Here is a 57,037-nt window from a genome sequence, read left to right as displayed (position 1 = left end):
GGCAGGCACGTAGCCCATGGTGAAGTAGAGGTTGGTCAAGCTTCCATCGGAGACCTTCTTCACCCGCTTCTGGCGGCCATTGTCGTAGAGCGAGGCGCGGAAGGAGATCTGCATCGCCCCTGCGAAGCCTGGCGCGTCCGGGTCCCCCGAGTCAAGGAAGGAGCCGACGCGGACAAGGTAGTACGAATCCGCCGGAACGCCGATCAGGGTGATGCCGGCGGGTCCGCCGAAATCCGTGTCGCCATCGCCATCGTCGTCGCACACATCGTCGCGGCAGGCCACGTACTTGCTCGGCAGGTCCTGAGGATTGCCGATGTCGGTGGTGGGGCCGAGGTCGAACAGGCTGATGACCGCGTCGCCGGTGTTGCCCTGGCCGCACATGGTGACCGAGAGGTCGCCCACGGTCGGCATCGGCCCGACGATGTACCAGACGTCGCGGCTGGTGCTCGAGGTGCAGAGCCGGGTCACGTCGTTGGGGCCGTCCGAATTCGCGTCGGTGCAGTCGAACGAGATGTTCGCGGGCATGCCCAGCACCAGCTCAGCATCGCCGACGCAATCGTTGGGCGCGCTGAGGCTCGGGTTGGCGCAGGAGTAGATGAAGTTTCCGCACTGCTCCACGCCATCCTGCACGCAAAGCGCATCCCACTTGGTGTCGCAGCATTGCGGGCTGAAGCCGCAGACCAGGTCGCAGCAGGCACCATCGGAGCAGCCGGGATTGTTGGTCGCGGTGATGCAGTCATCGACCGACGTCGAGCACGCAGCGTTGTCGCGGCCCGTCACAAAGACATCCGCGCGATAGACGATCGGCCCGTTGTAGGTGGTCTGGCCCGTCGGATTGAAGGGCGTTGACACGATAAAGAGAACTTCACCCGCGGCGACCGGGAGGCGTCCCTGCTGAGTGCCGTTGGGGAAGGTGTAGACCGCGCTCTGCGGGCAGCCGTCGGAGTCGTAGCCCGAGGAGAGGTTGGTGGCGCTGGCCTGCACGGAACCCTCGTAGACCGAGAGGTAGGACTGCTGGCCTGTGGCGAAAGGCACGATGTTTCCGAAGCCGTCATCCTTGCCCATGGAGAGCGTGATCTGCACGTAGCAGGATTCCGGCACGGTGAATCGGATCCAATCCAGGTCGCGGCTGGTCGGTGCGGAGCCGCCGGATGGAGTGAAGGCGCCGACAATGCCGGCGACGCGGACCGAGGTGCCGACTGACAGGGTGCCAAGGTCCATGAAGGCATTGGGAGTGACGTTCCAACCGCCGTTGTCATCGGACACAACGGAGTTGTCATAGGTCGTGTCGAGAAAATCTCCCGGCGAAGTCAGATCGCACTGGGCCCATGCCGGCATCGCCAGGCACGCCACCGACAACAAACCCAACGCCGCTGATTTCATTGAATCCATGCTGGAATCCTTCATAAATTGTGAGAAGACAATCGACCGGAAAACTGCACAACCAAGATGCGTCTTGGCAGGATGCCCTCTTTCGACCGAAGGGCAAACGGCATTCACCAAGAATTCGCCGGATTTGGAAGATTGATCCGGTTTTCTCAAAAAGAAAGCCCCCCGGCCGCATGGCCGAGGGGCTTGTTTGCACTCAAATAGGGCGGCTTCTCAAAGCCGCGTCAATCTCACATGCAGGCGCCGAAGCTGAGCAGCACGAGACCGATGTCTCCACCGTCGACTTCGCCTGATCCGTCAAGATCAGTCGAGCAGCCCGGGCACGGACCGAAGTCCAGGAGCACGAGGCCGATGTCGCCGCCGTCCACTTCGCCGGATCCGTCAAGATCGCCGAAGCAGGCCGGATCCAGATCACCCTTCAGGTTGAAGGCATTCATGTAGAGCAGACCTGGCTCGTCGCCAGCCTGAACCGCATAAGTGTCACCAGAAACGGTGAGCTGATAGAACTTGAAGGTCGGATCCCCTGACGGGAAACCGCCACCGATGGAACGCCATCCGAATGGCGTGCCAGATGGGAAGGCTCCTTCAGAGGTCGCGCTCGCACCATCGCCGACGCCGATCACCACAGCAGCGGTGGTCTTCGTCGGAATTGCACTGCGGCCGTACAGCAGCCATGCGAAGGACGCGCCGGACGAACCGTCCGAGTAAGCGCCCCAGCAGGAGAAGTAGTACGGGCCCGGATCCAGATGGAAGGGCGAGGAGAGGTCGATGAAGTACCGTTGCTGGTAATCATCGCCAACGTTCGACGGTGCATTGATGTCGAAGAGCTCAGAGCCGGAGGCAATGACCTGTCCGCCATCAAAGAGACCTGAACCGAAGGGCTTGCCCGCGTCGCCATAGGTTGCATCGCCAGTGTTGCGATTGAACACCATGTACTCGACCACGTCTGGCGTGGTGCTGTCAAAGGCCGCGAAATCGAAGCCGTTGACGGTACCGGACACATCCATGTTGAACGGAACCGCAGACCACCGCTTGGGCAGTGCCGCAGTCGACCAACCGGAGATGAGACCGAGGTTCACGCCAGCGCCGTTGTGGAGACATGCACTCTGCAGACCGTGATCAACGAACACGGCGCGGAACGAAATCTCCATGGTGCCCGCAAAGCCGGGAGCGCCAAGGTTGCCCGTGTCAAGGAACGATCCAACGCGGACGAGCAGGAAGTCGCCGGCTGGAACGCCGATCAGGTTGATGCCTGCGGGTCCACCCAGGTCGACGTTGCCGTCGCCGTCATCGTCGCACACGTCATCGCGGCAAGCAACGTACTTGCTCGGCAGATCCTGGGGATTGCCGATGTCGTTGCTGGCTCCGAGATCGTAGAGACTGACGACCGCATCGCCGGTGTTGCCCTGGCCGCACATGGTGACCAGAAGCTCGCCTGCGAATGGAGTCGGGCCCACGACGTACCAAACGTCGCGCTCGGTGCTCGAGGTGCAGAGACGGGACACGTCATTCGGTCCGTCGCCGTTGGCCGCGGTGCAGTCGAACGAGATGAACGCCGGGAGGCCGAGCACAAGCTCAGCATCGCCGACGCAGTCGTTCGGAGCGCCGTTCCAAGGATTCTCGCAGACGTAGATGAAGTTACCGCACTGGGTCACGCCGTCGGCGACGCAGTTCGCGTCCCACGCCGTGTCGCAGCACTGCGGGCTGAAACCACAGACGAGATCGCAGCAGACGCCATCAGAGCAGCCGGGGTTGCCGGTTGCGGTGATGCAATCATCGACCGCCGACACGCACGAAGCGTTGTCATAGCCGCTGCATGAAACGTCCAAGCCGTAATCCAGCGGGCCATGGACCGACAACGGATCAGCGTAGGTGGTGGAGAAAGCGGTGGTCACGATCAGCAGGACGTCGCCGGCGGGAACCGGGAAACGAGCCTGCTGCGTGCCGTTGGGGAAGGTGTACACAGCGAAGTGCGGGCAGCCATCGGTGCCGTACTCGCCGTAAAGGTCGACCGCGGTGCCGCTGTCGGAGCCTTGCTCGATGAAGAGCAGGTCAAACGTGTCGGTTCCGTTCATGTTGGCGCCACTGGCGTCAGCCATCTGAAGGGAAACGGTGATGTAGCACGGCTCATTCATCGTGCAGCGGATCCAGTCAAGATCGCGGCTGTTGTCATCGCCACCGTCGCAGGGGCTGTTGTAGGTACCACAAACGCCCTTGACGCGGAACGAATCGCCGGGGCTCATTGTGCCAGCCTCGAGGAACGGAGTGCCGACTTCATTCCAGCCGCCGTTGTCATCGAATGCACCGTTGCAATCCGAGCCGGTGTCGTAGTCACTGTCAGTGTAAGTGCCCGGACCGAGGGGGTCACATTGCGCGAACGCGCTTCCAGCTACGGCAAACGCAGCCGCAGCCGCGCATCCGTAAATGAACTTTGAATAACACTTCAACATTTTTACATCTCCTAAATTGGGTGCAAACGGATCTTTGGCCATACTTTCCTTACCTCGGCGACGTTACCGAGGTACAACAGACTTCTGGCGCAACCTAACCATAACTAGGGGTCAATCTAACCCACGGTTAACAAGAGTCCACTCGGAAATAAAATTGTTTTGATTTTTCTTCGAATATCGCGGGTTGACCCACTCGACTCGCGGGTTGAGCCTCGCGTGGTCCAGGTGATTTCGAAGGGTTGGTCGCTTCCAAAATCGATCAAAAAACTTCAATTTTTTTCAATGGACGCGGACAAACCTTTGGACTGAAGCTGATCACGGACCAATTCGGCGTGTTCACGATGGGTCTGAAAGACGATCGCAGAGCCGTTGTTATGGGTCTCCAGCGTTCGTTCGGTGGCATCCTTGGCTGGGATTCGGATCAGCTTGATCAGAGTGGACACAACGTACACCATGTCGTTTTTGTCGTCATTGTGAAGCCGGACGGCCCATTGGGGCATCCCCTGCGAAGGGCGGACATTCGTTTCAACCGGCAAAATCAAGGTCTGGCTCATTGGGGCATCCTCGCAGAAGCACCATCCAAACACAAGCATTTGTCAGGATTTCAGCGGACTATTTCCGCCAGTCGATCATGACCTTGCCGAACTGCTCCCCCGCTTCAAGTCTGGCATAGGCGGCTCTGCCCTCCTTGGCGGCGTGGGTGGAATCGATCACCGGCTTGATCGCTCCGCTCTTGAAGAGCGAGAGGACGGAGCGAAACTCATCCATCGAGCCCATGGTGGAGCCAAGAATGGAGAGTTGATTCCAGAACACGCGGGCGAGATCCGTGACACCTTCGCTGCCGCTGGTGCAGCCGCAGGTGACGAAGGCGCCTCCGCGAGCCAGGCTCTTGATGGATTGGGGAAGAATCGACATGCCGATGGAATCGATCACCGCGTCCACGCCGCGTCGATCGGTGCAGCCGCGGACTTGCTTGGACCAATCCGATCCCTCATCCAGAATGACATGCTCGGCGCCAAGTGATTTCGCTTTTTCAAGCTTCCAGGCGTGGCGGCTGGTCACGATCGTTCTGCAACCCAGGTGCCTGGCCAACGCCAGCGCCGCCACCGCGACGCCGCCGCCGATACCCGTGATCAGCACCCAGGCGCCGGGCGCGACGCGGGCTTTGGTCACCAGCATTCGATAGGCGGTGAGATGCGTGAGCCCGACGGCGGCTGCGTCGAGCGGGTCGTGCTCGCCGATGTCAAGGATGTTGGTGACGGGCGCAGTGAAGAACTCCGCGTGCGTGCCCGGCGAGTGCTCGCCGATCATGTGGATCTCCTCGCCGGCGGGATTTTGATTGGGCAGCCTGGACTGGGGCTGCTCAACGGCGGCCATCAGGACAACGCGGCGACCGATCCATGAGGCGTCGGCTCCGGGGCCGACTTTGGTCACCTTGCCGGCTCCATCGGATCCACCGACCGTGGGCCATTTCACCGGAATGCCCGGCATGCCGCGGCCGACCCAGAGATCCAGATGATTCAAGGCCGAGGCCTCGGTCTGCACGAGCACTTCTCCCGATCCAGGCTCCGGAGCGGCGCGGTCGGAGACGAACTGCACATTGGCCGCGACCGGGCTTCCCTGCCTGGATATTTCAAGAGCTCGCATGAACAAAGTGTAACCATCGCTCGTGCGGTGAATCGCGCCGGCCGGTTTGAATACCATGGGCGCAACTATGAGAGACGCCATCAAATGGAGCGCGTGGATGATCGGCCTGGCGATGGCGCTGGGCGCGTCCGCCGGGATGGATCCCTCCGCGAGTCCGGTCGCGAGCGCGCCTGCAAAACCCGTGGGCAAGCCGATGAGCGGAGCGGCGCCCGCGGCGGACGCCAGGGTGATCGCGGATCCTGCCGGTCTTGATTTCGGCGTCGTCTCTCCGCACACCTTGCTCGAGGGCAACTTCAAGCTGATGAACATCTCGGACAAGCCGCTGAAGGTGGTGGCGGCGCAGCCCTCTTGCCAATGCACCACCGTCGACATTGTGGGCAAGGAAATTCCGGCGAAGGGCTCGCTTGAGGTGCCCGTCACCATGAAGGTGAGCGCCACCGGCATCAAGATCGCCAACGTGAAGGTGGTCGTGGAAGGCGAAGCGAGGCCGATCACGCTGGAGCTGCGCGCCGAGGTCGCCTACGCGGTGCGGCTGGCCATCGCGGACGCCGCCGGGAAAGTGCAGCCCTATGTGGACGCCGCTGAGGACCCATCGCGCCTGAATGGGACTGCGCAAGTGTTCAGCAGCGACGGCAAGCCTTTTCGCGTGGTTTCGGTGCAGGGCGAGACTCCGAAGTTCGTCGGCTGGAATCCGCAGAGCGATCCGCCGCGACCGAAGTACGAGATTCAATTCGCGCTCAAGGGCGAGCCCTGCGAGCAGGTGCCGAAGTACCTGCTGGTGGAAACCGACCGCGCCGACGCGCGGATCATCGACGCGCGGGTGCGCCACGCCTGCACCCGAATCTCGCCGGCAATCGACATTGCGGAGTTCCGGTCCAACGCGGGGGTGATCGCCGCCGGCGGCACGGGAACCTTCGACATTGAAATCAAGAAGATGGGCGGGAACCGGATTGGCTCGGTCAAGGCGGTCGACCCGAAGTTCGAGGCGGAGCTTGTCGGCCAGAAGGCGGACGGCAGCTCGCTGATGGTGACGATCCGATTGAAGCCCTCGAAGGATGTTTCGGGGGTTTTCATGACACCGGTGCGCCTCTTCGCGGTCGACGAGAAGGGCCAGCCCTACATCACGCAGCGTCCGGAGGCCGGACTCCCCGGTCAGCCGGCAAAGATCCTCACGCTTCCCTCCGAGACCGACCTGCTGGTCTACGGCAAGGTCGAGTAGCGCCGATTCAAAAGACGAACGAAAGCCGCACGGTCAAGAGCCAGGCTCCGGGGATGCTCATTCCGGCGACGGGACTGGTCTGGCTGATGTACTGGATGTCCGGTTGAATGGAGAACCACGGCGTGACCTGCAGCGCATAGAAGGCTTCGACGATGGATTCGGAGGTGCCCGGCGAGGTGGTCACCGCGGAGTTGCCCGAGAACTGGTTGTACGCATAGAGAATTCCCACCGTGTCGTTGGGCCGGGATTCGATGACACCCTGCCACTGCGAGCCGAACATCACCGACCATTGCGTTGGATTTCGGTTGGGCTGGCTCCAGCTGAATTGCCCGAAAACTTCGAGACCCAGCACACGCCCCTTGTCGGGATCGAAGACATGCTGATTCGCGTAGGCGTACGCTCCTGAGGGTCCCAGGCCGACACCCGGGCCGGCCACGCCGAAGATGTCGGTGTAGCCGAGCTGCTCGAACCAGCCGGCGCGGAATTTGCCGTCGTGCCCATCCACGGACCAGTCCGGCCCGGCCTCCGCGATCATGAAGTAACTGCCGGGGTTGTCCCAGAGAAAAGTGGAGAGCCCCCCCGCGCCGGTGCTCGGCCCGACATTGCCGGTCGAGGGGTTCGCATAGTTGCTCGTGCCGTCGAAGAAGCCGAAGCGGACGTCGAATTTTTCCAGCGGCTTGCCGAGAATCTCGACGCCGCCCGCCTGCTTGGGATAGGTCGGCATGTCCGAGACGATCGCGCCGGGATAGTAGGCGGCGCTGTTCACGAAATTGAGGCCCGTGCAGGGAACGGCGAAGTCGACGTTGGCGTCGATCTTGCCGAACTTCACCTTCAGCCGGTCGCCCAGGATCTCCTGCTGGTACCAGTATTGGGCCAAGGCTGTGAAGGATCCGAAGGAATTGAGGACATCGAATCCCCAGAAGTCCGGAACCAGCTCCCAGGTCGAACGCGTCTGATTCGCAGTCTGGAAATCGACGAAGATGGTTCCGCCCTGCAGGCCGAACATTTTTTGCGTGTCGCCCGTGGCATTCACATCGACGAGACTGAGTATGGTGAAACCGTTCACCACGCCCCCGCCGAGCACATTCACAAAGTCGAGCGTGGCCGTTCCCTGCAGCGTGATGCCGATGTTCTGAAGCCCGGAACGCGCGCCCCACCAATTGCCAGTCATCGTGTTCGAGGTCCAGGGCCATTCGCCGCTCAGGTTCAGTTTCGCGGCGCTCTCGCTTTGCGCGCCGACACTTTCATTCTCCTCCGCTTGCAGGGGATTTGGATCGGGCGGCCCGGATTCGTCCTTCGCCGGCGCTGTCGGTGCCTTGGGCGGATCCGGCACCGGGTCAAAGGGCTTGGGCATCGGCACGGTCTGGGCGCAGAGCGCCGCGGCGCTCCAAAGCAGGAGCATCTGCGATCCCACGAGCCGCCGCGCCATCGTCATGACCAAGTTGTAGCCCAAAAGGAAGGAGTGCGATTGCTAGAATTCGCCGATGCGGAATACCCTTTCAACATCGTGGCTGTGTGTAGCGCTCGTGACTTCGTTCTGCTGGGGACAAGCTTCGCCCGGCACACCTGCGGCACCCGCGCAAAAGGCGCCCGGTGCTCCCGCCGCGCAGGACGCCACGGCGCCGAAGCCGCCCATCGCGGCCAAGAGCACGATCCTTCCGGTTCCGCCCGCCACGACCTCGTTTGATCCGCCGCCGCCGGTGATCCGGCGCATCGCCAAGAACCCGACCGAGGTTCCGATTTCGCCCGCCACCTTCGCCCGCGCCATGGAGGCCATCGACAAGGGCATCGCCTACCTGAAAACCGTTCAGTCACCGCAGGGCGGATGGATGGAGGGCGAGACGGCCGCCACCAGCACCGAGTCGAAATCGGCCACGGCGGCCAGCAGCGCCATGACGGCTCTGGTGGTCCGCGCCTTGGCGCAGCGCGGACTGACCCTGCAGGGCGAAGCGTCCCTGGAGCGCGGAGCCTCGCGATTGATGACGCTGCTGACCGGGAAGAATGGCTTCGGAACCGATGACAAGGGAGGCATGTCGACCTATGTCGCCTCCTGCACGGCGATGGGGCTGGCCGCGCTGCAGGAACCGAAATATGAAAAGCAGCTCGCGGAAGCAGTGGCCTGGATCCGCAAGTGCCAGTACGACGAGAGCAACGGCATCGAGCCCAAACAGGACTGGTATGGCGGCATGGGATATGGCCTGGGAAGCGGACGCCCCGACCTGAGCAACACGCAGTTCATGCTCGACGCCTTGCACGAGGCCAACGCCAACGCGAAGGACCCCGCGGTGGAACGCGCCGTGATCTTCCTGACTCGCTGCCAGAATCTGAAGTCGACCAATGCCGCTCCCTGGTCGCAGGCCGGCAACGATGACGGAGGCATGATCTACACCCCCGCCAACGGCGGTGAGAGCCTTTCCAGCGAGAGCGCGGGCGAAGGTCGCATGGGCGAGAAGATGCCGCCCGGCACCCGCGCGCTGCGCAGCTACGGCAGCATGACCTACGCCGGATACAAAAGCATGCTCTTCGCGGGGCTGCCGCGCAACGATCCGCGGGTCAAGGCCGCCCTGGAGTGGATCCAGAAGCATTTCACCTTCAGCGAGAATCCGGGGCTTGGCCAGCAGGGTTACTACTACTACATCCACTCCGCGGCGCGGGCTCTGCTCGCCTGCGGCAGCGACCAGGTGACGGACACTGATGGCAGGAAGCACAATTGGCGCGAGGAGATGATCGATTCGATCGTGCTGCGTCAGCGGCCCGACGGCTCCTGGCAGAATCCCGAGGCGCGTTGGATGGAGGGCGAGCCTGTGCTCGCCACCGTGTTCTCCGTGCTCGCCCTGGAAGAGGCGATCAAGCCCGTTCAGACTGCGCAGTGACCACGAGCCGGCGCGTCCACGCGGCGCCCTGGATGGCCGCGGCGAAGAGCAGCGCTCCGGTCGCCTGATGGGCGGAGGTGAAGGCGAGCTCCCAAAGCGGAATCGCCGCATCCTTGCGCATCAGCACCGCGACGTAGGCCAGCAGGCCCAGCAGGACCTGGACAATGAGAAGCGTGATCAGCACAGTGGCGCAGGAGCCGAGCCGCTTGAGCTCCGGCTTCTCCCGCGCCGCCGCGGACATGCGGCTCGCGGCCAGCACCACCGCAAGGATCGCCACGATGGAGAAACCCAGATGCCCGTGCATGGCCCAGACCGGATGGAAGGCCGGATGCCCGTCGCGCGGTGGAATCTGCAGATGCCGGTAGCTGGCGCCCAGGAACAATTGCACGATCAGCACGAAGGGCGCGGCCAGTGTCAGGGCCCGCACGCTTCCTGCGCCGGCGAATCCGCCCAGCGGTGCGGCGGTTTTCCAAGAGGTCGTCAGCACCGCCGCCAGCAGTGCCACGGTCGCGAAGACGATCTGTCCAAAGATGCCATGCGCAATCGCCAGCAGGATGCTCGGCGAGAGCTCCGCGGTTTGCTGGCTCAGCGTGAGCTTGCCGGTGACGCGCAGGCCGCCCATCAAGCCCTGGCCGCACACCATCAGCAGCGCGGCGATGGAGAGAAGGCGAACCCAGCCGCGGCGATCCTCGCGGAACACCACGAGCACCGTGGTGAGCGTGGTCGCGCCGACCAGCATGCCGAAGAGCCGGTGGGCGTGCTCGTAGTAGACGCCGCCCTTCATCTCGCTGACCGGGTAGAGCAGCATGTTGTGGCCGAAGGTGTTGGGCCAATCGGGCACCGCGAGGCCCGCCTCGAGCCCGGTGACCAGACCTCCGGTGATCAGCAGCAGGAAGATGGCGCCGCAGGCGACGATGGCGAAGAGCGCCGCCGGCGCGGGCCAGGGCCACGCGGCGGATTTTTTGCTTCCGAAAGCGCCGCCGATCCAGGCGAGCAGGCCGCTGCCCACGAGCATGCCCGCGCCCCACAGTGCCCCCTGCGTGATCATCGCGGAGTCGCTGCTGCCGCCGCCGACCAGCCCGCCCACGACCAGCAGATTCACGTATCCGGACACCAGGCCGACCCCCACAGGCGAGGCCTGGTCGCGCAGCGTCCGCGCGGCGACGAAGCCCGCTGCGATCGGCGCGGCAAGGGTCAGCGCGAAGAGCGCATCGCCCACGACCGGTCCCGGACCCATCATGGCGAGGTAGGCCAATCCCCATTGCACCGTCGTGGTGGCGAATCCCAGCGCCAGGGTTTGCGATCGCATGCGCAGGATCACCACCATCACGCCGATCAGGAAAAGACCGGCATACAAAAGTCCAAACATGCCGGAGCTGCCTTCTGAGGACGCGAGGATGATCGGGCTCATGAAGGCATCTATAGTAGACGCCACTCGTCCGGCAGGCCCGCGGCGCGCACGCCCATGAACACCTCCAACGCAGACATCGAACCGGCGGACGCTCGCACAGCGGCCCCACCGCGCGGCAGCCGCGCTTCGGACTGGAGCACGCTGATCAAGGCGCGGCTGAGCCTGATGGTGCTGGGAACGACCGCCGCCGGATTCGCGCTGGCTGAGCCGGGCGGGACCGACTGGCCCCGCTTCGGCTGGACGATGCTGGGCACCTTTCTCGCCGCCGCCAGCGCCGCGGCGTTGAACCAGGCGATCGAAGTGCGCCGCGACGGCCTGATGCACCGCACCTCGCGCCGCCCCATCCCCGCGGGACGCGTCTCGGTGGTTGGTGCGGTGGTCGCCGGCATGGTCCTGGGCTACCTCGGCTGCTTCACGCTGGCCACGCAGGTGAACCTGTATTCATGCGCCCTGGCGGCGCTCACCATCGTCCTCTATGTGGCGGTCTACACGCCGATGAAATGGATGACCACGCTCAACACCCTGGTCGGCGCGGTGGTCGGAGGCATCCCGCCGATGATCGGCTGGGTCGGCGCGACGGGAGACCTGCAGCGCGGCGCGTGGGTGCTGGGGGCGATTCTCTTCGTCTGGCAGATGCCCCACTTCTTTGCACTGGCGTGGCTGCATCGCGGCGACTACCGGCGCGGCGGTTTCCTGATGCTGCCCGCGGTCGAGGGCTCGGAGCATCTGGCGGCGCAGACCAGCCTGCTTGCGGCGCTCACGTTGGTGCCGCTGGGATTGATGGCGACGCTTCTCGGCCTGGCGGGCCTGGTCTCCGCGATCGTGTCCGGCTTGGCCGGCCTCGGATTCGCCTGGTTCGCGCTGCGTCATCTGCGCCGCGTCGATGATGCCTCCGCCCGCGCCATGTTCTTCGCCTCGCTGATCTACCTGCCCCTGGTGCTGGGAACCATGGTGCTCGACCGCGGGCCCCTCGGCACCGACGCCGCGCTTCGCGGCGGCCGCGGAATCATGCTTGACCTGCCGGCGCCCACGACCCCCGCGCCAACAACCAGCGCGCCGAAGGCCCCATGAGCGAGGGAGCGCCCACGGGTTCCCCGACGCTCACCTTCCGCTCCGGCGGCTGGGTGATTGCGCTGGCGGGAGTGCTGGTGCTGGCCATCCTGGCCTGGGCCTTCGCCGGAATTTTCCTGGGCCACCATCCCAAGGGAGACGGGCAGTCGGTCGCCTCCTACGGATTCGAGCTCGGCAATCTTCAAACCCGCGGCGGTGCCCTGGTCGCCAGCGGCAATCCGCGGGACTTCCTGCTTCCACTGGACCGGCCGAAGTCGATCGCGGGCCACGACATGCTGGCTTACAACGCGAAGCTGCGCTCGAAGTTCGTCGTCACCGCCGACCGCGTGATCGGCGTGGAAATCGGCGGCCAGTCTCGCGCCTATCCGCTGAACCTGATGAACGTGCATGAGATCGTGAACGACGAGCTTGCCGGCGTGCCGATTGCGGTCACCTTCAGCCCGCTCTGCGACGCGGCCATCGTCTTTGACCGCCGGGTCGGCGGCGCCACGCTCGACTTCGGCGTGAGCGGACTGCTGCTGGACTCCAACCTGGTGATGTATGACAAGTCTTCCTCGGGCGCGCCCAGCCTGTGGAGCCAGATGGGCGAGGAGGCGATCGCCGGACCCGCCGCGGGCACGAAGCTGGTGGAGATTCCCAACGTCAATGTGTGCACCTGGAAGCACTGGCTCGCCGAGCATCCCGCCACCGAGGTGATCCTGCCCGATCCGCAGGACGAGCAGCGGATGAAGACCTTCTCGTACAGCCGCTACCTGCTGAGCCCGCGCGTCGATTTTCCGATCGGCCGCATGTCCCGTCCCGACGCCATGCCCGACAAGATGCCGATCATCGCCATCACTGCGGGCGGCGAAACGCGCGTCGTCACGCTGCGCGAGGCGGCGGACCGGGGCGGCGACGCCCCTTGGAGCTTTGCCGTCGGCGGCGTCCCCGTGGTGGTCACCTCCCAGAAGGAACCCGCGTCGGTGCTGATTCGCGCCGCCGACGGGACGCCGATCCAGGTGACCCCCTGCCTCTCCTTCGCGTGGGAAGCGTTTCATTCCGCGGCGGCAAGCGATCAAGTCCGCATGCCAAGCCAGAGCGTGAAGTAAAGCACCAGCCAGATTCCGCCGAGCAGGTGCCAGTACATCTCGCAGTAGACGATGCCTTCCGGATGCGCCTTGCTGTAGTGTCCGTGGGCGGTTTTTCTCCACACACGGATCAAGGGCACGAATCCCGCCATCACATGAACCGCGTGCAGGCCGGTGAGCACATAGAAGCTCCACGCGTAGAGGTTTTCGCCGGGCCGGACATTGTGCTGGTAGAGCGAGATCCACGCCGCGCTCTGCAGCACGAGAAAGGCGACCGCCAGGAGCAGAGTCCAGGACATGGCGCGGTGCGCCTGCCCGGGCTGCCCCTGCCGGACGCGCTGGGTGGCACGGTGCATGGTGAACCCCGACGCCATCAGGGCGATCGTCGAGAAGATCAGGATGTTCGGGAGGCCCTCCGCTCCTTCGGGAATGAAGGGCTCGGCCAGGTCAGGACTCATCCGGATGACCAAGTACCCGATGATGGCGCCGAAAAACATCATGGCGATCACGACCAGGAAGACCCACATGCCCAGCACACCAGCGGCGAAACGCTGCGGCGGGCCGGAGAAGGGGTCGACTTTCTTCTGGGTTTTAATCGCCACGACGTTGCGCTCGCGGCAGGCCCCGCGTCAAGGGCTGTAGGACTTGAAGCGGGCCACCGGCGCGCCGGGGGCGTTGGCCTGCAGCGTGGTCTCGACCTCGGGGGCGTTGCCGGTGAATTGATCCTTGAAGTACTGGCTGGTGTCCATGACCAGGAAGGCCATCATCAGGATCACGAACACGGCGCTGGCGATGAATACCAGGATGTTGAAGGGCCGGTCCCAGCGCAGATGCATGAAGAAAAGGCAGACCAGCGTCGCCTTGATCAGGGCCACGCCCAGGGCGACCACGATGTTGAACTCACCGATGTCGATGTAGCGCACCGCCACCGTGATGGCCGTGAGCAGCAACAGCACGGTGCCGGTGAAGACCAGCAGCCAGGCGGGAACCAGATGGCCGACGAGGGGATGCGCGCCGGGAGCGTGTACGCCCGTCGCGTGGGTTGTCGAAGCGGTGTGAGACATGAGGTGCCCTTAGTGAATGAGATAGAACAGCGGAAAGAGGAAGATCCAGATCAAGTCGACGATGTGCCAGTAGAGGCCGCCGACGTCCACCGGCGTGAAGTAGTCGCTGGAGAAGTCTCCGCGGATGGCCCGGTGCAGGAGCCAGCCGATCATCACCATGCCCGCCAGCACGTGGATGCCGTGCAGGCCCGTCATGGCGTAGTACACCGCGAAGAACAGGTGCGTGTTCGGCGGCATCTTGGGGTCAACCAGATGCGTGGAGGGATGGGCAAAGGCCGGATCGTGTCCGCCCTCGTGAAGTCCTTCGGCCTTGGCCTCCTGATGCGCCGTGGCCAGGCCCGCGGGCGCCTGCGAGGCGGGCTTGATCGCGGTGGCCTCGACCGGCGGCAGGGTCGCCAGCGACGGAACTGCGAAGACCGCGGGGTTCGCCGGCGCGAGCGTGGTGCTTGCCGTCGGCGCCACCGCGAGAACCTTGGCCTCCTCCTCGCCCGCGGCGTCGTGCGGCGGAACATAGAAGGACTTGCCCCACACCAGATTGTCGTGGATCTTGTGGCTGTACTCGAAGTACTTGATCACCATGAAGCCGACCGCGCCCATGAAGGTCAGGATCAGGCAGATGATCAGCCCGGTCCGGCGGTTGGTCTGCGCGAAGCGCACCGCCATGGCCATGGTCAGGCTGGAAAGGATCAGCACGCAGGTGTTGATGCCTCCCATGATCGTGTCGAGGTAGTGGCTGGCGTAGCTGAAGACCTCGGGAAAGCGGTTGCGCAACACCGCGTAGGCCACGAAGAGGCCGCCGAAGAAGAGGACTTCGGTGGCGAGGAAGAGCCACATGCCCAGCTTGGCGCTGTCGAACTGGTGCGCCGGGGTGTCGAAGTGGTGCTGAAGGAACGGATACTTGTCGTGGTCGTGGCTGCCGTGGCTCCGGTCGGGAGCGCCGTGTCCGTCGGCGTGGGATGAGTCGGATTGAAGGGTGGTCACGGGGTGCTCTCGTGGAGGTGGTTCGGGGACATCAGTGCGCCTTCTTCTCGGCCGCGCCGGTATTCAAGTCGGGATCGAGCGAGCGGTCCACGACGTAGCCCTGCTCCTTGTCGTCCCATCGGACGCAGGAGAAGTCGTAGCAGTCGCCCACGCGCGGCTGGGTGGCGAAGTTGTCATAGGGCGGCGGGCTGGCGCACTGCCACTCCAGGCTGCGGCCGCCCCAGGGATTTGCCGGAGCGCGGCGCCCGCCGAAGAGACTGGACACCAGGTAGTAGGCGGTGAGCAGGAATCCGCAGGCCATGATGTAGGAGCCGATCGTGCTGATCACGTGGTAGATCTGATACTCGGGCTGGTAGTCGTAGTAGCGGCGCGGCATGCCCTGGCTGCCCAGGAAGAACTGCGTGAAGAAGGTGACGTTGAAGCCGATGAAGATGATGACGCAGGCTATGCGCCCCAGGTTCTCGTTGTACATGCGCCCGGTCATCTTCGGCCACCAATGGTGCATTCCGCCGATCATGCCGATGAGGGCCGAGCCCATCATCACGTAGTGGAAATGGGCCACGACGAAGTAGGTGTCGTGCAAGTGCACGTCGGTGTTGAGCGTGGCCAGGTGGATGCCGGTCAGGCCGCCAATGGTGAACAGAATCAGGAAGGACAGGGCGTAGAGCATCGGCGTGTTGAGGACGATGTTGCCCTTGTAGAGGGTCGAGATCCAGTTGAACACCTTCACCGCGCTGGGAATCGCCACGCTGAAGGAGATCAGGCTGAAGAGCGTGTTGAGCAGCGGGCTCTGTCCGCTGATGAACATGTGGTGGCCCCACACCATGAAGCTGAAGATGGCGATGGCGATGGAGCTGAGCGCGATGAACTTGTAGCCGAAGATGTGCCGGTGCGCGTGCACGCTGATGAGCTCGCTGATGATGCCCATTGACGGCAGGATCATGATGTAGACCGCGGGATGGCTGTAGAACCAGAAGAAGTGCTGGAAGAGCACCGGGTCGCCGCCCATCGACGGATCAAAGATGCCGATGTTGAAGGAGCGCTCGACGATCAGCAGCAGCAGCGTGATGGCGAGCACCGGGGTGGCCAGCACCTGGATGATGGCGGTGGCGTAGATCGCCCACAGGAAGAGCGGCATGCGGAACCAGGTCATGCCCGGCGGGCGCAGCTTGTGCACCGTGACGATGAAGTTCATGCCGGTGAAGATGCTGGAGAATCCCAGGATGAAGACCCCGGTGAGGGCGGGGATCACGCCGCCGGCGGGCGTGGTGGTCGAATAGGGCGTGTAGAAGGTCCAGCCCGTGTCGAAGCCGCCCATCATGAGACTGCTGACCGTGAAGAGCGCGCCGAAGACCCAGAGGTAGTAGCTCATGAGATTGAGCCGGGGGAAGGCGACGTCCTTGGCTCCCAGCATGATGGGCATGACGAAGTTGCCCAGGGCCGCGGGAATGCTCGGGATGATCACCAGGAACACCATGATCGCGCCGTGCAGGGTGAAGAACTGGTTGTACACATCGGCGGTGACGCCGGGAATCGTCTGGCCCGGGGTGAGCAGCTCGGTCCGCACCAGCAGGGCGAACATGCCGCCGACGAAGAAGCTGACCAGCACACTGACCAGGTACATCACGCCGATCCGCTTGTGATCCAGCGTGAAGGCCCAGCTCATGAACCCGCGCGTGTGGGTGAGGTAGTTGTCGGACTTGGCCGACGTGTCGAGGATGGGATCGAATTCGAGTGTGGTCATTTCATGCTCACTTTGGGGGCGGGCGGAACGTCCTTCAGATACTTGCCCTTGGTATCAAACTCATCCAGGTGCTTCATGAAGCCGATGACGGCGTCGATGCCCTTGTCGTTGAGCTGCCCCTTGAAGGTCGGCATGGCGTTGCTGTAACCGGCCACGAGATGCGCGCCGGGGTTCAGGATGGATTCGCGGATGTAGTCCTCAGGCGTCGCGTATTGCTTGCCGGGTCCGATCTGGCTCTGGTAGCCGGTGCCGTCGGCGAACTTGCCGTCGCTGCCCTCGCCGCCGCTGACCCGCGACCACAGACCCTTCCAGGAGGGACCGATGCCCTTGGTGCCGTCGAGCGAGTGGCACTGCTGGCAGCGCGCGTAGAGCTTGGGACCCGCGCGAAAGTAGAGCTCCTCATCGGGAATCTTGTCGAGCCACTGGGCCTGGGCCACCAGCCAGGTGTCGTACTCCGCCTGGGGCAGCACGTAGACCTTGCGGTTCATGTTGCTGTGACCGGTGCCGCAGTACTCGGCGCAGAAGAGATTGTGTCCCCAGCCGGTCGGCGTGGGGTCGTCGGTCTGGAACCACATGTAGGAATAGCGCCCCGGCACCAGGTCCTTCTTCACGCGGAAATCCGGGATGTAGCAGCAGTGCAGGACGTCCGAGCTCCGCATGGAGAGCTTCACCGGCCGGCCGGCGGGCACATAGAGATCCTCGCTGGTCGCGCCGTTGGGATACTTGAAGAGCCAGCTCCACTTTTGCGCCTGCACCGAGATCTCGAAGGAGTTCTTGGGGGGCGTCATGAAGTTCAGGTAGTCGCGGAAGCCGAAGTAGAAGATGAAGATCACGATCAGCAGCGGCACGAGGGCCCAGGTCATCTCCAGCGGCAGATGGTGGTGAGGGCCGTCGGTGCGGAAGGGCTGATCTTTCCGCAGGCGGTACTTCGCCACCAGGTACACCAGCGCGATCACGATGCCGATGAAGAAGAAGTAGCAGATCGCGTTGATCCACCAGAACATGCTGTCGCTGTTGGCCGCCAGATTGCTGTCGGGCGGCGGAAGCCAGATGGTGCCGCCTTGGCGCGGATCTCCGGCAAGCACGTTCGAAAGGATGGTTGAGGCGATGGACATGGGAGGATTCGTTGGTGGGGACTAGGGCGTCGGGAGCGCTCCGGGGACCCGATTCGTCGGAGCCGTCGCGCCGAGGAACGGCGCGGCCAGGCGCTTGGCGCGGGCCTCGCTGCGGAAGAGGATCCACACCACCGCGCCCAGCGCGAGCACGGTGAACAGTCCCGCAATTTGCATGATTCGGTAGGCATGCCACGCATAGCTGCCCTTGGCGGGGTCAAAGTTGTGGCACCAGAAGACGAACTGGTCAAAGGTCGAGCCGAGCTGGCCCTCGCCGGCGCCGGTCAGGGCCAGGCGCAGATCCGACGGAGTCGGCGCCACGCCCGGCAGATACTGGGCGAGTCGCCCGTCGCCGGTCACGGCGAAGACCGCGGCCGGATGGGCATACTCGCCATTTTCCATTTTTCGGTAGGGAAAGCCGACCGCTTCGGCGATGGAGCGGACGCTGGCCTCGGAGCCGGTCAGAAAGCGCCAGCCTTTCTCGCCGCCGGCGCGTCCATATTCGACCGCGTATCCCTTGCGCTTGGCCGCGGCCAGTTCAAAAGTCTCGTCGGGGTTGATGCTGAAGAAGAGCACGTCGTACTGCTCCCCCGCCGACCAGTCCAGCCCCTGCATGCCCTTCACCAAACCGTTGAGCACGAGGCTGCAGAGCATCGGACACTTCATGTAGCCCAGCTGCACCAGCTTGGGCTTGCCGTCGGCGAAGAGCTCCGCCAGCGTGATGGCCTTGCCGCTCTCGTCGAAGAGCGCCGCCTCCATGGGCAGCCTCGCGCCGCGCTGATCCTTGACTTCGAGTCCATCGAGTTCCTTCGGAGCATCGGTGAACTGCGCCCGCGGTTCGTAGCCGTGGGCGTCCAGCGGGCGCTGCGCGAAGGCGCTGTGCGCCAACGCCGCGGCGGCGATCAGGCTGACCAGGAGGGTGGCCTTGCGCAGGTTCATTTCGCGGCTCCGGGCTGGGCGGTCACAGGGGCGGCAGCGGGCTTCGCCGAGGCGGGCAGGACGCGCGGTGCGCTCTTGGCGTCCTGCACCACGAGCTCCATGGCGCGCTCGATCGGAATCCGCATCCGGGTCGCCGACTTGCCGTCGGGCAGGATCCAGTTGTAGTTGCTGTAGACCGCCAGCTCCTCACGCTGGGCGGCGCGCAGGTGCTCGAGGTCCAGCGTGGGCTGGTCCACGACTTTGGCGTCGATCTCATGCTCGTCGATCTTGAAGTAGAAGGCGCTGGCCGCCACGACGATGACCACGAAGATCACGATGGTGGCCAGCGACACGAACCAGGTGCTGCCGGGTTCCGGATCGTCGAGCTGCTGCAGAAGGTCAGGGTTGGCGGTGGTCATCTCGTGGTTCCATCAAATATTTTCGAAGCGCAGACTCTCGGCCAGGCGCGGATCGCGGACGCAAAGCAGCCCCATCGAGCCGAGCCGACGCAGCGTGGTGCCGACCATCATGAGCCAGAACCCCGCCAGCAGGACCCAGTTCCACGGATTGAGGAAGTGGGCGCTCTCGCCGGCGTACTTGGCCAGGATCTGATCGTAGGTGCTGAAGGTGCCGATGTCGTGGGGAATGTGCGGATGGATCAGGTAATAGAGATCGAACCACTGGGCGGCGAGCATCCAGACGCAGGCGAAGAAGAGCGTGCCGCGCCATCGCTTGGTCCAGCGGCTGATCAGGAAGAGGAAGGGCAGGATGAAATGGCCGAAGAGCAGCACCACGCTGACGACGCGCCACTCGCCGATCTGCCGGGCCAGGAACCACGCGGTCTCCTCGGGAATGTTGCCATACCAGATCAGCATGTACTGGCTGAAGGCGATGTAGGCCCAGAAGACCACGCCGAAGGCGAAGAGCAGCTTGCCGATGTCCTGGTAGTGCTCGGAGGTGATGACCCCCTTGAGGTAGCCCAGTTGCTGCAGGCGCAGGCAGACGATGCCCAGGCAGGCGAAGCCGCCGGTGCAGCAGCCCACGAAGAAGTAGACGCCGAACATGGTGCTGAACCAGGCCGGGTTGAGGCTCATGATCCAGTCGAAGGCGGCGAAGGAAGTGGTCACGCCGAAAAGGATCGCGGCGGGACCCGCCCACTTCTCGAGCTTCTTGGTGCGGGCCACCGAGCCGTCGCTGTCCTGCGCGAAGGAGTTGCCGACGAAGAACTTCGACAGCGCAAACCAGGTCACCAGGTAGATCGCGGCGCGGATCATGAAGAAGCGGTCGTTGAGGAAGGCCGACTTCTTGGCGACGAGCTCCGCCTCCTCCAGCGAGATGTGCTTGAGGGCCTCGAGGTTCGCCCACGGGAAGATGAAGTCCAGCTGCCCCTTCCACCAGTAGAAGACGAAGGGCAGGAAGCCGATCCAGAGCCACTGCAGATTCGAGGCGAGCGCCTCGGCGGGGCGGCGCACCACCACGCTCCATCCCGCGTGCGTGATGTGCTGCACGATCAGGAAGAAGAGCGCTCCGAGGGAAACCGTGGTGACGAAGAGCCACGCCTGCATCCAGGTGCGCAGGAAGAGTCCCTGGTCGGTGGCGTTGAGCCCCATGAGGAATGAGCCCGCCAGAATGGCGAGGCCGAGGAGGCGCATCAACTGTCCGGGTGTGGAAAGACTCTCGCCGCGGATGTTGGCCGTGCTCAGGTTGATGACGGGCGCGCTTTGACTCATCTCACTTGGCCTCCGCGACTTTGGTTCCCGGAGGCACGTCCGAGGGCTGGGCGTTCTGGCTTCGCTGCAGGGCCTTCACATAGGCCGCGATCGCCCAGCGATCCTCGGTGGGAATCTGACTTCCGTAGCCGGCCATGTTGCGAATGCCGTAGGTGATCGTGTTGAAGATCTGGCCGACGGGCTGGACCACCACGGCCTCGTCGTGGACCAGGTTCTTGGCGGCCACCCACACGGTGCCGTTGACCGGCCCGTTGGCGTTGGCCACCAGTTCCATTGCGCGCTGGTTGATGATGCCGTTGCCATAGCCGGAGAGGCCGTGGCAGACCGAGCAGTAGATGTTGAAGCGCTCCTGGCCGCGCTTGAGCGTGGCGAAGGTCGTGGCGATCTGCTCCGGCAGGACGTTGGCCCACTGCCCCTCGATCACGCCGTCGTAGAGGTGTGTGTCGATGTAGGTCTCGCCGCGGGCCACCGCGTTGGGCACCGGAGGACGCATGGTGTTGCGGTCGGCGAAGAGCGGATTGACCGCCTGCGTCTTGTACTTGGACTGGAAGGCCATGTCCTGGACGATGCGGATCGGAAGGTTTGAATTGGGGGTGCTGCGGACGCGGGCGATGATGGCCGGCGGCAACAGCAGGCACATCAATCCGATCAGTCCTGCAAAGATGAAGATGCGCGGCATGACGGTCAGGCCTCCACCATCTCGACGGCCTTGGCGCCGAGATCCTTGAGGAATTGTTCGGTGCGGCTGGCAAAGAACCGCGGATCGCGCGACTCGATCACGATGAAGAACCGGTCGTCGGTGACGCGCAGGAAGCGCTTGCTGGTGAGCAGCGGATGGTTCCACCGCGGCAGTCCGTTGAAGAGCAGCATGATGCCCGCCGAACCCAGGGCCGCGAGCAGAATGGTGAGCTCGAACATGACGGGAATGAAGGCCGGCAGGCTGATCAGCGGCTTGCCGCTGATGAGGAAGGGATAGCCGGTCACCCAGACCAGCGCCCAGATCGAGAAGCTCGCGGCGTTGGTGAAGGCCTGCAGGCAGAAGCCGACCGTGGTTCCGGTCAGGCCCGCGCCGAAGACCAGCACCGGCAGGATCGTGCGGCGGATGCCCATGGCCTTGTCGAGCCCGTGCACCGGGAAAGGTGTGTGGCAATCCCACCATCGGTAGCCGGCACCGCGGACTTTTTCGGCGGCGGCCATCAATGCGGCGGGATCGTGGAACTCACCGATCACGCCGTAGAGGCGGCGGCGCTGGGTGGGCGCACTCGGCGCTGCGTGCGGTGTCGGCGAAAGCGTGGTCATGGCGTCAGGTCGCTCCCATTCGGGCTTCCGCCCGGGCTTCGCTGCGCGTCGGGGCTGGCGAAGGATGGCTTGGCGGATCCGCCGCCGTGCGAGCCATGATCTCCGTGTCCGTGGGCCGCCTCGTATCCCGACCAGTGCGGATTCGCCTGCGGCATGGTGGCCTTGACTTCGGCGATCGCGATCATCGGCAGGTAGCGGCAGAAAAGCAGGAAGCAGGTTCCAAACAAACCGAAGGCTCCCATCATCGTGCCCATGTCCACCCAGGTCGGCGTGAAGAAGTCCCAGCTGGTCGGCAGGAAGTCGTTGGCGAGGCTGGTGACGATGATGACGAAGCGCTCGAACCACATGCCGATGTTCACCACCAGGCAGAGGGCGAACATGATCGGGATGCTGGTGCGGATGCGCTTGGACCAGAAGAGCTGCGGCGTGATCACGTTGCAGCTGACCATGATCCAGTAGGCCCACCAGTACTGTCCGAAGGCGCGGTTGACGAAGGCGAATTTCTCGTAGATCGCGCCGGAGTACCAGGCGATGAAAAACTCCATCGAGTAGGCGTAGCCCACCATGCATCCCGTGACCAGGATGATCTTGTTCATGTTGTCCAGGTGGCGCAGCGTGATCAGGTCCTTCAGGCCGAAGAGCTGCCGCGCGGGCACGGCCAGCGTGACCACCATGGCGAAGCCGCTGAAGATGGCTCCGGCGACGAAGTAGGGCGGGAAGATGGTGGTGTGCCAGCCGGGCAGCTGGCTCACGGCGAAGTCGAAGCTCACGACCGAGTGGACGCTTAGCACCAGCGGCGTGCTCAGCGCGGCCAGCAGCAGATAGGCCACCTCATAGCGGTGCCAGTGCCGGTTGCTCCCCCGCCATCCCAGGGCGAAGAGGCCGTAGGCGAATTGCTGGATCGGTCCCTTGGCGCGGTCGCGCAACGTCGCCAGGTCCGGCACCATGCCGATGAACCAGAAGACGAAGGAGACGGTGAAGTAGGTGCCGACCGCGAAGACGTCCCAGAGCAGCGGACTGCGGAACTGCGGCCACATGTCCATCTGGTTGGGAATCGGGAAGAGCCAGTAGGCCAGCCAGACGCGTCCGACGTGGATGCCGGGGAAGAGTCCGGCGCAGATGACCGCGAAAATGGTCATGGCCTCGGCGAAGCGGTTGATGCCGGTGCGCCACTTCTGCCGGAAAAGGAAAAGGATGGCGCTGATCAGCGTTCCGGCATGTCCGATGCCGACCCAGAAGACGAAGTTGGTGATGTCAAAGGCCCACATCACCGGATTGTTCAAACCCCAGACGCCGACTCCGGTGAAAATGAGGTAGGTGACGCAGAAGCCGAGCAGGCCGACCAGCCCAAGGCTCACGGTAAAGGCCGCGTACCAGGCGAAGGGCGGGCGCTTCGATTCGGCGACCTGGCAGACCTGCCGGGTCACCTGGTTGAAGCGATCCATGTTCAGCACCAGCGGGGCGCGGATGCCGGGATTCTCGGCGGTGTTGTCCGACTCCTGAAAGCCGGGCAGCGCGGTGGGCCGGTTGGCCTGCAGCGAGGTCATGACTTGGCCTCCCCGTTGGACGCGCGGGCATGCTCTGGCGCATGGCCCTCTTCATGGGACTCGGGGCGCTCGATGGCGGGATTGCGAACCCGCGCCATGTACTTCACCCGCGGCTTCACATTGAGCTCCTCGAGCATTCCATAGGAGAGCTTGGATGCGTGAAGCTTGCTCACCTGGCTGGCCGGATCGTTCAGGTCGCCGAACACGATCGCGTTGGCGGGGCACGCCTGCTGACACGCCGTGATGATGGCCCCGTCGGGAATGGAGTAGTTCGCCGTGCCCGCCGAGGTGCCGCCCGCCTGCACCCACTTGTTCTTGAACTTGATCTTCGCCGCGGCGATCCGCTGCACGCAGAAGGAGCACTTCTCCATCACGCCGCGCATGCGCACCGTGACCTCGGGGTTCATCTGCATGCGCACCCACACGTCGGGGCCGGTGTCGACGTAGTACTCCGGCTTGATCGCGAAGGGTCCGGACTGTTGAAGCGGCGCACCTTGTAGGGGCAGTTGTTGCTGCAATAGCGCGTGCCGATGCAGCGGTTGTAGACCATGCTGTTGAGTCCATCGGAGTCATGCACGGTGGCCGCCACCGGGCAGACCTGCTCGCACGGCGCGTTCTCGCAGTGCATGCAGGCCACGGGCTGGATGGCGAAGCCCTCGGGCTTGGCGGCGTCGGAGCCGCGGAAGTAGCGGTCGATGCGGATCCAGAACATCTCGCGGCCGCGCTTCACCTGATCCTTGCCGACGATCGGAATGTTGTTCTCCGCCTGGCAGGCGGTGACGCAGGCGCTGCAGCCGGTGCAGGTGGAGAGGTCGACGGAGACGGCCCAACGGAACTGGGCGCCGTCGAGGTTGTTCTCCTGCCAGAGCGAAAGGCGGTGCGGCGTGTGCACCAGCTCGCCGGCGAAGGCCGGTTCGGCGCGGTATTTCGAGAGCGAGCTTTCGCGCACCAAGGTGGGCAGCCGGGCTTGAATGCCGTCGTTGGGAACCGCGGCCACGAGGGCATCGACGGCGCCATGGTCCTGGGTGTGGGCGAACTCGTAGCGGCGGCCGACCGGTTGCACCGAGACGCCGCGGATGGAGCCCATGTTGGTTGAGGTGCGCAGCGGATAGGCGTTGAATCCGGCGTCGGCGGCGACGCGGCCCGCGGCGGCGCCGCTGCGTCCGCTGCCCAGCGCGATGGTGCCGGTGTCGTCGGCGTTGCCGGGCACGGCCCAGACCGCGCATTCGATGGAGGAGGTGCCGGCGGAGACCTTGACCATGTCGCCGGACTTCAATCCCAGTCGCTGCATCGTCGCGACGGAAAGAAGCAGTGCGTTGTCCCAGGTGAGCTTGGTCACCGGATCGGGCAGTTCCTGCAGCCAGCCCAGGTTGGCGAAGCGCCCGTCCAGCACCCTCGCGTCGGGGGCGAAGCAGAGCTCGATCTCGCTGCCGCGGACGCCGCCAAGGGTTCCCGCCAGTGTCGCGAAGTTCTTGCCCACGGCGCCGTCGTTGACCGGCGCCGGCACCAGGATCGCCGTGGTCCCCTCGACGATTCCCTGGTCAAGCCACGTGCGCCATTGGTGGTCGAATGCGGTTCCCGACAGGCCGCTGCCGGCCATGTGCGTTCGGCGCACGATGGCGTAGCCGTCTCGCGGATCCTGGCCGATCAACTCGGCGAGAACCTCGACCGGCGAGCGCCCGCCCTGGGCGGGATCGATCAGCGGCTGGATGAGCGGCTGCTGGATGCTGACGACGCCATCGGGCGATCGCACATCGCCCCAGCATTCCAGGAAGTGGCAGGCCGGGACGTGCCAGGCGCAGGATTTTTCCAGGCTGGTCTCGTCGCGGTAGTAACTGACGCGGGCGATGTTGGGAACCTTGCCCATGGCCGCGGCGAACTGCAGGTCGGCCGGCGCGTCGTAGACCGGATTGGCGCCCAGAATGAGCAGCGTGTCGATCTTGCCGGCATTCATCCGGTCGACGAGCTCCTTGAGCTGCGCGACGCAGGAGGCTTGCGGTGTCGGGACATAGCGAAGCGTCTTGCTCTTTGCTCCCAGGACATTGTTGATCGAAGCGACCAGGGCGTGCATCGCGGCGGGCTGGCTTTCACCGCAGAGCACGATCGCCGCGCCATCGGCGGACTTGAGGTCCTCGATCATCTTCGCGAGCACGGCTTCGCCGCGCTCGTCCAGAAGGTTCTTGCCCGCGGCGCTTCCGACGGCGGTGTCGAGCGCGGCCTTGAGTTCGCCGTTGCCGCTGCCGACGCCCAGGGCCTGTGCGATCCGCGCGGCGAAGATCGGGATGTCCATGCGGCGCATCGCGAAGCGCTCGTCGGCGTTCATGCCCGTGACGGTGAGGCTCGGCTCGGCGACGTAGGTGCGATTCTGAGTCTGCTTGGAGGCGTCCGGATTTCGGACGCGCCGGCCCTCGGCCCATTGCTTGGTGGATCGCGTGGAGTCCGCGGTCGTGCCCAGGAAATCGGCATCGAGCGACACGATGACCTTCGCCTGGGACAGGTCGAAGATTGGCATGACGTTGCGGCCGGTGGCCATCCAGAGTCCGTCGCGGCTGGCGTCGGGCGAGAGGGCTTCCCAGGTCGCCACGGACATCTTCGGATACATGGCCGCTGCCCGCGCGACCATGTCGGCGAACGCGGGGCCGGAATTCGCCTGCGTGAGAATGGCCAGCCCTTCGCCCTGCGCCGCAGCCAGGCGGTCGGCATTGGCGCGAAGCCACTTGGCAAAGGCTGCGTAGTCGGAGGGAGCGCCGTTCTTGAACACCTGTCGGCTCCGGTCAGGATCGTAGAGCTCAAGCACGCGCGACTGCATCCAACTGGTGGAAGCGCCTCCCCAGAAGGGATGGGCCGCATTGCCGTCGAGCTTGATCGGCCGTCCGTCGTAGCTGGTCGCCACCAATCCGTAGCCCACGCCCATCAGGTCGACGGCGGTCGAGTAGGTCACCGCGATGCCGGGCGTGCGATTGGCCGGCTGGCTGGCGTTGGGAACAATCTTCGACTCCGGCCATCGGCGGCATCCCGCAAGTCCAAGCCCCGCCAGCGCGAATCCCGCGCCCATCAGTTTGATGAAGGTGCGCCGGTCGTCGCCATCGAGCACATCACTGGCCATCGAAAACTCGCGTGATGCAAAAGCGCTGGCTTCGGCGTCCTCGGATTTTTCACCGAGCGACCGCCACCAGGCGCTGCCGCTGCGCTGCGCCGGCACCGCCTTGGAAGATCCGCAGCCGCACCCGCCATTCGCCGGCGCCGCGGACTCCGACGAGCCGCAACCGCAGGCGCCGTTTGAATCGGCCGCAACATCCGACGACGTGCATCCGCATGCGCCGTGCGACTGGGCCAATGGAAGTGGGATGTCCTTGGAAATTTTCATCGGTGGCAGGTGGAGCAATTGTCGCTGGGGTGGATGTTGTTGAGTTTTTGAAGCGCGGCGCGCTCCTCGGCTGTCATTTCCTTGTTCTGGTCCCAGGCCATCTGCGTGACCATGGCGGGAGGACGGATCCGGCCGGAGGGATCGCGATGGCATTCCAGGCACCATCCCATGGAGAGTGGCGCCACTCGATAGACGACTTCCATCTGGTCGATGCGTCCGTGGCACTCCACGCAGCCGACGCCGCGCACGACATGCGCTGAATGGTTGAAGTAGGTGTAGTCGGCGAGCTTGTGAACCTTGATCCATTCGACCGGCATGCCCGTCTCGTAGCTGGTGCGGATCTTCTCCAGCTTCGGGCTCTCGCGATGAATCTGTGTGTGGCAGTTCATGCAGGTCTGCGTCGCGGGAACCGCGGCGAAGGAGGCCTTCTCCACGCTGATGTGGCAATAGCGGCAATCCATTCCGAGCTTTCCGGCATGCAGGGCGTGGCTGTAGGGAACCGGCTGCGTGGGCATGTAGCCCATCTCGAGGGTCTTCGGGCTGAATCCATAGGCGACGAACATGCCCACATAGAGCGGGGCGATCGCGCCAAGCACGATCACCAATGGCAGGAAGGCGTTGGACCAGCGTGGAAAGAGGAAGCGGCTCACGGGTAAGCGATGTTCCTGTTCGAGGCGTTCAATCCGAATGGAACTTCGTGATTTATTTCACAAAGTACGACGGGGTAATCCTACGGGTGTTTCAGTCGGTGCGTCAACAATGGACAAAGTTCCAGTCGGACCGGACCGCTTGCCCGGCGAGTTTCACGGCGGTCGCTACCTTATATGGAGATGCTGAAGGATGTCTTGCTTCCGGAGCTGGTGCAAAGACTGGACCCATCGCCTGAACCCACGCAGTTCATTCGCAACATTTGCGAGCAATTGTCGCCGATTGTCGGATTGTCCGCGACAACGCTGGAACAGGCCTTCATGGCCCGAATGCGAAATGGCTCAGTCTGCACTCCTGAGGGGGTGGCATTCCCCCATGCCGTGGTAGCCGGGATCAAGCGAACAGTCATAGGCTGTATTTTAGTTCCAAGAGGGTTATTATTGGACTTTACTAATCCGCCAGCCGACCTGATCTTCGTTTTGGTCGGGGATTCATCCAATCCCTGGCAGCATGTGCGCCTCTTGGCTCGACTCAGCAGGATTGCCTCCGATGCCGAAGCCCGCGCTCGTTTGAAATCCGCCGCCAACGGTATGGCGCTGATGGAATTGATTCTTCAGGAGGATCAACGACATGCATGATTCCACCGCGGCCGAAAGGCCCTCTCAGGATGAGCGGCTGCTGGTCCTGGTGGCCCGGACCGAGGAAAGCTTTGATCCTCTGGTGACGGCGCTTATCGACGCCGGCATCCAGGGCGCCACCGTGCTGGAGAGTCGCGGGCTGGGTGCGATCATCCGCTCTGAGATGCCCATCTTCGCAGGGCTCGCCTCCCTGCTTCCCCAAGCCACCGGAAGCCGCGTCGTGCTGTCCATCGCGAGCCGGGCGCAGATCGACGCGCTCATGCGCTTCATGTCGCAGCTGCCCGTGGAGCGCCGCCCCCTTGGTGTGACGCTTCCCGTGGAGACGGTGATGGGCCTCGGTCTGTGACGGCGACCCTGGCAACGGAAACCTTCGGCGACATCACGCGGGCGATCTCGGCGCTGGCGATAGGCTCCATCGCCTTCGGCCTCGCCTCCTTCTCGCTCACCCGACAGGCGGCGAAGCTGCTGCGCATTCCCGTCGCCGCCGCGCTGATCGGCGGCGGATGGGTCGCCTTCGCGGCCGGCCTGCTGCTGGGTCCGATCGGCTTCGACCTTTTCAAGACCGGCTCCCTCACCGAGCTGCGCCCCCTGCTCCAGCTTGGACTTGCGTGGATCGGTCTCCTCGTCGGATTGCAGCTCAAGCGCTCCGTGCTTGCAGCGGTTCCCGCGGCGCTCTGGCAGTGGCTTGCCCTGGATTCGCTGCTCAGCCTGGCGGCCGGTGTCGGCTTCACCGCGACCGCACTGCGGCTCATGGATCCCGGCGCCTCGCTGGGCGCGATGTGGATTCCCTGCGCGCTCACGGGTTGCGCCACGATGGGATGGGCGGGCGAACTCCGCTCGCTCCGCGGGCTCGATACGCGCTCGCCGCAGCTGGCCACGCTGATCCACGCCGGCGCCGGCCTGGCGGCGGTCCTTGCCATCGCGCTGCACGGCGTCGCGATGTTGCAGGCTTCCACCCTGGCGGACGGCACGACCGTCATCGACGCAGCCCGCGGCTCGCTTGGACTTGTGGTCACCCTGATCGTGGCCGCCATCGCCGCGACCGCGATCCGCGTCATCCTCGACCGCGAAAGTTGGAGCGAGGGACGGATCATCGCCTCGCTGGTCGGCACGCTCGCCCTGGTGAGCGGCGTCTCCATCGCGCTCAACGGCTCGCCCATGTTCGGCGCCTGCCTGCTGGGAATGGTGATCACCAACATGCGCAGCGGCGCCATGCGGCGACTGGAACGCCTGGTCACCGAGAGCGAGGCCGCGGTCGCCAGCATGTTCTTCCTGTTTGCCGGCGCGATGCTGGGCGACCTGGGCAGCTTCTGGCCCTGGATCATCGCCGCGGCGCTGATCACCTTCCGCTTCGCGTTCAAGACGCCGGTGGCCTGGCGGCTCAGCGGCAAGGCCTGGAATGAGCCCGGCGCGCAGGTCATCCATTTCGCAGCCATCCGCCAGGCGCCCATCGCCATTCCGCTGGCCATCGCCTCGCTGGTCGAGGGGGCCAACGACACGCAGCGCGGCATCCTGCTGGCGCTGGTCGCCTGCGGCGTGCTCAGCAACTTGTTTCCCCTGCTTTGGAGAAGCCGCTCATGAAGCGGGTGCTGGCTTTGTCGGCGACCCTGCTCGCGACCGTGGTGGCGGTCGGCCTGTTGCGCCTCAGCCTGGCGCATCCGCCGGTCGCCGTGCCGGCGGGTAACGCGCTTTCGCAGGCGGCCCCCCCGCCCGACGAGGCGCTCTACACCATTCTCGCGCTGGGCCTGCTCGTGCTTGGAGGATTCCTGGCCGGCGAGATCGTGGCGACGTTCCGCCTGCCGCGCGTCACGGCCTACCTGCTCTTCGGAATTCTCGCGGGACCCTCCTTTGCCACCTGGCTGCCCCGGGGATTTCCCACGCTGGTTCCGCGCGGCGAGCTGCGCTATCTCGAACTCATGAACGCGCTGGCCGTGAGCTTGATCGGACTGGTGGCCGGCAGCGAGATCCGCGTGTCTTTTCTGCGCACCGCGGGCCGGCGCATCACGCAGCTTGTGCTCTGCGACGCCGGCGGCGTCGTCCTCTTCGTCGCGGTGCTGCTGGCCGCGATCTCCGGATCGGTCCCGCTGCTCTCATTGCGCACGCCGAGTGAGCGATGGTTTCTCGTGGCGGTGCTCTGCGCGCTGGCCATCGCCAACAGTCCCGCCATCGTCACGGCGCTTCTGCGCGAGACGCGGGCGACGGGTCCCTTCGCCCGCACGGCGCTGGCCATGACGGTGCTCAAGGATCTGGCGCTGGTCATTCTGATCAGCGGCCTGCTGGCATCCTGGTCGGCCAGCCAGTCGCAGGGCGGTGGCTGGAGCGCGGCGCTAGGGGTCTCCTGGCATCTGGTCGGGTCGCTCGTCGTGGGGCTGGCGTTCTCGATGGTGCTCGGGCTGCTGGCCAATCTCACCCGCTTCCGTCTGGATCTTGCGGTCATCGTCGCCGGCTTCGCGATTGCCGTCGCCGGGCGCCTGCTCGACATTGCGCCGCTGCTGGCCGGCATCACCGCCGGTTTCGCGCTGGCCAACGCGTCCCCGAAAAGTTCGCGACGACTCTTTCATTCCGTCGACAACCTGCTGCCGACGACCTACGCCATCTTCTTTGCGGTCACCGGCGCGAAGATTTCGCTGGATTCGTTCCTGCAGATCTGGCCGCTGGCCCTGGGCATCTCCGCGGCGCGACTGGCGGGCATCCTGGCCGGACTTCGCGTCGGCTGCCAGATGGCGGCCGTTGCCTATCCGGTGCGCCGCTGGCTCTGGACCGCGATGGTTCCGCAGGCCGGCGTCAGCATTGCGCTGGCGGCCGAAGTTTCCCTGCTTTTTCGAAATGAGCCTTGGGTCGGGGAGCTGGAAAGCCTGATGCTGGCGACCATCGTGGTGAACGAAATCATCGGGCCGCCCCTGATGCGACTGGGAGTGGTACGGTCCGGCGAGTTGCAAGCATGATCGACACCCACTGCCATCTCACCTATCAGCCCTTTCGCAACCGGCTCAAGGAGGAACTGGACGCCGCCGAGGCGGCCGGCGTGCGCGCCTGCATCACCATCGGCACCAACAGCGAGGACTCCGACCAGGCCCGCCTGCTCGCCGAGAGCGATCCGCGCCTCTGGTTCACGGCCGGCATCCATCCGCTCTCCACCGACGACCGCGTGGACTGGGGCGTGCTTCGCGCCTGCGGGGCGCATCCTCGCTGCGTGGCCTGGGGCGAGCTCGGCCTGGACAACCACTATGAAAAGCCCGCGGCCTCGCTGCAGCGCACGATGTTGGACGCGCAGCTCGACCGCATCACCCGCTGGTCCGACGAGGGGCTCTCCAAGCCGGTCGTCATCCACTGCCGCAAGGCCTTCGATGATCTGATCCCCATTCTGGCCGCCAGCGGCCTGCCGCGCGACCGCTTCGTCTTTCATTGCTTCACCGGCACCCTCGACGAGGCGCGGCGCGTGCTGGAGTTTGGCGCGTGGATTTCCTTCACCGGTGTCGTCACCTACCGCAACGCGCCCGAGGTCGCGCAGGCTGCGCTGCTGGTGCCCGAGGACCGGATCATGGCCGAGACCGACGCGCCCTTCCTCAGCCCGGAACCGATGCGCACTGCGAAGCCGAATCGCCCCGCCCATTCGATCGTGGTGGCGCGCCATCTCGCCCGGATCCGCGGTGCCGACGAAGCGTCGTTCCTGAACACGCTCGACGCCAATGCCCTGCGCTTTTTCGGCCTGCCTCTCGCCAAGCTTCCGCCCGCAGGCGGCTAGGATCGCGGCATGACCGTCGACCGCGATCCCGATGCCACGCGCGGCTCCATGAGCTTCGGGGACCATCTGGAGGAGCTGCGCCGCCGCCTGCTGTGGGCGATCGCACTGCCCATTCCGCTGGCGGTCCTGGCTTTTTCCTACGCGGAGCCCATCCGGGATTTCTTGTGCGCGCCGGCAATCAACGCGCTGAAAGCCCACGACTTGCCGGCGCAACTCCAGGTGCTCAGCCCGATCGAGGCGCTGTCGACGGACATGTACCTGGCCATGATCACCGCCATCGTGGCCAGCAGTCCTTGGATCCTCTGGCAGGCGTGGAAATTCATCGAGCCCGGCCTCTACGCCCATGAGAAGCGCTTCGTGCGCTTCCTGATTCCGCTGAGCACCCTGCTCACGATTTCCGGATTCCTTCTGCTCTATTTCGTGCTCATGCCGCTGATGCTGGATGTGCTGGTCAGTTTCGGCAGCGAAACGCCCTCGGTGATCACCGCCGAGGCGAACTCCACCGGTGCCGAGACGACGGCTCCGGCGCTTCCAAGCATCCCGATTCTTTCGACAACCCCCAGCCACGTCTTGCCCGGCCAGATGTGGCTGACCCCGGACCACAAGTTGATCATCGCCGCGCCGCACGAGCAGAGCGGCATCGAGCTCTTCTCGGTGCCGCTGATGCACGCCACCCGCCTGGCGCAGCAGTTCCGCCTGGCCGACTACCTCGACTTCACGCTGAACTTCATCCTGGGAACCTGCATCGCCTTCCAGGCGCCTCTGGTGGTCCTGCTGCTCGGGTGGATCGGCGTCTTCGAGGTGAAGTCGCTGGGCAAATTCCGCCGCTACGCGATCTTCCTGGCGCTCTTTCTTTCGGCCATCATCACGCCGACGGGCGATCCCATCTCGCTCTTCATCATGTTCGTGCCGCTCTATCTCCTGTACGAGCTGGGCATCATCCTGCTGCGGATCGCGCCGCCCCAGGCCGTGGCGGGCGGCGAAGTCTCGAAGCGCTTCGCCCGGCTCTTCCGCGGAGATCGCTGATGCGCGCCTCCATCGGGTCGCGCCGCCGACGCCGGCAGGGAGCGACGCTGGCAGCGCATCGGCGCCGGCACGAGTGGCTGACCGATGTGGACCTGGCCATGATGCGGAGGGCGCTTCGACTCGCGCGGAGGGCGGGCGCTACAGGTGAAATTCCGGTGGCCGCGGTGGTCTACCGCAAGGGCGAGATCGTGGCGGAGGCGGCCAACGACCGCGAAGCCTCCAAAGATCCGGCCGGACATGCCGAGCTGGTGGCCTTGCGACGGGCGGGCGCCAAGCTCGGGCGCTGGCGCCTTCATGATTGTCGGCTGGCCGTGACGCTTGAGCCCTGCCCGATGTGCGCCGGCGCCATCGTCAACTCGCGCCTGGAAGCGCTGGTCTTCGGCACGAGCGATCCGAAGGCCGGGGCGGTGGGGTCGCTCTACCACATTCCCCAAGACCCGCGATTGAATCATCGACTTCCCTGTGCAGGCGGGATCTACCAATCGGAAGCGGCCGGACTCCTAAGGGGTTTCTTCGCTCAAAGAAGGCTGGTCCAAACTTCACGCGGTTTATAAGACGCCCACAATGTGTGAAATGCCCTATTTCAGGGCAAATTCAAGGAACTCGTTTGGGGTTCCTGCGGATGAATCATAGGTTGAATCAGTTGGGGCTTTGGCTGGCACAGGGTCTGTTCCGCCCGGCCTCCTCAATCTGGTTCACTTTCGGCAACCGACAGGAAGTTGCCGACACAATTCAAGAGGGAAGGGTTCGAGATGTTCATTTTGAAGAGCAAAGGGATGGAAAAAGGTCTGTGCGCTGTCGTTGCGGCCGCGGGACTGACCTCGAGCATGGCGTGGGCCAATGGCCTGCCACTGTCGAATTTCGCGCTTCAAAACAACGGCAATCCGGTCAATTCCAGCGGAGGAGTCTTCAAGTCCAATGTGGTCGTGAACTCGTTCACACTCGGCGAGAAGACCTTCCATCTCAAGGGCACCGATTTCCACTCGCCCATCGCAGTCAAGCTCTTCGCCCAGTCCGACGCCGACGCCCAGCGTTTCGTGGCGGTCCCCGACTCGCAGATCGACGCGCCCGGCAGCGCGTTTCGCTTCGCACTGAGCAATGACATCGAGAAAATTCCGGGCATGACCTCGCTGGATGTCTCGCAAACCTCCGACTTCGGCCGCATGCTCGCACCGACCGGCACGCGGGCCACCCAGACTCAGATTTTCCTTCCGACGCCGGAGCGTGACAACAACGCCCTCGCCGATGACAAGACGCCGGAAGTGATCCTGATGGGTGCCGTGCCCAATGGAACCATCAAGGTCACGCCGATCCTGGCCGGCACTCCGGACATTCCGGAATCACTGGTCTTCGGCCGCACGCTGGAGATCGATCCGACCATCATCGCTGCGGGAACAACTTCGGTTTCGACCGTGACCAATGGGGGGAGCAGCCCGCATCGCATGTGTGTGATCGGCCTTGATCTCTCCGGCGACCTCAAGGTTGCGTCGGGCTCCACCGTGGTCGGCTATCAGCTCGAATGCCCCGCGGGTACCAACACGCCCATCAAACTGATGTCGGTCGGCACGCAGGAATCCGGCGTGTATGCCAGCGACGCACCGGCCCTGGAAGCCGCCGCGTTGACTTCACCCGACCATCCGCGCGAATTGTCCTACGAGACTTTCGCCCAGTCGCCGTCGCTGACTCCGGCGCCGTCCAGCGAGAGCACTTCGCTCGACGCTCCAGGATTCGCGGACGAGGAGTTCGCCCCTGAGGATCGCGTCTACACCCAGTACATCGGACCGCTCTTCCGCCTTGGTCAGGTCGGCACGCCACAGGCTTTTCCGCTGCCGGATTTCCTCGCGTCAGCATCGGCTCAGCCTTCGGCGCAGTCGCGTGGTTCGGATGCGGGTTCTCAAAATTTGAATCCCACTCCCGTCGTGCCCGCACCCGGATCGATCGCACTCATCGCCGCTGCCGCAGTGGCCATGAACCGTCGCCGCAAGTTCTGAACCGCGCCGCCGCGAGAGTCAACCATATTCCTCAACGATGCCGCCGCCGAAGAGCTCCTGGAGCACATTCGTGGCATACGCACCTCTTGGCAGGTCGAACGCCAGGCGGATGAAGTCGCCATGCTCGTCGGCGCCGGACTCGGCTTGCGGGTGCGTCAGTGCGATCCGCAATGCCCTGCGCGAGCCCGGAGGCTCGAACTTCGGATCCAGAAACACCTGGGGATCGAGATCGAAGTGCGCGATCGCATTCCGTTCGCATTGAAGGACCGAGCCTTCGCCCCACATCACGCTGGGACCCGCCAGCGGACCGCTGGGTGAAATCTCGAACGCAAGAAGCCGCGCTTTCAAGGAGGCCTTCTCCTGCGGGTTGTCGAGCATGGCCTGCGTGATGCGGAAAATCGCGCCACCTTCGTGCAGAAACGCCAGGTCCCCCGGCATGAATTCGTCAAACGTCCCCTCCTGGAGCCTTTGATCGAGCACCGCGTTGAAGATGGCCGATTGCAGCGCACAGATCCAGAAGTCGCGCATCTGGGGCTTGATGGCCAGGACCGCTTCCCGTGGCGAGGCTCCTTCCGAAAGGGCCTTCAGCGCCGCGCGTTCGGCGAAATCCGACCGCGCCCAGCCGGCGATGGCGGAGCGGAATTCCCCGCGGTGGTAGGTCTCGCGGCGCTCCCGCTGTTGCGGCGGAAATCCCGAGCCCGATGCACCCAGCAGCTCGTCGAGAAAACCCTGCCAATCCTGGAGCGCCAGGAATCGGCCCAGCCAGTGGCCGTTGAGTCGATAGCCGAATCGCTGCGGACCGAAGGCGTTGGGAACGCCGGTCCTCGCCAACCGGTAGAGGTCGCGATGAATTCCGGGGATGCGCGAGGGATCGATGCCGCGAAGCCGGATCGCGAAGCGATTGCCAAGAAGCTGGCCGACGCGCAACTTCGCCTGATGCCGCTTGCTCCAGAGAATCCGCACGTTCGGGTGGTCCAGTGGAGGCGGGTCCGCCCGGCCCGGCAGGTGGATCGACAGTGACTGCTGGGTGATCGCGCGCTTGTCCTTCATGCCGGCGTATCCGACGGCCCGTGGCGAAACGCCGCAGTGGTCGGCGACGATCGCGATCAGCTCGTCGTGGCGAAGGCCGATTTTTTGAACGCCCAGATGCACATGCTCGCCCGCGCCGGTGAGGTCGAAGAGCGGAAGCTCCTCCACCAGGAAGTCCTCCGGGCGAAGCTTGATCCTTCCCGCCAGCGGCGCTGCCTCGAGCAACGTGCGTCGGCAGAGCGGCGAGGGAAAGGGATTCCTCGAAGCTTCCGCGGGGGACTCGCTCATGGATGCGCCCCGTACTTTTCCAGGGCGACGCGGATCTGGGGCACGGTGTCCCGGTGGGGATCGATGGCAACGGCATTCCAGCCCGCCCTCTTCGCGGCCGCGACGTTCTCCTCGAGGTCGTCGAAATAGAGGATGCTCGCGGCGCGGGCCTGGGTGGCCCTCTCGAAGGCGCGAAAGATGGCTTCGTCGGGTTTTTCCAGCTGAAAGAGATGGGAGGCGTGCCGGTGCTCGATGGCGTCGAAGGCGGGGATGGACTGCATCTGCTCCCAGTGGGTCGCGTTTGTGTTGGAGAGACAGGCGGTGGCGAGGCCGCGGCGCTTCAGTTCCGCGAGCAATTGCTCCGCACCCGGCTCAGCGCCGAGAATGACCGAGGCATGGATGCGCGAGACATCGTCGGCGTGAACCAGGCCGCCGGAGAGTTCGCTCACGCCGCGGCAGAATGCATCGTGGGAAAGCACGCCGCGCTGCTGCAGCGAGATGAGACTGCGAAATTCTTCCTCGCGATGCTTCGCCGGATCGACCGGGCTGCGCACTCCCGCCGCCTCCGCCGCATCGCGCCAGGTCCGATGGATCCGGATGATCACGCCGCCCAGATCGAAGACAACCCACTCGACGCGCCGGGCGCCGGCCGCGGTGCTCACATGATCTCCTGGTCGTCGTCCTCTTCGTCGTCCTCGTCCTCCATGTCGGCGCTGATTTCCGGCACCGGACTGATCCCCGCCGCCGCCTCGGCGCTGGCTGCGGCGAGCACATGCTCGGCGACCAGGATGGGGACGCTCTGGGCCACACCCAGCGCGATTGCGTCGGAGGGGCGCGAATCGATCGCGATCTCCTTGTCATCGCGGGCCACGACCAGCCGGGCGAAGAAGGTGCCCTCAGAGAGGTCCGTGATCTCGATGCGCCGCAGCTCGCCGCCCAGGGCCTCGATGACGGAGGCGAGCAGGTCGTGGGTTTGTGGCCGGGCGATCTCGACTCCCTTGAGTCTTCGCTCGATGGCGAAGGCCTCGGGCAGCCCGATCACGATTGAGAAGGTCCTCGAACCTCCCACCTCGGAGAGTTCGATGATCTGCATGTCGGTCATCTCGCGGATGAAAATGCGCGAAAGTTGCACTGGAATTTTCACGGGATTCATCATCCGACAGTGTAGGAGGCTGCAAGAATCGAGGGGCTCGCTACCATACCCCCCTTTCTCATTCCGCCCCATTCCACAAGGAAACGAAATGTCAGCGAAGCACCTTTTCACCAGCGAGTCCGTGTCGATGGGCCATCCCGACAAGCTTGCCGATCAGATCTCCGACGCCATCCTGGACGCCATGCTCAAGCAGGACGCGAAGAGCCGCGTCGCCTGCGAAACGCTCGTCACCACCGGCCTGTGCGTGGTCGCGGGCGAGGTGACGACGACGGGCTGGGTGGACATCCCGGGCGTGGTGCGCAGCACCGTGCTCAAGGCGGGCTACGACGACGCCGAGAAGGGCTTTGACGGCCGCAGCTGCGGCGTCAGCGTGGCCCTGGGCAAGCAGAGCCCTGACATCGCCCGCGGCGTGAACACCAAGAACTCCAAAACCAAGAAGAAGAAGGCGCAGGGTGCCGGCGACCAGGGCATGATGTTCGGATTCGCCTGCAGCGAGACCCCCGAGCTGATGCCGCTGCCGATCCAGATGGCGCACGATCTGGTGCGCCGCCAGGCGAGCATCCGCGAGAAGTGCACGATTGAAGGTTTGCGCCCCGATGCCAAGAGCCAGGTGACCGTCGAGTACGACGGCCTGATTCCGACCCGCATCGACACGGTCGTGCTCTCCACGCAGCACGCGCCGATGTGGAACGAGAAGCAGGACCGCCTGAAGCGCGAGGTGATCCAGCACATCATCAAGCCCTCGCTGGGACGCTGGTGGAACAGCAAGATCCGCGTCTTCGTGAACCCGACCGGTCGCTTCGAGATCGGCGGCCCCCACGGCGACTGCGGCCTGACCGGCCGCAAGATCATCGTGGACACCTACGGAGGCCGCGGCCGTCACGGCGGCGGCGCCTTCAGCGGCAAGGACCCAAGCAAGGTGGACCGCAGCGCCGCCTACATGGCCCGCCACATCGCCAAGAACATCGTCGCCGCCAAGCTGGCCAAGGTTTGCGAGGTTCAGCTCTCCTACGCCATCGGCGTGGCGGAGCCGGTCAGCGTTCACATCGACACCCAGAACACGGGCGAAATTTCCGACGTGCGGATCTCCAAGTTGGTCCAGGATTTCTTCGACCTGACGCCCGCCGGCATCATCAAGCACCTGGATCTGCTCAAGCCCATCTACACGCCGACCGCGGCGCATGGCCACTTCGGCCGGCGCCCCGGCGAAGGCGGCCCGGGCACCTTCACCTGGGAGAAGACCGAGGACGCCCCCGCACTGGCGCGGGCCGCCAAGCGGTCCAAGCGTTGATCGGCTCCTCCTTGGCGCGGGCAGCGTGAATCCCGGTCGCGCGTCGGCGTACGAGCGACTCGCCCGTTACGCGGCGGAGTGGCCCCGTTTCGACTTCCAGGTTGACGCGGCGCCGACCGAGGGGATCGACGCGCGCGACAAGGCGCTGGGTAGGACGATTGAACTGCAGGTGGTGCGGCGCTGGCTGACGCTCGAGGCGGTGGTCGCCCCGCTGCTGGACCGCCCCTGGGTCAATGTGCAGCCCGCGCTTCGCGCCGCGCTCATGGGCGGAGCGGCGCAGCTGCTGCTGATGGACCGCATTCCCGACCACGCGGTGCTGGATGAGACCGTGCACTGGGCCAAGACCGCAATCCGCGTTGGCGCCGGAGGCATGGTCAACGCCGTGCTCCGCAAGATCGCCGCCCTGCGCGTGGAAAGGATTTCCGCGGAGGCCTTCATGAAGCTGACGGGCCCTGAGCGCCATCATCTCCCCTTGGAGGATGGCGGGGCGTGGAAATTGTCGGCGGAGGTTTTCGCCAGCTCGGCGCCGGAACGCTTGTCGCAGCAGACGAGCCATCCGCTGGAGCTGGTCCTGCGCTGGACCAACCGTTTCGGCGCCAAGGACGCGCGGCGCGTCTGCTTCCACGGACTCACCGATCCGCCGCTGACGCTCTACGGCCTGCCGGTGGATGAGCCGGAGACGATTCCCCACGGGGCGCCCGGTGCGCGCCTCTGGAATGGCACTCACTCGGCGCTGCTGGCGGCGCTGGAAAAATATCCGCTGGCCCGTGTGCAGGATGTCGGCAGCGCCCTCGCGGTGTCGCTGCTGGAGTTGACGGCGCCCAAAATCATCATCGACGCCTGCGCCGGGCGCGGCACCAAGACCCTGCAGCTGGCGGCGCGCTACCCCGGCGCCGAGATCATCGCCAGCGATCCGGACGTCCATCGTCGGACGTCGCTTCAGGACACGGCGCGGCGGGCCGCGGCGGCAGGCGCGGCCGCCATCAAGGTGGTCACACCCGAGGAGATCGGGCAGTGGTTCGGCAAGGCGGACCTGCTCCTGCTGGACGTACCCTGCTCCAACAGCGGCGTCTTCGCGCGGCGGCCCGAGGCGAAGTACCGCTTCGCCCCCTCCAATGTGGATCGCCTCGTCGCGCTGCAGCGAAAAATCGTGGACGAACACCGGCCGCTGCTGGCGGACCATGGAACGCTTCTCTACGCCACCTGCAGCCTGGAACAGGAGGAGAATGAGCGCATGGCGGGCTGGATTGCCCAGCGGCTCAAGACCCCGCTTCGCAAGTCCGAGCGGAAGATGCCTCAGGGGTTGCCGGGCGAAACCCCCGCGATCTGGCAGGACGGGGCCTTTGCGGCCATCTTCTCGAATCATTGATCCGCGATGGACGCGGGGGGCCTGCTCTTGGTAGCATCGACCGAATCGACTTATTTTCCCATGAATGTTCTTGAAGTCCTGAATATTGATTGCGTCAAAGTTCCATTGATCGCCCGCGACAAGCACGGGGTGATCGATGAGCTGGTCGACGCACTGGCGGCCTCCGGGGCGGTCTCCGACGCGGCGGCGATCAAGCAGGTCGTCTGGCAGCGCGAATCGCAGCGCTCCACGGGGATCGGCGAGGGCCTGGCCCTGCCCCACGGCAAGAGCGCCGCAGTCAAGCGCATTGCCATGGCGATCGGCAAGCCGGGGGCGCCCATGGAGTACGACTCGATCGACAAGAAGCCGGTGCGGCTGATCGTCCTGCTGGTCAGCCCGCCCGAGTGCGTCTCCGAGCACATTCAGGCGCTGGGCCGCATCAGCCGACTGATGACCAATCCGGAGTTTCGCGAAAAGTTGTACGAGGCCCAGTGCGCCGAATCGATCTACAGTCTGTTCCGCAAGGCTGAAACCGCCGAGTGACGCATGGCGCGTGACTACTATGAGATCCTTGGCGTTGCACGCGACGCCACAGCCGATCAAATTCGCGACGCCCACCGCAAGCACGCCCGCAAATATCATCCCGACCTGAACAAGTCGCCCGATGCGGCGGCGATGTTCAAGGAGACGCAGGAGGCCTACGCGGTGCTCTCCGACGCGGAGAAGCGCGCCAAATACGATCGCTTCGGCCACGCCGGCGAATCGCACGGCCCGGCGGGCGGCCCGGACATGGGCGGGTTTGGCGGCGCCGACGCGGAGACGCTCGAGTCGATCTTCGGAAGCTTCATGGGCGGCGGACGCGGACGGGCCAAGCGCGCCCGCGGGCCGCAGCCGGGCGAGGATCTCACTTCCTCGATCCAGGTCGGCTTCATGACCGCGGCGCTGGGGGGCACACACCACGTCGACCTGCAGGGACCCTCCGGACCCATCTCCATGGACGTGCGGATTCCCGCGGGCATCACCGCCGACGGCAAACTGCGCCTTCGCGGCAAGGGCGCGGCAGGATCGGGCGGCGGACCCAGCGGCGACCTGGTGCTGAGCGTGAAGATCGCCCCTCATCCATGGTTCCGGCGCGACGAGCTGGACATCCAGCTCGAAGTGCCGATCTCAATTTCCGAGGCCGCGCTGGGAGCCAAGGTCTCTGTTCCCCTACTGCAGGGCTCGGCCGAGATCCGGATCGAGCCGGGCACGCCGAGCGGGCGCAAGCTGCGCCTGAAGGGCAAGGGGATTCACTGCCCGCAGGGCACCGGGGATTTCTTCGCCGTGGTGCGCATCGAGCCCCCCGCTGCGCTCTCGCCCGAGGACGCGGAGTTCATGCGCCAGCTCGGCGAGCGATTGCCTTCGCCGCGCGTCGGGGCCCCGTGGTCCGAACTCAAGACCACCTAGCGCCGGGCCGATCAATCATTCGGAAGGTCGCGGCTGCGCCGCGCAGAAAAATTTTCAGCGCACCACGGCGCCGGACTGACCTCGCGGACGCAGGCAGACCACATCGGGAAGATTCCGGTACCAGCCGTCGTAGTCGAGGCCGTAGCCGGCGACGAAGAGATCCGCCACCTCGAATCCGACGAACTCGCAGGGGGTCGCCATCGCCGCGGGCAGCTGCTTGCGCAGCAGCACGCAGGAGCGCACGCTCAAGGCCCCGCTCTCCTGCACCACCTTGCGCAGGTAGGTGAGCGTGCGGCCGCTGTCCAGAATGTCGTCGACCAGCAGGACATGCCGTCCCTTCACCCCCTGGGGAATGACCCCCTCCATTTTCGGTCCCTGGCTCGTGGTGCCCGAGCCATAGCTGCGGACGGTCGCCAGATCGACGCGCAATCGGTTGGGCATGCAGCGGATCAGGTCCGCGGCGAAGACCAGCGCTCCGGTGAGGACCGGCATGATGACCAAGCCCTCGACATTGCTCCCGAGCGAGGCCGCGATCTCCGCGGCCAGCACCGGAAGCCGCCGTGCGATGGCTTCCTGGGCCACGACCACTTCACCAGGTTCAAGATTGGGTTCGCTCATGGTTTCATTTCCGCAGCCGCTTGAGAAGCCGCTCGTTGATGCTCTTGGCGTCGGCCTTTCCCTTGGACAATTTCATGACATGACCGACCAGCCGCCCGGTCGCGGCGTCCTTGCCCGCAGCAACGTCGGCCGCGGCCTGTGGCTGCGCCTGGATCGCCTCCTCCACCCACGCGTCCAGCGCCGAATCATCACGCACCTGAAGCAATCCATGCTTTTCCGCCAGCACCCGCACAGGCTCGTCGGAGTCGCACATGAATCCGAAGAGATGATCGGCGGCCTGCGGACCGACCTCGTTCGACTCGCGCAGCTTCACCAACTCGGCCACGCGCGCCGGCTTGGCGCCCAACTGATGGATGAGAACCTTCTTCTCGTTGGCCCGCTTGGAGCCCGCATTGAGCAGCAGCTTGCCCACGGCGAAACCCGCCGCGGGCGTCGACCCGGCGGCGGCGACACACTCCTCGAAATAGAGGCAATCGGGCCGCTCGGCCACCAGGTTTTCAGCGTCGATCGGGAGCAAACCCCATTCCTGCTGGTAGCGGCGCTGGCGCCGCAGCGGCGGCTCGATCAGGGAGTCTCGAATGTGCTTCTGCCATGCGGCGTCGACCCGCACCGGCACCAGATCGGGATCGGGGAAGTAGCGATAGTCGTGCGCGTCCTCTTTCTCACGCTGCAGCACGGTCTCGTTCTTCTCGTCGAGCCAGCCGCGCGTCGCCTTCATGCCCCGACCCATGACGCGTCCATCCTGCTTCCAGGCCTCGACCTGTCGAATGTGCTCGTATTCGATGGCGCCGCGCACCGCCTTGAAGGAGTTCAGGTTCTTCACTTCGACGATGGGAGTGCGCACCGCGGAGCCATCCGCGAGCGTGATCTCGACATTGATGTTGGGCTCGAAGCGCATGTGGCCCTTCTGCATCACACCTTCGGTTACGCCGAGGAAGCGGCAGAGCACGCGCAGGGCCTGCGCGAAGGCGACCACTTCGCCGGCGGTGGAAAAGTCCGGCGCGGTGACGATCTCCAGCAGCGGCGTGCCCGCACGGTTCAGATCCACCAGGCTGCCGTCATACTTGCGGCCGCCGGGCAGCTCATGCCCGAGCTTGCCGGTGTCCTCTTCCAAGTGAGCGCGAATGATGCCGATGCTCTTGGTGGTTCCATCCTCCAGGGGCAGCTCGAATTTCCCCTCGCCGCAAAGGGGCTGGTCGTACTGGCTGATCTGGTAGCCCTTGGGCAGGTCGGGATAAAAATAATTTTTCCGGTCCCAGCGGCACTGCCCGGCGATCGCGCACTCCAGGGCCATGCCGACCCGCACGGCCATCTCGACCGCGGCGCGGTTCATGACCGGCAGCGTGCCCGGAAGAGCCGCCACCAGCGGGTCCACCAGCGAGTTCGGCTCGGACCCGTCGAAGTCCACGTGGGCGGGATTAGGGGCCCGGGTGAACATCTTGCTGCGCGTGCAGAGCTCGACATGGATCTCAAGCCCCACGATCAGGCGGGTGTGCTGGATAGCCAACGGCATCGGGACACTATAAAGTGAATTCGCAATGATCGAACCAACCGACAATCCGGCTCGAAGCGCTGCGGCCCGATGGCGGACGCGCACGTCGATCGCAATGCGCTGCTTCGCTCTGGCGCTCGCCGCTGGCGCCTTGTCCTGCAAAGGATCAGGCAAGGCCGCCGCACCAAGCGCGGAATCCGGCAACTTCTCCCAATCCGTGGTCGCGGCCAAGAGCGACGGCGCGGAGGCGCCGGTCGTCGCGGCTTCGAGTCCGGTTTCGGCGGCGTCGCACAACACGCCGGCGAAATCGGCGGCCCTGGAGTGCGCGCGCCGCTTCCACCGGGCCCAGGAGCCGGTCGAGATCCGCGTGGTGGCGCCGACCTCGCATGGCATCCTCACCATTCAGGTGCTGGACACGGAGGGGAAATCGCTGGGCGACCTCGGCGTGACCCCGGGCATCGTCGATCTGCGTCCGCTGGTCCCCAACATCGAGAATCTTTCCAAGGCGGCGTGGGTCCAATTGTTCGAGGATGGAAAACCGATCGGCTCCCCCATCGTGCTGGAGCCGCTGCGCAGCCCGCCTTCGGTGCGCACCATGCGCGGCCTGCGCAAGGGAACCAACGAGCCCTACTCGCGCGTGGTGGGATGGGGCGATCGTCTGCTCAATCCCGCCGACCAGGAAGTGGTGGCCGCCTCCGCGCAGTGGATCGCCTCCGAGCCCATCATCCTCAGCGGTTTCCGCACGGAAGAGGATGTGGACGCGGTGATGACCACCGACGCCGGAACGATCCGCATCGCCTTCGCGCCGGACGCGGCGCCCGCGACGGTGCGGAACTTCGTCACGCTCGCCGACCAGGGCTTCTACAACAACACCATTTTCCACCGCATCGTCCCCATGAACCGCGAGGGGCAGCCCTTCGTGATTCAGGGCGGGGATCCCACCGGCACGGGCGATGGCGGACCGGGCTGGAACCTGGCCCTTGAACCCAGCGATTTACCGCACGATTTCGGCGTGGTCGGCATGGCCCGCGGCGACGATCCCAATTCCGCGGGGAGCCAGTTCTACTTTGCGCTCTCCCGCGCGGGAACGGCGCGGCTGGACGGTCAGTATTGCGCCTTCGCCTACGCGGTGGCCGGGCGCGACACGCTCCGCAAGATGGCCGAGGCGAGCATCGCCGACGCGGCCACGGGGCGGCCCGCCAATGCACCGAAGATTCTGCGCGTCGAGATCGTTCCGGCGCCGCCGCGCGTGCCCGGGGAGAACCGGCGCGACCAGCGCGTGCGTGCCGAGAGCGTCGAGCCGCCCGCTTCCGTTCCTACTTCGCAGACGCGGTGACCTTGGTCATCTTGGTCGGCTTGAGCGGCCGGCCCGAGCGCGGCTCCACCGGCGTGGCCGCGATCTTCTCGACGACCTCCATGCCCTTGGTGACCTGGCCGAACGCGGTGTACTGATTGTCCAGGTGCTGGCACTGCTCGCGGGTCAGGCAGACAAAGAACTGGCTGCCGGCGCTGTCGGGATGGCCGCTTCGCGCCATGCTGAGGGTGCCGGGCACATGCTGCTTCTTGTTGAACTCAGCCTTCACCTGCCAGCCCGGACCGCCGGTGCCGTCGCCCTTGGGGCAACCGCCCTGGATGACGAAGCCGGGGATGATCCGGTGGAAGATGAGCCCGTCGTAGAAGCCCTTCTTGGCAAGCTTGAGGAAATTCTCGGCGTGGCCGGGAGCCACGTCGTTCCAAAGTTCCACTTCGATGTCGCCGAGCTCCGTTGAGATGGTCGCGGTTGGGTAGGCCATGGTCGATTGAGGGTAGCAATCTTTTCGGCGGCGCAACGTGCGGTGGCGCCGCCGCGGAATGCCTAGCGCGAAAGCAGTTTCCCGGTGCGCAATCCCGCGAAGTTGGTGGGCAGCAGGTAGGAGCGCCCCTCGAAGAGCGTGATTTCCCCCGAGATGATTCCGGAGTTGAGGCCTCCGTTGGTTTGGGCCTGCCGCGCGATCCACTCCGTCATCTGGCAGGGAAGCAGCTCCGCCTCGCGCTCGCCCACGGGGCCGCGGGCGGATTCGAAGACGAAGCGCCAGACGCCGTTGACCGGGTCGCGCATCACGGTGCCCAGCCGGTCGTGAATCCGCCGCCCCGGCTGCAGCCACTTCATCGAGTTCGGCGATGCGGGATCGGCGGGCGGCAGGCGCGCCGCGTCCATGGAACGCGGCACATCCCCCACTCGGGCGACAAGTTCCTGCTCGATGTCATCGGCCGAGATGCCGCCGGTCAATGTCTGCCTTTGGGATTGCTCCGCCGCCTGCGCCTCGGGAGAAAGCGGCGAGGCGAGGGAAAGAAAGGCGCGGCGCACCACCGCAAGGGAGGCGTTCCTGCGGGCCAGCTCCTCCTCAGCGAGCCTGAACTTGTTCGACTCGGCCGCCTCGTTCGATCCATACCACGCGCCCGGCGGCGCCAGCGTCGGGCGGGTCTGCCGGGGCGGAAAAGAGGCGATCACCGTCGCGAAGAGCGGCACGACATAGTTGGATCCGCGGTAGACCGTCACCTTGCCGGTGAGCGCGAACTTCGCGACCGTGCCCGGAGCCAGCTGCGCCCGATTGCGGATCATGTCCTCGAGCGTGATGGAGGGCAGCAGTTGCACGACCCGGTCGGACTCGCCCTCGAAGGAATCGCGAAATCGAAACTGCCAGCCGCGATCCCCTTCGCCGGGCTCGAGGGATCCGACCGCCTGCGTCAGGAACGCTCCCTCGGGAAGCAGCGGCGGCCGCTCCATGGATTTGGCGGGCAAGGCTTGATTCGCGCCGGCGGCGCTTGAAGCCGGCGCGACGACCGGACTCGATGCGGGCGGATCCGCGCGAACCTCAACGGCGGGCGAAAACAACAGGGCGATGACGATCGCAGGAAAAGATTCGTGAAATCGAGAGTTCATTGCGTTGACGCGAACGGCGTTCGATGCAAGGATACGGTCTCGGCCGAGTACCCAAGTGGCCTAAGGGAACGGATTGCAAATCCGTGATTCGTGGGTTCAAATCCCACCTCGGCCTTTCGATTCCGTTCGCACCGCCGCGGCTCAAAGATCCGACAGCGTCGATCGCCCGAGCGGATCCCAGATCAGGTCGGCGCGGTTGAAATCGACCGTCTTGTCCTTCGAAGGCTCGCTTCCGCCGGCAGGCGTGCACGCCACGGTGTTCTCATACCAATCCGCGTGGCCGTCGGCGTAGAGGATGTGGCCGCCGTTGCGATGCCGCGCCGCGAAGCGCTGCCAGTCCCCTCGATGGCGGTTAAGGGTCTCACCGTAGTAGGGATGCCAGAGGTCCGGGGTCTTGCCGTCGCGCGTCCCCGCCCCGTCGAGTTCCTCCGGAATGCTGCGCATCTCCATGAGCAGCACCGTGTTCGAGGGCTTCTTCAGTCGGGAGACGCGCATTCGGCGCGCGTCGATCCATTCGGGCGTGGTGGCCCCGGTCTTGGGGTCATACTTCTTCGCGGTGCTGCGCTCGTCGGTCGAGGGCAGCGCGTCCATCTCGGCGGCGAGCGAGTTGTTCAGGTTGGAGTTGGGCACGTAGCAGAAGAAGAACTTCGACTTGGAGTTGGGGATCGTCCACCCCGTGAAAACGCTCTGTCCGCTGGCAAAGCCCGAGGGTGTCTTCGCAGAGGGATCGATGAAGATCGACCCGGAATCGGGCGGCACCGGAACCGCGGCGTCGGGAAGAGCCAGGCTCGCGTAGGCGGGCTGATCCACGTAGGGCGGCACGACGTTGCCCCACCAGCGCTGCCGGTCCGCCAGATTGAGCGGCATCTTGGCGGCGTCCTTCTCTCCCTCCCAGGGAAGCAGGCCCTTGCGCTCGGTGGCGAAATTGACGTAGCCGATCCCCCACTGCTTCATGTTGGACTGACTGGCCATTTCCTTGGCGCGGGAGCGCACATGGTTGATACCCGGTATGAGCAGGCCGATGAGCAGCGCCAGGATGGCGAGGACCACCAGCAGTTCCACCAAGGTGAAGCCACGGACCCTTTTCATGCTTGAGATGTTCATGGATGAGCTCCCATCAGTTGAAGTTGAGGAGGATGATGCCGATGTCGCCGCCGTCCACTTCGCCCGAGCCGTCGATGTCGGCCGCGCAACCGGGGCACGGGCCGAAGTCCAACAGGCAGAGGCCGATGTCTCCGCCGTCGATGGAGCCATTCATGTCCAGGTCCCATGGCGCGTAGGCCTGGCAGACGCCTTCCCCCAGGGCGGCGAAGCTCTGCGTGAAAATGGTGCTTTCATCGGGACAGATGATCCAGCGGTTGGGTGACCCGAAAGTGCTGTACGTCGCGGTGTCGTCGTAATCGTTGGTGCCCGTAAGGCGCGTCGCCAGGTCCTGCTTGAGGCGGCAGACGCTGGTGTTGCCGACGGCACCGAGGGAGTACCCGGGAGCTCCCTCGCCGAAGGGACCTGCCACGACCATGTTGGAGCCGTCGCGGAAGGTGAGCGACCACTTGCTGTTGGTCACGGAGAACGCGCCATAGGCGTTGTCGCCGACCTTGGTGCTGAAGGTGCTGTCGATGAGTGCCGTGTCATGGCTCCAGATGTTGATCCAGCGCTGGCCCCCGCTGATGACGCCGACCAGGTCGGTGTCCTTGCCGCCGCCCGCCGCGTTCTTCTCGGTGAGGGTCAGGATCGTGCCGGAGGGGATCGCCGAGATCGCGGGGGACTGCGAGAAGGTGACGGTTCCATGGTTGCCATCCGCGACATTTTCCTGCCATTCCAGGGTCCAGCCTCGGAGATCGAGGCGGTCCTGAATCACGACCATCTCGATCCAGTTGCCGCCGTTGCCCGCAACGCGACCGAAATAGGAGTCCGCCGCCGCGCCGCCCGCGGAATCCGCGGCCAGCGTTCCGCCGTTGAGGAAGGTCACCGAGGTCACCGCGTTGTATTCATTCAGGGCGATCGGCGTGCACGAAGGACATCCATCCATCACGGAACTTCGCAGCGCGGCGAAGTCCTGCCGGACCTTGCAGATCGGAACCAGCGGGTCGCTCCACGTGTTGGGCCTGCCGAAGGAGGAACTGTCCCCGTCGTTGAACGATGCGTTGGTGACGCCGGCGCTGGGATCGGCTCGGAGCTTTCCAACCTCGGTGCTGCTGATGCCGCTGCCTCCATAGATCGGGCCGCCCTCGCCAAACGCGGGAGTCACCAATGCGTTGGCGGCGTTGCAGATTTCCATCATCCAGTTGGCGTTGCCGGTGCTGAACTGTCCGGCGACCTTGCCGATCTTGTTGGTGACCGTCGAGACGTAGGTCGGATTGTTGAAGGTGTGGACGTTGATCCACCAATCGCCGGAGCAGGGATCGAAGGTGAAATCGTCGTTGCGGCCGACTCCGGATGCATCCGTCTCGATCACCGTCAGGATGGTTCCGCTGCGCAGATCGCTCCACACCGCGTTGTTGGAGAATGTGATGATGCCCTGGTCGATCGAGCCGTTTCCATACCAATAGTCGGTTCCATTGCCGGTGCTGTTGCCCGTCTCAGCCCACTTCAGCTTCCAGCCGCGGATGTCCAGATGATCCTGCGTGACGACCAGCTCGATCCAGTTGCCGCCGTTGTTCAGGACCTGCCCGAAAACCGGGTCGGAGCCGGTCAGCATCTTCGTCGAGCCGACGGCGTTGTACTCGTTCATGATCAGTCCGCCGGCCAGTGCCTGCGTGGACAGAAGGGCGGCGAAGGACACAGCGGCGAAGGTGGTGTTCATGGGGGTTCCTTGGGGGAAAGATGGAATCACGCCCGATTGAGCGGACGCCAAGGAGTGTGCGCGGCGAAAGAAACGCCGTGGTCAAGGTTGCGCCAAGAACCCTTTTGAATTTGATTTGAATTTGGTTCAGCGGACGCTGAACCCGAGCGCCGCCGGGATCCGATCAGGAGAAGGACAGGAGCAGCAGACCGACATCGCCGGAATCCACCACGCCGTCGCCGTCAAGATCCGTCGCGCAACCAGGGCACGGGCCGAAGTCCAGCAGCATCAGACCCAGATCGCCGCCGTCGACATAGCCGTCGCCGTTGATGTCGCCGAAGACACCGCTGCCCACGGCGATGTCGAAGTTGACGGTGATGTTCCGCGAGGCGGCGCCAAGAATGTTCTCGTCGCTGGTCACCACCGTCGCGACCGCGGCGTAGGTGCCGGGCGTGACGCCGGCGGTGTCGAAGAGGAAGTGCAGCGTGCGGACGCCGCTGGTCAGGCCGGCACCGAGGCCGCTGGACATGGAGAGCCGGCTGGCGAGGTCGCCGGCGAAGGAGACGCTGTCGATGTCGAGCTTGGCCTGGTTGGTGTCGTAGAGGTAGTTCTTCACGGAGGCGTCGACCGCTGCGGATCCGGTGTCGGTCTCCACGTCCATGATCAGAGTGACGCTGTCGACATCCGTGGAGAGGTCGAGGGTCGGATTGCTCGAGCGGACCACCTGGGAGGAGACCGGCAGCGCGATGGCGGGCGATTCGACCGCCTCGTTGCTGCTGGTGACATTCACGGTGCCGGTCACGGTGCCGACGGCAGCGGTGTTGAGCGTGACGAACTTGCTGATCGAACCCGGGGAAAGCGGCGCGGTTCCGCTGGAGGCGCCCGACACGCTTCCGGTGCAGGCCACGGCGAAAGCCAGCGGATCGACTCCGATGGAGTTGTAATAGGGCGCGGTGTTCTGAACCTTCACCTCGATCGAGGAAACGGCGTTCTTGATGACCTTCGTGGGAACGCCGATCAGCGAGGCGGACATCTTGGCCGGAACCTGGAACTCCATGAGCTGCGGAATGTGGTCGCTGGCCATGCCCAGGTCGTCGGCCAGAGCGTTGGAGCGGGCGATGTCCGCGGGATAGTAGGTGTTGTTGCCGGAGTTGATGTCGATGTTGTAGTGGTTGCCATCGTTGCCGAAGGCACGGATGGTGGACGCGAGTCCGGAGATGCCGTGTCCGTCGGCGGCCCCGAGGCTGGGCACGATGAAGTCGAATCGATCGTTCAGTCCCCCGCCGACCATGTTGTTGTAGCCGTTGATGAGCGGCGCCTGCGTCTGCTTCCAAGAGTTTGCGGCGCCGGTCCAGTTTCCATTGCCCAAGGGATCAATGCCCTGGGCGTTTCCGGCGGCGATCAGCGTGGCGTATCCCGCCTCGGAGTTGTTGTAGAAATTGAAGTCGCCGGTGAAGATGGACGGGATGCCGGCACCCAGCGCGTCCGCGTTGTTGCGCATGGCCAGCATGCCGGTTTGACGGATGGCGGCGTTTGAACTGCCGGTGCTCGCCTTCAGGTGGGCGCCGTAGAGATAAAACTTGGAGAGCGGCGAGGTGTACCCGTTGAGCTGCAGCAGCCAGCGGTCGGCGTAGCGGCTTGCTCCCGTGGAAATGTCCAAATGCCCGCTGACGACCTCGGTCAATTTGTCGGAGCGGTAGAACATGCACTGTGCGCCGGATGCGGAATCCTCGCCGCTGGCGGAGGTGTAGGTGCCCAGCGCGTAGGTCACGCCGACCGGAGCTGTGGCGTTGATCGCCGCCTGGATCTGGGGCTTGGCCGACAAGATGCACTCATTGAAGACGAAGACATCGACGGGCTGCGCCCATCCCATCTTGTCGTCGGCCTGAGCGGCCGCAAGAACACCCCTCATCGCGGTGTCATCCCCGTGGTAGCCGGCGATGTTGAAGTGGAACACCCGCAGCTGCGCGGACGCGGTGGCGGCCCAGCCGAGAACAGCCAACAGAACCACAAACATGCGGGTCTTGAGCATGGGGCAAGAGTATCCCGTTATCCGCGGGAGTCCAAGAATATTTTGGTCAAAATCAAGAATTGAACAAGCGAAAGTCCGTATATCATCCGCGACCCGCCGCCTTTGGCGGCTTTGCTCGGTCCGTCCCCAACATCGCATCGCTCAGGAGCTCCCAATGAGACAACTTCTCGCCCTCGTGTCCCTTCTCGTGGTCGCCGCCACTGCCTCGGCCCAGCAAGTGGACGTGCAGGAATTCACCCTTCCCAACGGCATGAAGTTCCTGCTGGTGCCGCGGACCGACCAGCCCAACGTCATCAGCGCCGGCTGGCTGGCCAAGGTCGGCTCGGTCAACGAACGGCCGGGCATCACCGGCATCAGCCACTTCTTCGAACACATGATGTTCAAGGGAACCAACACCATCGGCACCCGCGACCCGCAGAAGGACGCCGAGTACCGCGCCCAGCAGAAGGCCCTGCGCGGCCAGATCAACAACCAGGTGTGGACCACCCAGTACACCCGCTTCTTCAAGGGGGAGATCGACGATCCGTGGAACCCCTCCAATGACACGACCGAGCTCAAGGACCTTCGCGCCCAGCTGAAGAAGTCGATGGACCAGCAGCAGGGCCGCTCCTCCGCCGACGCCATCTCCAAACTGAAGAAGGATCTGGCCGCGCTGCCCAAGACGGACGAGGGCAAGAAGCAGACGGAGGAGATCCAGAAGCAGATCGCCAAGCTCGAGCTCGAGCAGACCGCCCAGTCCAGCATCGTCAAGGATGAGTTCGACCAGGTCTACACCAAGGCCGGCGGCAGCGGCATGAACGCCTTCACCAGCTACGACATCACCTTCTTCTTCATCAACGTCCCGTCGAACAAGTTCGAGCTGTGGGCCTGGATGGAGAGCGACCGCCTGATGGACAGCGTCTTCCGCGAGTTCTACTCGGAGCGCGACGTGGTGCACGAGGAGCGCCGCCTGCGCACCGAAAGCACGCCGACCGGGCGCTTCCAGGAGCAGTTCGAGGCGATGTTCTGGATCTCGAGCAACTACCTCTGGCCGGTCATCGGCTGGACCAGTGATCTGAACAGCTACACGATGGATGGCGCGATGGAATACTGGAACACCTACTACCGCCCCAACAATTTGGTGGGTGTGGTGGTCGGCGACTTCAAGCCCGAAGAGGTCAAGGCCAAGATCGAGCAATACTTCGGACGGCTCGAGCCGGGCAAGATCCAGCCGCCGCCGGTAGTGACGCTGGAGACCAAGCAGATGGCCGAACAGCGCATGAACGCCGAAGGCGACTTCCAGCCTGAAGTCGAGGTGCGCTACCACACCGTTCCGCTGGGCCACAAGGATGGCTACGCCCTCGACATGATGAGCGAGGTGCTCAACGGCCGCACCGGCCGCCTCTACAAGGGCATGATCGAAGGCCGCAGCATCGCCTCCAGCGCCAGCGCCAACTACGACGGCCGCAAGTACGCCGGCGCGTTCTCCTTCGACGCCGAGACCAAGGGCGACTCCACTCCGGAGCAGCTTGAGCAGGCCTGGTACGACGAGCTGAAGAAACTGCAGGACGAGCTGGTGCCCGACCTCGAGCTGCAAAAGGTGAAGAACGGGGTGGCGGCCAACAGCTATCGCCGCCTTCAGAACAATTTCTCACTGCTGGTGCAGCTGGGTTTCGCGGAGAGCACCGTCGGCTGGCGCGAGCTCAATGAACTTCCCAAGAAGCTGCAGGCGGTGACGGCGGCCGACATCCAGCGCGTGGCCAAGACCTACTTCGACGTGAGCAACCGCAGCGTGGCGACCTACAAGCGCAAGGCCGGAGCGGCCGCCGCCGGGGACGATCCCGATCTGGCCTCGCTGCCCGCGCCGATGCGGGCCCGCGCCAAGCAGATGGCCTCCCAGCTGACCCAGGAAACGGATCCGGAGAATCTTCGCAAGGGGCTCGAGGCGATGGAAGCCCAGAGCGCCCAGGTTCCGCCGCAGATGAAGCCCATGTTCGACTACATGAAGAAGAAGATCAACGACCGGATCGCGCAGCTTGAAGCGGGCGGCGCGCCGGCCGCGGCCAAGGACGCGCCCGCGGCTCCGGCGGCAGGCAAGACTCCACCACCGGCGGCCCCGCCCACCAAGGGCGCTCCTCCGGCGAAAAGCAAGACTCCCGCGGCGGGAACGCCAAAGAGCGGCGGACAATGATTCGTTTCAAAATGAAGAACGGAACCAACACCATGAAGACCACCATCGCAACACTCGTGCTCGCAGCCGTCGCCCTCCCCCTCTTCGCCGCTGATTCGCAAAAGGGAACGGGCGTTCCCAAGCGCCCCGAGGAGATCAAGTACGGCCCGCTGACCTTCGAGCCGCCCGAAGCCGCCAAGTTCCGCTCCACGCTGAAGGACGGGACGCCGGTCTACATGGCGGTGAGCAAGGAGTTCCCGCTCATCAACCTGTCGATGACCTTCAAGGGCGGCAGCTACCTCGAGCCCAAGGACATGGTCGGCCTGGCCGGCATGACCGGGCGCATGATCCGCGAAGGCGGCACCACCACCATGAAGCCGGCCGAGTTCGACGAGGCGCTGGACTTCCTCGCCACGCAGGCTTCCGCGAATTGCGGCGACGTCACCAGCTCCGCGGGCATGAACTGTCTTTCGAAGAACTTCGACGCGAGCCTGAAGCTCTTCATGGACATGCTGCGCAACCCGGGGTTCGACGCGGCGCGCCTCGAAACCAACCGCGGCCAGGCCCTGGAGCAGATGAAGCAGCGCAACGACGACGCGGGGTCGATCATGGGACGCGAGTGGAGCCGCCTGATGTACGGCAGCGACCACTTCGAGTCGCTGGACTCCACCGAGGTCAGCCTGAAATCGATCACCCCGGAGAAGATGCGCGAGTTCCAGACCCGCATCTTCAATCCCGGCAATGTGATCATCGCCGTCAGCGGCGACTTCGAGCCGCAGGAGATGCTGGCCAAGCTCAACGCCGCCTTCGACGGCTGGGCCCGCGGCGAGAAAATGCCCGACCCGCCCGCGCCGACCGCAACGATCGTGCCCGGGATCTACCACGTGCAGAAGGACATCCCGCAGGGCAAGGTGCGCGTCGGCATGCGCTCCATCAAGCGCGACGACCCCGACTACGTCCCCTACCTGATGCTTAACGACATCCTCGGCGGCGGTGGATTCACCAGCCGCATCATGCAGCAGGTGCGCAGCAACGAGGGGCTGGCCTACTCGGCCGGCAGCCGACTCTCGCCCAAGGTCTACTACCCCGGCGTCTTCGCAGCGGCCTATGAGAGCAAGAACCCCACCGTGGCGCTGGCGGCCAAGATCGTGCTGGAGGAGATGGACAAGGTCCGCAACCAGCCCGTGACCGACGAGGAGCTGGAGACCGCCAAGCGGCAGTTCATCGAGACCTTCCCGCGCACCTTCGAGAGCAAGCCCGCCATGCTCGGCGTGTTCGTCAACGACGAAATGACCAACCGGCCCAAGGACTACTGGAAGACCTTCCGCGAGAAGGTGATGGCGACCACCCCCGCCGACCTGCAGCGGGTCGCCAAGAAGTACGTGGATCCAAACCAGATGGTCCTGCTGGTGGTGGGCGACTGGAGCACCGTCGGCCCCGGCGACAGCACCGGCCGCGCCAAGATGGACGACCTGCTCGGCGGCAAGGTGACGCACCTGCCGCTGCGCGATCCCATGACGATGCAGCCCATCGTGAAGATGGATCAAGTCGCCCCCACGCCTCCGTCGACCGGCGGCGAGGGACTGGCCCAGCCCCGATAGCCGCTGATGACTCTGTTGAATCCCACGCTCGCTCCGACGCTTCCGCCCGGGCATGACGCCGCGTTGGACGCGATCGAGGCCAAGGTGCTTGGCGGCATCCGCCTGAGCGAGGAGGAGGGCCTGCGCCTCTACGAGACGCGCGACCTGCACCGCGTGCTGGCCCTGGCGGACCTGGTGCGTCGGCGCCTGCACGGGAAGCGCGCCTTCTACAACGTCAACCGTCACATCAACTACTCCAATGTCTGCGCGCTCTCGTGCAAGTTCTGCGCCTTCCACCGCAAGAAGGGCCAGGAGGGCGCCTATGAAAAGACGGCCCAGGACATTGCCGGGGAGACGGCCGCAGCCGCGGCCGCCGGCGCCACCGAGATCCACATGGTCGGCGGTCTCCATCCCTGGCTGCCCTTCGAGTGGTACCTGGACGTGCTGCGGGCCATGAAGGCCGCGGCGCCGGGGATCCACATCAAGGCCTTCACCGCAGTGGAGATCGTCCACCTGCAGCGCGTGTCCAAGCGCGGCGGCGAGGACTACGAGGGCATCAAGGCGGTGCTGCGCGACTTGATGAATGCGGGGCTCGGTTCGCTGCCCGGAGGCGGCGCCGAAGTCTTCGACGACCGCGTGCACGACGAGGCCTTCAAGGGAAAGATCCGCGGCGACCACTGGCTGGATGTGCACCGCGCCGCGCACGAGTTGGGACTGAACTCCAACGCCACCATGCTCTACGGCCACATCGACCGCCGTCCCGAACGGCTTCATCACCTGGGGCTGCTGCGGGCGCAGCAGGATTTCACGCTGCGGGGGTGGGCGCGGGCGCAGGGCATCCGCATGAAGCATCCCGACGAAGTGGTGCTGACCGGTCCGGAGGAGTTCTATCCGCGTCAGCGGCTGCCCATGGCCGGACATGAGGGACTTTCGACCGGATATTTCCAGACGATCATTCCCCTGCCCTTCTACCCCAACGAGAGCGAGCTGGAGCATCTGCCGGCGCCGACCGGCATCGAGAATCTGCGCACGTTGGCAATCGCCCGGCTGATGCTGGACAACTTCCCCCACGTGAAGGCCTTCTGGATCATGCAGACGCTGCCGATGGCCGAGCTCATGCTGGGCGCGGGCGCCGACGACCTGGACGGCACCGTGGTGTGGTACGACATCACCAAGGCGGTCGGAGAAGGAAACCACCAGGAGACCTCCGTCCACGATCTGGTCCGCGCCATCCGCAACGCGGGGTGCGAGCCGGTCGAGCGCGACACGCTCTACCGACGCGTCGATCGCGACGGCGCGACGTGGTCTCTGTCCGGCACGAGTTGATCCGCGTCGCCCATCGATCTGTCAAAAAATGAGGCTGCGCCCACCTTGGGCGCAGCCAGCACGCTCGGTGTGTAGATGTGAATCTCCCCCGGACGAGCGTGCCGATTTCAATTACGCGCTTGATTTTGGGCCGTGTGACGGAAACGGGCCGTTTTTCAGCCTGATTGCGGCCATTTTCAGGGGCCGCCGTCGATCGCCTGAATCTCCTGCTCGGCGCGTCCGAGAGCCCATCGCCATTCCGGCATGCGCCACCAGGAAGAGAGGCCGAAGACGCAAACGATGCCCGCGACGGTGATCGCCCCGAGCTGCGCCAGCCATTGCATCCACGAAGTCCCCGTCGGAAGCGCGAAGGCCAGGGCGCCGGTGGCCGCCGTCATGGCCAGCGTCACGGCGGCGATCTTGATCGCGGCGAGGCGCGTGTGGGCGTCGAGGACATCCCCGATGCGATGGCGGAGCTTGTGGATCAGGATGACCACCTGGATCCACGCGCAGATGGTGGTGCTCCAGGCCAGCCCCGCGACATTGAGCGGCGTCCAGATCAGCGTGCAGTTGAGGGCGAAGTTCAGCCCCACCATCTGGATGGAGATCCGGGTCGGCGTCTTCGAGTCGCCCAGCGCGTAGAAGGCCCGCGTCATCGTGTGCATCACGCTGAAGGCCGCGACCG

At 64.8% G+C, this 57,037-nt stretch carries 51 protein-coding genes and 1 tRNA gene (2 of these 52 cut by a window edge); 21 read left to right on the top strand and 31 right to left on the bottom strand.

Annotated elements, in window-relative coordinates:
- The 4 genes from K8R92_05565 to K8R92_05550 form a co-directional block, all read right to left on the bottom strand.
- Positions 1–1,392: the 5' portion of a hypothetical protein gene (locus K8R92_05565; protein MCE9619356.1), read on the bottom strand. It extends 747 nt beyond the left edge of the window; only the first 1,392 of its 2,139 coding nucleotides appear in the window; its start codon is at positions 1,390–1,392; its stop codon lies beyond the left edge, outside the window.
- A gap of 227 nt (positions 1,393–1,619) precedes the next feature.
- Complete coding sequence (locus K8R92_05560) at positions 1,620–3,632, bottom strand: hypothetical protein (protein MCE9619355.1); 2,013 nt, start codon at positions 3,630–3,632, stop codon at positions 1,620–1,622.
- 476 nt (positions 3,633–4,108) lie between these two features.
- Positions 4,109–4,375: an ATP-dependent Clp protease adaptor ClpS gene (locus K8R92_05555; protein MCE9619354.1), complete on the bottom strand. Its 267-nt coding sequence runs from the start codon at positions 4,373–4,375 to the stop codon at positions 4,109–4,111.
- A 76-nt stretch (positions 4,376–4,451) separates the two neighbouring features.
- Positions 4,452–5,486: a zinc-binding dehydrogenase gene (locus K8R92_05550; protein ID MCE9619353.1), complete on the bottom strand. Its 1,035-nt coding sequence runs from the start codon at positions 5,484–5,486 to the stop codon at positions 4,452–4,454.
- A gap of 67 nt (positions 5,487–5,553) precedes the next feature.
- Here K8R92_05550 and K8R92_05545 point away from each other — a divergent pair, with 67 nt between their 5' ends.
- The gene (locus tag K8R92_05545) at positions 5,554–6,705 is read left to right on the top strand and encodes a DUF1573 domain-containing protein (GenBank protein ID MCE9619352.1); all 1,152 of its coding nucleotides are present in this window, start codon (positions 5,554–5,556) and stop codon (positions 6,703–6,705) included.
- A gap of 7 nt (positions 6,706–6,712) precedes the next feature.
- Here the strand turns inward: K8R92_05545 and K8R92_05540 are convergent, their stop codons facing one another.
- The gene (locus tag K8R92_05540) at positions 6,713–8,140 is read right to left on the bottom strand and encodes a carbohydrate porin (GenBank protein MCE9619351.1); all 1,428 of its coding nucleotides are present in this window, start codon (positions 8,138–8,140) and stop codon (positions 6,713–6,715) included.
- 49 nt (positions 8,141–8,189) lie between these two features.
- On the opposite strand from K8R92_05540, the gene K8R92_05535 reads away from it, so the two are divergent.
- On the top strand, positions 8,190–9,578 hold the full coding sequence (locus K8R92_05535; protein MCE9619350.1) for a hypothetical protein: 1,389 nt from the start codon (positions 8,190–8,192) through the stop codon (positions 9,576–9,578).
- Here K8R92_05535 and K8R92_05530 read toward each other — a convergent pair.
- On the bottom strand, positions 9,553–10,989 hold the full coding sequence (locus tag K8R92_05530; protein MCE9619349.1) for a COX15/CtaA family protein: 1,437 nt from the start codon (positions 10,987–10,989) through the stop codon (positions 9,553–9,555). The two genes, K8R92_05535 and K8R92_05530, sit on opposite strands and share 26 nt — an antisense overlap.
- A 54-nt stretch (positions 10,990–11,043) precedes the next feature.
- Between K8R92_05530 and cyoE the strand changes: the two genes are divergently transcribed.
- Positions 11,044–12,060, top strand: a complete 1,017-nt coding sequence (cyoE, locus tag K8R92_05525; GenBank protein MCE9619348.1) for a heme o synthase — start codon at positions 11,044–11,046, stop codon at positions 12,058–12,060.
- Entirely contained in the window at positions 12,057–13,148 is a 1,092-nt protein-coding gene (locus tag K8R92_05520; protein ID MCE9619347.1) for a DUF3179 domain-containing protein, read from the top strand. The genes cyoE and K8R92_05520 overlap by 4 nt, the downstream gene beginning before the upstream one ends.
- Here the strand turns inward: K8R92_05520 and K8R92_05515 are convergent.
- The 14 genes from K8R92_05515 to K8R92_05450 all read right to left on the bottom strand — a co-directional run bounded on the left by K8R92_05515 (position 13,115) and on the right by K8R92_05450 (position 27,539).
- Entirely contained in the window at positions 13,115–13,729 is a 615-nt protein-coding gene (locus K8R92_05515; GenBank protein ID MCE9619346.1) for a cytochrome c oxidase subunit 3, read from the bottom strand. The genes K8R92_05520 and K8R92_05515 overlap by 34 nt on opposite strands.
- Before the next feature lie 27 nt (positions 13,730–13,756).
- Entirely contained in the window at positions 13,757–14,191 is a 435-nt protein-coding gene (locus tag K8R92_05510; protein ID MCE9619345.1) for a cytochrome C oxidase subunit IV family protein, read from the bottom strand.
- Positions 14,192–14,200: 9 nt separating this feature from the next.
- Complete coding sequence (locus K8R92_05505) at positions 14,201–14,788, bottom strand: cytochrome c oxidase subunit 3 (protein ID MCE9619344.1); 588 nt, start codon at positions 14,786–14,788, stop codon at positions 14,201–14,203.
- A gap of 415 nt (positions 14,789–15,203) precedes the next feature.
- Complete coding sequence (gene ctaD, locus K8R92_05500) at positions 15,204–16,916, bottom strand: cytochrome c oxidase subunit I (GenBank protein MCE9619343.1); 1,713 nt, start codon at positions 16,914–16,916, stop codon at positions 15,204–15,206.
- Positions 16,913–18,031 (bottom strand): cytochrome c oxidase subunit II, encoded by a 1,119-nt coding sequence (gene coxB / locus K8R92_05495; protein MCE9619342.1) that lies wholly within the window; start codon positions 18,029–18,031, stop codon positions 16,913–16,915. The genes ctaD and coxB overlap by 4 nt, the downstream gene beginning before the upstream one ends.
- 21 nt (positions 18,032–18,052) lie before the next feature.
- The gene (locus K8R92_05490) at positions 18,053–18,967 is read right to left on the bottom strand and encodes an SCO family protein (GenBank protein ID MCE9619341.1); all 915 of its coding nucleotides are present in this window, start codon (positions 18,965–18,967) and stop codon (positions 18,053–18,055) included.
- Positions 18,964–19,365 carry a hypothetical protein gene (locus K8R92_05485; protein ID MCE9619340.1) on the bottom strand — a complete coding sequence of 134 codons (402 nt, stop codon included), beginning with the start codon at positions 19,363–19,365 and terminating at the stop codon, positions 18,964–18,966. The genes K8R92_05490 and K8R92_05485 overlap by 4 nt, the downstream gene beginning before the upstream one ends.
- Before the next feature lie 12 nt (positions 19,366–19,377).
- On the bottom strand, positions 19,378–20,676 hold the full coding sequence (locus tag K8R92_05480) for a quinol:cytochrome C oxidoreductase (protein ID MCE9619339.1): 1,299 nt from the start codon (positions 20,674–20,676) through the stop codon (positions 19,378–19,380).
- 1 nt (position 20,677) lies between these two features.
- Positions 20,678–21,355 (bottom strand): cytochrome c, encoded by a 678-nt coding sequence (locus tag K8R92_05475; GenBank protein ID MCE9619338.1) that lies wholly within the window; start codon positions 21,353–21,355, stop codon positions 20,678–20,680.
- A 5-nt stretch (positions 21,356–21,360) separates the two neighbouring features.
- The gene (locus K8R92_05470; GenBank protein MCE9619337.1) at positions 21,361–21,975 is read right to left on the bottom strand and encodes a DUF3341 domain-containing protein; all 615 of its coding nucleotides are present in this window, start codon (positions 21,973–21,975) and stop codon (positions 21,361–21,363) included.
- Positions 21,972–23,522 (bottom strand): polysulfide reductase NrfD, encoded by a 1,551-nt coding sequence (nrfD, locus tag K8R92_05465; protein MCE9619336.1) that lies wholly within the window; start codon positions 23,520–23,522, stop codon positions 21,972–21,974. The genes K8R92_05470 and nrfD overlap by 4 nt, the downstream gene beginning before the upstream one ends.
- The gene (locus tag K8R92_05460; protein MCE9619335.1) at positions 23,519–23,935 is read right to left on the bottom strand and encodes a hypothetical protein; all 417 of its coding nucleotides are present in this window, start codon (positions 23,933–23,935) and stop codon (positions 23,519–23,521) included. The genes nrfD and K8R92_05460 overlap by 4 nt, the downstream gene beginning before the upstream one ends.
- Positions 23,926–26,889: a TAT-variant-translocated molybdopterin oxidoreductase gene (locus K8R92_05455; GenBank protein MCE9619334.1), complete on the bottom strand. Its 2,964-nt coding sequence runs from the start codon at positions 26,887–26,889 to the stop codon at positions 23,926–23,928. Before K8R92_05455 ends, K8R92_05460 begins: the two co-directional genes overlap by 10 nt.
- Positions 26,886–27,539, bottom strand: a complete 654-nt coding sequence (locus tag K8R92_05450) for a cytochrome c family protein (GenBank protein MCE9619333.1) — start codon at positions 27,537–27,539, stop codon at positions 26,886–26,888. The genes K8R92_05455 and K8R92_05450 overlap by 4 nt, the downstream gene beginning before the upstream one ends.
- A 174-nt stretch (positions 27,540–27,713) precedes the next feature.
- Between K8R92_05450 and K8R92_05445 the strand changes: the two genes are divergently transcribed.
- The 8 genes from K8R92_05445 to K8R92_05410 all read left to right on the top strand — a co-directional run bounded on the left by K8R92_05445 (position 27,714) and on the right by K8R92_05410 (position 34,937).
- Positions 27,714–28,175 carry a PTS sugar transporter subunit IIA gene (locus K8R92_05445; GenBank protein ID MCE9619332.1) on the top strand — a complete coding sequence of 154 codons (462 nt, stop codon included), beginning with the start codon at positions 27,714–27,716 and terminating at the stop codon, positions 28,173–28,175.
- The gene (locus K8R92_05440) at positions 28,168–28,521 is read left to right on the top strand and encodes a hypothetical protein (protein ID MCE9619331.1); all 354 of its coding nucleotides are present in this window, start codon (positions 28,168–28,170) and stop codon (positions 28,519–28,521) included. Before K8R92_05445 ends, K8R92_05440 begins: the two co-directional genes overlap by 8 nt.
- The gene (locus K8R92_05435; protein MCE9619330.1) at positions 28,518–29,756 is read left to right on the top strand and encodes a hypothetical protein; all 1,239 of its coding nucleotides are present in this window, start codon (positions 28,518–28,520) and stop codon (positions 29,754–29,756) included. Before K8R92_05440 ends, K8R92_05435 begins: the two co-directional genes overlap by 4 nt.
- Complete coding sequence (locus K8R92_05430) at positions 29,753–31,120, top strand: cation:proton antiporter (GenBank protein MCE9619329.1); 1,368 nt, start codon at positions 29,753–29,755, stop codon at positions 31,118–31,120. The genes K8R92_05435 and K8R92_05430 overlap by 4 nt, the downstream gene beginning before the upstream one ends.
- Positions 31,117–31,920: a TatD family hydrolase gene (locus K8R92_05425; protein ID MCE9619328.1), complete on the top strand. Its 804-nt coding sequence runs from the start codon at positions 31,117–31,119 to the stop codon at positions 31,918–31,920. The genes K8R92_05430 and K8R92_05425 overlap by 4 nt, the downstream gene beginning before the upstream one ends.
- Positions 31,921–31,929: 9 nt before the next feature.
- On the top strand, positions 31,930–32,946 hold the full coding sequence (locus K8R92_05420) for a twin-arginine translocase subunit TatC (GenBank protein MCE9619327.1): 1,017 nt from the start codon (positions 31,930–31,932) through the stop codon (positions 32,944–32,946).
- 101 nt (positions 32,947–33,047) lie between these two features.
- Entirely contained in the window at positions 33,048–33,500 is a 453-nt protein-coding gene (locus tag K8R92_05415) for a nucleoside deaminase (protein ID MCE9619326.1), read from the top strand.
- A gap of 222 nt (positions 33,501–33,722) precedes the next feature.
- Positions 33,723–34,937 carry a hypothetical protein gene (locus K8R92_05410; protein ID MCE9619325.1) on the top strand — a complete coding sequence of 405 codons (1,215 nt, stop codon included), beginning with the start codon at positions 33,723–33,725 and terminating at the stop codon, positions 34,935–34,937.
- A gap of 18 nt (positions 34,938–34,955) precedes the next feature.
- On the opposite strand, the gene truD is transcribed toward K8R92_05410, so the two are convergent.
- From truD to K8R92_05395, 3 genes are read right to left on the bottom strand one after another with little or no spacing between them, the layout of a single operon-like run.
- On the bottom strand, positions 34,956–36,254 hold the full coding sequence (truD, locus tag K8R92_05405) for a tRNA pseudouridine(13) synthase TruD (GenBank protein ID MCE9619324.1): 1,299 nt from the start codon (positions 36,252–36,254) through the stop codon (positions 34,956–34,958).
- Positions 36,251–36,895 carry an HAD-IA family hydrolase gene (locus tag K8R92_05400; GenBank protein MCE9619323.1) on the bottom strand — a complete coding sequence of 215 codons (645 nt, stop codon included), beginning with the start codon at positions 36,893–36,895 and terminating at the stop codon, positions 36,251–36,253. Before K8R92_05400 ends, truD begins: the two co-directional genes overlap by 4 nt.
- A complete protein-coding gene (locus tag K8R92_05395; GenBank protein ID MCE9619322.1) occupies positions 36,892–37,386 on the bottom strand; it encodes a bifunctional nuclease family protein in 495 nt (164 codons plus the stop codon). The genes K8R92_05400 and K8R92_05395 overlap by 4 nt, the downstream gene beginning before the upstream one ends.
- 88 nt (positions 37,387–37,474) lie before the next feature.
- Between K8R92_05395 and metK the strand changes: the two genes are divergently transcribed.
- The 4 genes from metK to K8R92_05375 are packed head-to-tail and all read left to right on the top strand — an operon-like array spanning position 37,475 to position 41,471.
- The gene (gene metK / locus K8R92_05390) at positions 37,475–38,677 is read left to right on the top strand and encodes a methionine adenosyltransferase (GenBank protein MCE9619321.1); all 1,203 of its coding nucleotides are present in this window, start codon (positions 37,475–37,477) and stop codon (positions 38,675–38,677) included.
- A gap of 25 nt (positions 38,678–38,702) precedes the next feature.
- On the top strand, positions 38,703–40,046 hold the full coding sequence (locus K8R92_05385; GenBank protein MCE9619320.1) for a hypothetical protein: 1,344 nt from the start codon (positions 38,703–38,705) through the stop codon (positions 40,044–40,046).
- A 60-nt stretch (positions 40,047–40,106) separates the two neighbouring features.
- The gene (locus K8R92_05380; protein MCE9619319.1) at positions 40,107–40,568 is read left to right on the top strand and encodes a PTS sugar transporter subunit IIA; all 462 of its coding nucleotides are present in this window, start codon (positions 40,107–40,109) and stop codon (positions 40,566–40,568) included.
- Between the two features lie 3 nt (positions 40,569–40,571).
- A complete protein-coding gene (locus K8R92_05375) occupies positions 40,572–41,471 on the top strand; it encodes a DnaJ domain-containing protein (GenBank protein ID MCE9619318.1) in 900 nt (299 codons plus the stop codon).
- 54 nt (positions 41,472–41,525) lie between these two features.
- Here the strand turns inward: K8R92_05375 and K8R92_05370 are convergent, their stop codons facing one another.
- Positions 41,526–42,089, bottom strand: coding sequence for a hypoxanthine phosphoribosyltransferase (locus tag K8R92_05370; GenBank protein ID MCE9619317.1), 564 nt, complete (start codon positions 42,087–42,089; stop codon positions 41,526–41,528).
- Between the two features lie 4 nt (positions 42,090–42,093).
- Positions 42,094–43,602, bottom strand: a complete 1,509-nt coding sequence (gatB, locus tag K8R92_05365) for an Asp-tRNA(Asn)/Glu-tRNA(Gln) amidotransferase subunit GatB (GenBank protein ID MCE9619316.1) — start codon at positions 43,600–43,602, stop codon at positions 42,094–42,096.
- 745 nt (positions 43,603–44,347) lie between these two features.
- Here gatB and K8R92_05360 point away from each other — a divergent pair.
- Positions 44,348–44,917 carry a peptidylprolyl isomerase gene (locus K8R92_05360; protein MCE9619315.1) on the top strand — a complete coding sequence of 190 codons (570 nt, stop codon included), beginning with the start codon at positions 44,348–44,350 and terminating at the stop codon, positions 44,915–44,917.
- Here K8R92_05360 and K8R92_05355 read toward each other — a convergent pair.
- Positions 44,898–45,374, bottom strand: coding sequence for a peptidylprolyl isomerase (locus K8R92_05355; GenBank protein MCE9619314.1), 477 nt, complete (start codon positions 45,372–45,374; stop codon positions 44,898–44,900). The two genes, K8R92_05360 and K8R92_05355, sit on opposite strands and share 20 nt — an antisense overlap.
- A gap of 62 nt (positions 45,375–45,436) precedes the next feature.
- A complete protein-coding gene (locus tag K8R92_05350) occupies positions 45,437–46,504 on the bottom strand; it encodes a hypothetical protein (protein ID MCE9619313.1) in 1,068 nt (355 codons plus the stop codon).
- 41 nt (positions 46,505–46,545) lie between these two features.
- Here K8R92_05350 and K8R92_05345 point away from each other — a divergent pair.
- Positions 46,546–46,619 (top strand) — tRNA-Cys (locus K8R92_05345).
- 26 nt (positions 46,620–46,645) lie between these two features.
- On the opposite strand, the gene K8R92_05340 is transcribed toward K8R92_05345, so the two are convergent.
- From K8R92_05340 to K8R92_05330, 3 genes are all read right to left on the bottom strand, one after another.
- Positions 46,646–47,593 carry a prepilin-type N-terminal cleavage/methylation domain-containing protein gene (locus tag K8R92_05340; protein ID MCE9619312.1) on the bottom strand — a complete coding sequence of 316 codons (948 nt, stop codon included), beginning with the start codon at positions 47,591–47,593 and terminating at the stop codon, positions 46,646–46,648.
- A gap of 28 nt (positions 47,594–47,621) precedes the next feature.
- Complete coding sequence (locus tag K8R92_05335; GenBank protein ID MCE9619311.1) at positions 47,622–49,307, bottom strand: hypothetical protein; 1,686 nt, start codon at positions 49,305–49,307, stop codon at positions 47,622–47,624.
- 163 nt (positions 49,308–49,470) lie between these two features.
- Positions 49,471–51,318, bottom strand: a complete 1,848-nt coding sequence (locus K8R92_05330) for a hypothetical protein (GenBank protein MCE9619310.1) — start codon at positions 51,316–51,318, stop codon at positions 49,471–49,473.
- A 154-nt stretch (positions 51,319–51,472) separates the two neighbouring features.
- On the opposite strand from K8R92_05330, the gene K8R92_05325 reads away from it, so the two are divergent.
- From K8R92_05325 to K8R92_05315, 3 genes are read left to right on the top strand one after another with little or no spacing between them, the layout of a single operon-like run.
- Positions 51,473–53,488: an insulinase family protein gene (locus tag K8R92_05325; GenBank protein MCE9619309.1), complete on the top strand. Its 2,016-nt coding sequence runs from the start codon at positions 51,473–51,475 to the stop codon at positions 53,486–53,488.
- 11 nt (positions 53,489–53,499) lie between these two features.
- The gene (locus K8R92_05320; protein MCE9619308.1) at positions 53,500–55,068 is read left to right on the top strand and encodes an insulinase family protein; all 1,569 of its coding nucleotides are present in this window, start codon (positions 53,500–53,502) and stop codon (positions 55,066–55,068) included.
- Between the two features lie 6 nt (positions 55,069–55,074).
- On the top strand, positions 55,075–56,373 hold the full coding sequence (locus tag K8R92_05315) for a radical SAM protein (GenBank protein ID MCE9619307.1): 1,299 nt from the start codon (positions 55,075–55,077) through the stop codon (positions 56,371–56,373).
- A 176-nt stretch (positions 56,374–56,549) separates the two neighbouring features.
- Here the strand turns inward: K8R92_05315 and murJ are convergent, their stop codons facing one another.
- On the bottom strand, positions 56,550–57,037 hold the 3' end of the coding sequence (gene murJ, locus K8R92_05310) for a murein biosynthesis integral membrane protein MurJ (protein ID MCE9619306.1). It continues 1,102 nt past the right edge of the window; the window shows 488 of its 1,590 coding nt (coding positions 1,103–1,590); the start codon falls outside the window, past its right edge — the gene reads right to left on this strand; it ends in the stop codon at positions 56,550–56,552.

This window comes from Planctomycetota bacterium (genome assembly GCA_021414025.1).
Lineage (GTDB): Bacteria > Planctomycetota > Phycisphaerae > Phycisphaerales > SM1A02 > SYAC01.
The sequence above is the reverse complement of the archived record's forward strand: the minus strand, read 5'-3'. Positions and strand labels throughout refer to the sequence as shown.

Excerpts from the sequence above, each read along its gene's own strand:
- K8R92_05560 (MCE9619355.1), bottom strand. The coding sequence starts at position 3,632 with ATGAGCCCCGGCGATTCGTTCCGCGTCAAGGGCGTTTGTGGTACCTAC.
- K8R92_05550 (MCE9619353.1), bottom strand. The coding sequence starts at position 5,486 with ATGCGAGCTCTTGAAATATCCAGGCAGGGAAGCCCGGTCGCGGCCAAT.
- K8R92_05545 (MCE9619352.1), top strand. The coding sequence starts at position 5,554 with ATGAGAGACGCCATCAAATGGAGCGCGTGGATGATCGGCCTGGCGATG.
- K8R92_05540 (MCE9619351.1), bottom strand. The coding sequence starts at position 8,140 with ATGACGATGGCGCGGCGGCTCGTGGGATCGCAGATGCTCCTGCTTTGG.
- K8R92_05535 (MCE9619350.1), top strand. The coding sequence starts at position 8,190 with ATGCGGAATACCCTTTCAACATCGTGGCTGTGTGTAGCGCTCGTGACT.
- K8R92_05530 (MCE9619349.1), bottom strand. The coding sequence starts at position 10,989 with ATGAGCCCGATCATCCTCGCGTCCTCAGAAGGCAGCTCCGGCATGTTT.
- cyoE (MCE9619348.1), top strand. The coding sequence starts at position 11,044 with ATGAACACCTCCAACGCAGACATCGAACCGGCGGACGCTCGCACAGCG.
- K8R92_05520 (MCE9619347.1), top strand. The coding sequence starts at position 12,057 with ATGAGCGAGGGAGCGCCCACGGGTTCCCCGACGCTCACCTTCCGCTCC.
- K8R92_05510 (MCE9619345.1), bottom strand. The coding sequence starts at position 14,191 with ATGTCTCACACCGCTTCGACAACCCACGCGACGGGCGTACACGCTCCC.
- K8R92_05505 (MCE9619344.1), bottom strand. The coding sequence starts at position 14,788 with ATGGGCGCGGTCGGCTTCATGGTGATCAAGTACTTCGAGTACAGCCAC.
- ctaD (MCE9619343.1), bottom strand. The coding sequence starts at position 16,916 with ATGACCACACTCGAATTCGATCCCATCCTCGACACGTCGGCCAAGTCC.
- coxB (MCE9619342.1), bottom strand. The coding sequence starts at position 18,031 with ATGTCCATCGCCTCAACCATCCTTTCGAACGTGCTTGCCGGAGATCCG.
- K8R92_05490 (MCE9619341.1), bottom strand. The coding sequence starts at position 18,967 with ATGAACCTGCGCAAGGCCACCCTCCTGGTCAGCCTGATCGCCGCCGCG.
- K8R92_05485 (MCE9619340.1), bottom strand. The coding sequence starts at position 19,365 with ATGACCACCGCCAACCCTGACCTTCTGCAGCAGCTCGACGATCCGGAA.
- K8R92_05480 (MCE9619339.1), bottom strand. The coding sequence starts at position 20,676 with ATGAGTCAAAGCGCGCCCGTCATCAACCTGAGCACGGCCAACATCCGC.
- K8R92_05475 (MCE9619338.1), bottom strand. The coding sequence starts at position 21,355 with ATGCCGCGCATCTTCATCTTTGCAGGACTGATCGGATTGATGTGCCTG.
- K8R92_05470 (MCE9619337.1), bottom strand. The coding sequence starts at position 21,975 with ATGACCACGCTTTCGCCGACACCGCACGCAGCGCCGAGTGCGCCCACC.
- nrfD (MCE9619336.1), bottom strand. The coding sequence starts at position 23,522 with ATGACCTCGCTGCAGGCCAACCGGCCCACCGCGCTGCCCGGCTTTCAG.
- K8R92_05460 (MCE9619335.1), bottom strand. The coding sequence starts at position 23,935 with ATGCAGATGAACCCCGAGGTCACGGTGCGCATGCGCGGCGTGATGGAG.
- K8R92_05455 (MCE9619334.1), bottom strand. The coding sequence starts at position 26,889 with ATGAAAATTTCCAAGGACATCCCACTTCCATTGGCCCAGTCGCACGGC.
- K8R92_05445 (MCE9619332.1), top strand. The coding sequence starts at position 27,714 with ATGGAGATGCTGAAGGATGTCTTGCTTCCGGAGCTGGTGCAAAGACTG.
- K8R92_05440 (MCE9619331.1), top strand. The coding sequence starts at position 28,168 with ATGCATGATTCCACCGCGGCCGAAAGGCCCTCTCAGGATGAGCGGCTG.
- K8R92_05430 (MCE9619329.1), top strand. The coding sequence starts at position 29,753 with ATGAAGCGGGTGCTGGCTTTGTCGGCGACCCTGCTCGCGACCGTGGTG.
- K8R92_05425 (MCE9619328.1), top strand. The coding sequence starts at position 31,117 with ATGATCGACACCCACTGCCATCTCACCTATCAGCCCTTTCGCAACCGG.
- K8R92_05420 (MCE9619327.1), top strand. The coding sequence starts at position 31,930 with ATGACCGTCGACCGCGATCCCGATGCCACGCGCGGCTCCATGAGCTTC.
- K8R92_05415 (MCE9619326.1), top strand. The coding sequence starts at position 33,048 with ATGCGGAGGGCGCTTCGACTCGCGCGGAGGGCGGGCGCTACAGGTGAA.
- K8R92_05410 (MCE9619325.1), top strand. The coding sequence starts at position 33,723 with ATGGAAAAAGGTCTGTGCGCTGTCGTTGCGGCCGCGGGACTGACCTCG.
- truD (MCE9619324.1), bottom strand. The coding sequence starts at position 36,254 with ATGAGCGAGTCCCCCGCGGAAGCTTCGAGGAATCCCTTTCCCTCGCCG.
- K8R92_05395 (MCE9619322.1), bottom strand. The coding sequence starts at position 37,386 with ATGAATCCCGTGAAAATTCCAGTGCAACTTTCGCGCATTTTCATCCGC.
- metK (MCE9619321.1), top strand. The coding sequence starts at position 37,475 with ATGTCAGCGAAGCACCTTTTCACCAGCGAGTCCGTGTCGATGGGCCAT.
- K8R92_05380 (MCE9619319.1), top strand. The coding sequence starts at position 40,107 with ATGAATGTTCTTGAAGTCCTGAATATTGATTGCGTCAAAGTTCCATTG.
- K8R92_05375 (MCE9619318.1), top strand. The coding sequence starts at position 40,572 with ATGGCGCGTGACTACTATGAGATCCTTGGCGTTGCACGCGACGCCACA.
- K8R92_05370 (MCE9619317.1), bottom strand. The coding sequence starts at position 42,089 with ATGAGCGAACCCAATCTTGAACCTGGTGAAGTGGTCGTGGCCCAGGAA.
- gatB (MCE9619316.1), bottom strand. The coding sequence starts at position 43,602 with ATGCCGTTGGCTATCCAGCACACCCGCCTGATCGTGGGGCTTGAGATC.
- K8R92_05360 (MCE9619315.1), top strand. The coding sequence starts at position 44,348 with ATGACCACCGACGCCGGAACGATCCGCATCGCCTTCGCGCCGGACGCG.
- K8R92_05355 (MCE9619314.1), bottom strand. The coding sequence starts at position 45,374 with ATGGCCTACCCAACCGCGACCATCTCAACGGAGCTCGGCGACATCGAA.
- K8R92_05350 (MCE9619313.1), bottom strand. The coding sequence starts at position 46,504 with ATGAACTCTCGATTTCACGAATCTTTTCCTGCGATCGTCATCGCCCTG.
- K8R92_05340 (MCE9619312.1), bottom strand. The coding sequence starts at position 47,593 with ATGAAAAGGGTCCGTGGCTTCACCTTGGTGGAACTGCTGGTGGTCCTC.
- K8R92_05335 (MCE9619311.1), bottom strand. The coding sequence starts at position 49,307 with ATGAACACCACCTTCGCCGCTGTGTCCTTCGCCGCCCTTCTGTCCACG.
- K8R92_05330 (MCE9619310.1), bottom strand. The coding sequence starts at position 51,318 with ATGCTCAAGACCCGCATGTTTGTGGTTCTGTTGGCTGTTCTCGGCTGG.
- K8R92_05325 (MCE9619309.1), top strand. The coding sequence starts at position 51,473 with ATGAGACAACTTCTCGCCCTCGTGTCCCTTCTCGTGGTCGCCGCCACT.
- K8R92_05320 (MCE9619308.1), top strand. The coding sequence starts at position 53,500 with ATGAAGAACGGAACCAACACCATGAAGACCACCATCGCAACACTCGTG.
- K8R92_05315 (MCE9619307.1), top strand. The coding sequence starts at position 55,075 with ATGACTCTGTTGAATCCCACGCTCGCTCCGACGCTTCCGCCCGGGCAT.